Source organism: Streptomyces sp. NPDC057136 (assembly GCF_042670885.1).
Taxonomy (GTDB): domain Bacteria; phylum Actinomycetota; class Actinomycetes; order Streptomycetales; family Streptomycetaceae; genus Streptomyces.
Genome location: NZ_JBHUUV010000049.1, coordinates 1 through 45,451, shown reverse-complemented (window position 1 = coordinate 45,451; position 45,451 = coordinate 1). Strand labels below are relative to the sequence as shown.

Sequence of the window (45,451 nt, the reverse complement as noted above, 5' to 3'; positions counted from 1 at the left end):
ACCCCGCGTCGGGCTCTCACCATGTCCACGGCCGACACGGCCTCAAACAAACTCGCTCAGCCGCCCAGCAACCCCAACTGAAACGGCGAGGTTAATGGCCTTGATGATGTCGATGGCCTCCATAGAGGCGCCCCCGGCCGCTCCCACCATCGCAGCCATGAACCAATCCATGGCCCGAGGCTAGAGGGAATCATGCGGCAACGACGTAGTTCTGCGTAACCAACGTTCCGAGACAGCACAGTTAGAGTCAGTCCGGCACGACAGAAGACCGACCGGTACGGCTTCGGCGCCGGAAATCGGGTGCCCACCCGGGTGGGCACCTATCTCGAAAAGTCACATGAAGTGGGACCGCGCACGCTCAAGCGGCCAAATGGGGCACTCACTGGCCAAATGTGCCGCTAAGTCACACCGGGTGTGACTGAGTGCTCCAGTTGGCGAGTTGAGCAGGGGTGTCCCTTGTCATCCAATCCAGGCGTTTGGCAGCGAACCCAGCCCTTTCGGCTTCGATGACAGTGAACCTAGTCGTGCGGGGTGAGCACGCTGGGGGCCGCCGGAGACTGGGGCCGCCGCCGAGTCAGCCGCCGACGTGGATAGGGGGAGGCGCTGCGCGCAGTGCTGTCGATGAGCTGGACTGGGTCATCCTGCCAGTCGGGCGAGGGCCAGTGCGTGCGCGTGGTCGAGGGAGTCAGCAGCAGCGCAAGGGACGTCCGGCTGCACACCGGTGCCCTCCCAGTTCGTGCCGGAGACGGGGTTGATGGCGCGGCCGACAGGGACAGTGGCTTCCAGGTGTGGGTGCACGGTCCAGCCCTTGCACGGGTGTGCGCCGCCGCGGGTGCGCTCGCCGACGACTACGGCGCGGCCGAGCTGCTGGAGGTCGTACGCCAGCTCTTCAGCGGCAGAGAAGGTGCTGTCACTGGACAGCACATACAACGGCTTGCTGCCACCGAAGCACGCGCCGGGAACGTGCGGCAGGCTCCAGGACTGCTCTCTGCGCTCGCCGCCGCGCCAGTACATGGTGTTGAGGTGGGTGCGCTCGTCCAGTAGGTAGCTGCAGACGAAGGCGACCGTGTCCGGGTCGCCGCCCCGGTTGGCGCGAAGGTCCACGATCAGCGCCTGGGCGCGGGAGGCCAGGGTGAGCGCGGCGCTCAGCGGTTCGGCGGCCCACTCCAGCGGAAACAGCATCGGTGCCAGCTCCACCACGGCGACCCCTCCGCCGAGCAACTCCACCCGGGGCGCACCGCCCAGCGAGGTGTCGAAGTCCCGGCGCATGGAATCCAGGTTGGCCGCCCCCTGCTTCGAGGACACCGGGTCGGCGTGGTGCTTCAGTCTCAGGTGTCCGTCGCCGTTGACGGACTGCAGGTCCGCGGTGACCAGACGGGCGAGCTCCTCGGCGTCGTCGACGTCGTAGGCGCCCTCGGTGAGGCGTCGTTGCAGCAGGCCGGCGAGCTGCTCGGCTATCTCGGGGAAAACGTAGTGCTCGGTCAGCAGCCGGGCTGTCTCGTCGATGACAGGGGCCGGCGGAAGCTTCGTTGGAGTCGTCATGGCAGGGAGTAGAGCACTGCCCTTGCGAAAGCGTCAAAGAGTTAGACACTTTCTGTATGCGTGATCAGCCTCCCTACCTGCCGCCTCCTGAGGACGTCCTGGAGATCGGTGCGCCTGAGCAGTTCGCGGCGCTCGCTCACCCGTTGCGTCAGCAGTTGCTCTTCGCCCTGGGCCACCGGCCTGCCACCACCAGCCAGCTTGCGGCGCAGCTCGACGCGAAGAAGGGCAACGTGGCCCACCACCTCAAAGTGCTCCGCGAAGCCGGGCTGGTCCACGTCGCCGAGACCCGCCAGGTCCGCGGCGGCACCGAGCAGTACTACCAGCGCACGGCCCGCCACATGGTCGTCGCCGAACCCCAAGCAGCAGGCACCGCCGCGATGCTCGCCGCGGTCGCCCAGGAGCTGGACCTCTCACCCACCGAGACCCACCTGACACTGCGCCACCTGCGTCTCAGCCCCGCGAAGGCAAGAGAACTCGGCCAGACCCTCGCCCAACCGGTCGACGAAACCGAGGAAAATGCAGAGGACCAGCCCGTGCACGGCGTGTTGGTGGCGCTCTATCAGCAGGCTCCGCCGACCAGCACCACCAGTTCCGCCTAGCGGCACCAACCTCACGAGACAGCACACCTAGCTCACTCGAGACGAGCCGCACCCGTTGACATCCAACCCAGTCGCCCCAGATCAGCGCGCTGCACGCGACTATCTTCGATGTCGAAGGACAAGGGGGCTCACTTCCCGAGGTGGCTTTCGGCCGCGCCAACTTGTTCAAGTCGGCCGCGTGCACGCCCATCTGCCGGACCAGGCCCTCGACGCCCTTCGCGGTGTCGATGACCTTGCGGACGTCCGGCTCGTTCTCGTACATCCCCCGGATCTCGCCCGCTTCGCTGCAGCGCGGGTGCTTGGGGTCGGTGATGCCGTTGAGGTCGATGCCCTTGCCGAGGACGTCGGCGGGCATCGCCTTGGTGAGCCGGTCACCCATGGCGTACGGGTAGCCGAGGATGCGGGCGGAGTCCTTGATCGCGTTCTTGGCCTTGATCTTTCCGTAGGTGCCGATCATGGCGACCTTGTCGGCGCCGTACTTCTCGGTCACGTACCGGATGACTTCGACGCGCCTGCGCTCGTCGAAGTCGATGTCGACGTCGGGCATGGAGACGCGCTCGGGGTTCAGGAACCGCTCGAAGATCAGCCCGTGCTCGATCGGGTCGAGGTCGGTGATGCCCATGGCGTACGACACGATCGAGCCGGCCGGCTCGGCGGCGGTCAGCCGCGCGACCGCCACGGCCCGGTCGGCGGCAGCGGACAGCCGCACACCACCGTCGGGAACAGCGGCGGACGGGGTCGCCGAAGCCGAAGAGACCAGGGAGGCCTGCCGTACGCCGTGTCGGCGCATCAGAGCCGGAGCGGCGTTGGCGGCCGTCAGACTCCCAGGAAGCGAGCGCCCGGCAACGGACAGTGCCCGGTCCATGGCCAGTATCCCCAGCAGGAGATCCACCGGCTCCGCCGCCGCACGCCCGCACCGTACCGCTTGCCGCATGGCCTCGACGGACACCGCGAACACAACCGGTGAGCCGTTCACGGCGGTCGCGGAGGTCCACGAAGTCAGCGCATGTGTCAGACGGTTACCGCTCTTGTCCAGCGCTCCGGCCCGGCGAAGAAGGGTGACGCCGCGGGATTTCGGTCCCTCGGTCTCCGCCGGGGCGCTCGCGTCCAGTCCGTCGAGCGCGGTTGCCGCGGCGACCGGATCCAGCCTTCGCAGCAACAGGGCTTCCCGCGCCCTGCTGTCCGGCAGGTCCAGCAGGGCACGGGCCACATGCCGACAGCGCACCGAGATCGTCTCCTCTGCGCGGGCCGACCTGAGCGCGAGCAGCAGGCACGCGCGCATCGCCCCGGTCATCCCGGGCAGCGCACAGCCGCTCTCCGGGGCCGATCCGCGCGAACCGAGGCCGAAGCGCCACCGTGCATCACGCCAGGCGGCATCGACCTCCTGCTCACCGGCTTCCTGACTGGCTTCCTCATCGACGCGGGCCGCGACCGGCGCACTGTGCGCCTCGTCGTCACTCACCCAACCGCGCCCCGCCCGGCCGGTGATCATGCCGCTGAGCGAACCCGCCTTCCGCATCCCCGGGGCGATCGCCGCACCGGCGTCCGTGTCCCCCATCACAAGCTCCCCCAGCAGGGTGTCCGTCCCCACGGCCGGCAACTCGCGCCTGACCGCACGGCGCAGTGTCTCCACGAGCAGGTCCATGACGTCCGGCTCGAACTCTGTGGTCGCTCCGACCACGGCCGTGGCGTCGGCGTGTGCTCCGGTCGTCCCTCGCTGGTCCATCGAACATTCCTCTCGAAGCGGTGGCTTGGTCCGAACGACGCTAGGCGCACCCCCCGCGACACCGCATCGGCCGACCGGTCACACTCCCGGTCCGATCGGCAGACCGGCTACAGAACATCAGCTACCAGCGCACCTCGTCGCACGACGACCGGACAAGGGATGACACGCGGACCGCGGCCAGTTGGAATCGCGGTCCGCCAGGTCAGGGTTGCCCTGTCGGGGATGGACAAGGACCGACGGTCGTCCGTTCCTGCATCGTCGACTCCAAGCCCTCCAGGAAGAGCACTGCGGCCCGAAGGACACTCCTGCCGCCCGCTGTGGGCAAAAGTGCCGTCCCCGGTGGCCCGGCTTCGCCCGCCGCCACGGGCTCGCACGAGCCGGCGACCGGGCTCCTTAGTCACTCCGAGAACGGCTACCTGAGCCCCGGCCTTGACGAAGGCCGCGACGGCGGCCGCGGAGACGCCCCGCGAGCCGCCTGTCACGATGATGCGCTTGCGTGCGAGGGTCACGAAAGGTCCTCTGCGGTACGTGCTCGCCCACTCCGTCCACGGGCGTGGTCCTTACCTGCGATGATGTGCGGTCGGACGACGACCGGCCAGGTCAGACTCTGGTCATCGCACGGTCACTTCGGCAGGAGGGCCACCCCCGCGGTGCGGGCGGGAGCGCCGCCCCCACCCGCACCTCAGGGACCTGTCGGCACACCGGCCAGGGGATACGGCCCGACCGTATGGCCCAGCAGGTGCAGCGGACCCGCCGTCACCCCGGCGCGTTCCACGGCTTCCCAGTAGGCGAGGGCCACTGTCCCGTCCACCAGGCCGTGCACCAGCGGCAGTTCGGGGTCCGCCGCGTACAGAAGTGATTCCACCCGGCAGGAGGCGAGGGTTCCCTCGATCCACGGCTGGGCCAGATAGCCGGCCGCAGCCGGTGCAGGCAGCCCTTCGGCGACCTCACGGCTCAGCTCGCCGAGGTGCAGAAGACCACCGCCCAGCACGAGGACGTCTCTGCGTTCCCGCATCCGCGCCAGTGCCCGGCCGGTGTCGAAGCAATGCGGGAAGGAGTCGTCGACCACCACGGTGCCGGGCGCCAGCCGGTCCACGTCCAGAACCGCGCCGGAGCCGCTCACCGCCGTCACCAGCAGACCGGCCTCGTACACCGCGTCGGGCAGTGCGAAACGGGACTCCGCCACTTCCACCTCGCCCACCTGGCCATGCTCCTGCAGCCGTCGCGCCAACCGCCGCAGCCGGGGCCCGCTGCCGGGTACGTCGCACAGCACCAGCCGCCGTGGCGGCCGGGTGGCCCGGGAGAGCAGCAGCTCCAGTGAAGAGGCGCCGATCGAGCCCAGCCCGGCGAACGCCACATCCAGGTCCGCGAGATCCTGCCCTGCGGCTTCGAGTGCCGCGTGCACCGTCCGGACCACCGAGACGACGGTCGCCGCGTGCCCGGTCGTCACGGCCGCCGGTCCGTCCGCGGAGCGCAGCACATCGAAGCCGTAACCGGTCAGCGACGGAATCATCCCGGCCAGTGAGACACACCGGGCTCCGAGTGAAGAGGCGAGCGACACCGCACGGGCGGAGTGTGCGACGAGCCCGGCACCCCGGTCCAGTTCGTCAGCGAAGAGGGGCACGCAGACGAAACCCGACCTCCCCAGCGGGGTCTGGACCGTCTCCAGCAGGCGCGGCGCGCCGTCGGAGAAGAGCAGCTCGCGCAGGTGTTCCCGCCGCAGCGAGTCCTCGGGCAGCCCCGCCAGTCGCGCCAGATGACCGGGGGCCGGCAGATAGCCGACCAGCGCGGCATCCATCGTCTTCCTCGGACCCGACGGGCGGTTCGCGCCACGCCGGCCCACAGCTCGTGCGAGCCGTTCCTGGAGCGCCCGCGCGAAGTCCTCCAGCGCGGCCGAGGAGAAGGCCGCGGCGGATCCTCGCACCGTCACCCGCAGCCCGGCGCCCTCCGGCCGTACGGCGAGGAAGACGTCCGTCGCCGACGACGGCGGCGCGAACGCGCTGTCCCCGTCGTCCCACGACACGGTCAGCGACTGCTCGTGCGAGGTGGCCAGCACGGAGAAGTCGAGGAAGGTGAAGAAGAACTGCGACGTCAGCGGAAGACCGTCGACATCGCGGGGCACGATGTCCTCGTGCCTGCGCGCCTCCTCGGCCTCGGTCACGATCCGGCGCAGGGCCTCACCGAAGTCCACTGCCACGCGCTTGTCGTCCTGCCCGGCCGCAGGCCGTACGGGAACGGCGGTGGCGAACGGGCCGAAGATCCGGTGCACGTCGGGCAGCGGGCGGTCACGGCCGCTCACCGCCAGGCCGACGATCAGATCCGTACGGCCGGTCATCTGGGCCAACTGCTGGTAGTAAGCGGTGAGCAGCGGCGCGTACAGTGTCGCCCCCGCCTGCGCCGCGAGCGCCCGCAGCGCAGCCGCCCGATCCGCGTCGAGCACGAACCCCGATGAACGGAAGGGTGCGGCCTCACGCCCCGCGCCACTGTCTCCTTCGGTGCCGCGCAGCACCGGACGCCGGTACGGGGCGTCCACCCGAGCCCGGCGCTCCGCAGTGCCCGGCGCGGTGCCGGGCCGCTCCTCGGCCGGCAGCAGGGCGTGGTCGCGGAAGGTGGCGCGGGGCGCGGGCAGGTCTGCGGTGCGGCCCGCGGCCAGACGGTCGTAGACCGCGGTCAGCTCCTGTACGAGCAGCGCGGCGCTGTACCCGTCGCCGATGAGGTGGTGTGCGTGCACCAGGAGCACGTGCTCATGCTCCCCGAGACTGAGGACCCGAAGCCGCAGCAGCGGCCAGGCCCACGGCTCGAAGCGCCGCTTCGCCTCGGCCGCCGCACGTTCGGCCACCTCGGCGCGGTCGGTGAGCGTCTCGAATACGACCGGCAGTCGCAGCGAGGATGGAAGTTCCTGCTGAACGGGTGGCCGGGTACTGGAGGGGAAGACAGTACGCAGCATGCCGTGGCGTTCCACGAGCAGGTCCACCGAAGCCTGGAACACCTCGGGGTCCAGCCGGCCGGACAGCCGCAGCCGCGCCGGCCAGGAACCGCTTCCGCCGGGCGAGATGGCCTCCGCGAGCAGGAAACCGCGCTGGGCCGGCGTGACGGGGAAGGGGGCCGGATGGTGCGCCGTCGTCGCGGCAGCCTCGGCGGCACCGGCTGCAGCGGTACCGCCGTGCCGTCCCGTGACGGTCGCGTCCACGACCGCGGCGAGCTCGGCCAGGGTGCGGTGTTCGTAGATCACGGTCGGCCGGGGCAGCGGTGCCCTGACCTCGCCGAGCCGCGCGAACACCTGGAGGACGAGCATCGAGTCTCCGCCCAGATCGAAGAAGTCGTCCTCCCGGCGGACGGCGTCGATCCCCAGCAACTCCTGCCAAATAGCAGCCAGTTGCTGCTCCGTCGGTGTGAGGGTTGAGTCCTCGGGCGGATCACCGGCACTCTCCTCCCGCGCGGGGAGATCGGCGAGCGCACGGCGATCGACCTTGCCTGTCCCGGTGAGCGGCAGCTCGTCCATCACCGTGATCCGCGCCGGGACCATGTAGGGCGGAAGAAGGCCCGTCAAGTGGCGGCGTACCGTGCGCGACTCCGGTCGCCCGGCTCCGGGACGGGCGGTGACGTACGCCAGCAGCCGCCCCTCGCGTGCGATGACCGAGGCTTGCGCGATGCCGGGATGCGTCTGGAGGACTGCCTCGACCTCTCCCGGCTCCACCCGGTTGCCACGGATCTTCACCTGGCCGTCGATCCGTCCGAGGAACTCCAGAGTGCCGTCTCCACGGCGCCGGACCCGGTCGCCGCTGTGGTACCACCGGCGTCCGTCCAGGACCGTGAACGCCTGAGCGGTCAGCTCGGGCTCATCCAGGTAGCCGGGCGTCAGACCCACTCCCGCGATCAGCAGTTCACCCGGCTCTTCAGGACGGCAGGGTGCCCCGTCGGTTCCGACGACCGACAGGTCGGTACCGGTGACCGGATGTCCGATCGGCAGAGTCTTCAGGTCATCGTCCGGACGCGTCGAGATGACGTGGCAGGTGGCGTTGATGGTCGCTTCAGTGGGGCCGTACAGATTGGCGATGCGCTGTCCGGCGCCGAAGAGGTCGAACCATCGGCGTACGTGCGAGGCAGGCAATGCCTCACCGCCCACGTGCACCCAGCGCAGCGCCGACAGGTCCGGTCGTCCCGCTCCCCGTCGCACCCGCTCCTCGGCGGCCGACAACAACTGTTCCCACAGCGTCGGGACGGAACTCCACACGGTGATCCGGGTCTGCTCCGCGTAGGCCAGGAGCAACTCGGGGTCCCTCAACAGCTCTCGCGGTACGGTCACCACGGTGCCGCCCACCAGGAGCGGCGCGAGCAGTTGGCGCACGGAGGCATCGAAGCACGGCGACGCGGTCTGCGCCAGGCGGTCACCGGCGCCGTAGCCGAAGGTGGCGACGGCCCAGTCGAGGTAGTTCTCCATCGCCCGGTACGTGATCGGGACCGCCTTTGGGCGCCCCGTGGAACCCGAGGTGAAGATGACGTACGCGGTGGCCTCGGCGTCGGGCACGGCTACGGGGGCGCGGTCGTCCGCCCCCGGATACAGCGGGCCGTCACCGCGTACCGCCCGCACGCCGTCGAGAGAGTCGGCGGTGTGCAGGGTCGGCGCGTGGCACACCACGGTGGAGACATGCGCACGCTTCAGCTGGTCCGCCAGCCGGGCGGGAGGATGCGCCGCGTCAAGCGGAACCCAGCCGGCCCCGGCACGCAGGATGCCGACCACACCGATCACGGTGTCCGGGCTGGGCTCGGTGAGCAGTCCGACCAACTGGCCTGTGCGTACGCCGTCGGCGCGCAACCGGGTGGCGAGCAGACGAGAGGCGCGGTCGAGTGCCGCGTAGGTCAGAGGCGTTCCGCCGCCTTCCACGGCGGTCGCGTCGGGCGTGGCACGGAACTGCCTCAGCAGTCGGCCGACCACACCGTGCCGTGCGTCCGCCTCACGAGGCGGCGTGGGTGCCAAGGGGACGGCGGGGTCCGGTACGGACTGTTCCGGGGATGTGCACAGCGCGGCCAGTTCCTCGCGGTACTCCTGGTCCAGACGGGCCACCGTCGCCGGTTCGAACAGCCGGTTCGGGAAGTTCCACGACATGCGCAGCATGGGCCCGTCCGCCCAGCACAGCAGGCTCAGCCGGGTTGCGGCCGATCCGGTTCCGGCCGCGTCGGCTCCTATCTCGACCGGGCAGTCGGGCCCGAGGCGTGCCGGGAAGCGGGCGAAGCTGAAGCCCGCCGGGCTCGCCGTGCGCGGACCACCGCCGGGCAGGAGGCCGGCCAGATCCAGACTGCTCACCGCGGAGTGCCGTTCGCTTTCCAGCCAGGTGTGGCGCAGCCGTTCGGCCAGCGCCGTGACCGGCTCGTCGAGGGCTGTCTCGCACAGCAGGGGAAGGGTGTCGGCGAAGGGACCGACGAGCCGGTCCACACCCTCGAAACGTTCCTCACGCCGGGCACGAGCCACGTTGACCGCGATGTCCTGGCGCCCCGTCCACCGCGCCAGGCAGCGTACGTAGGCGGCGAGCAGCAGATGGAACAGGGACACCTCGTGTGCGGCGGCCAGCCGCTCCAGGCGGGCGGTGAGCGTCGCGTCGAGCGAGCCGTAGTGCTGCCGGAGGGGGCCCGAGGGGGGCGCGTCGGGATCACCGTCGTACGGCAGCCGCAGCGGTTCGCCCCTCCCGGCCAGGCGATCTGCCCAGTAGCGGCGGTCGGCGTCCGACGCGCTGGTGTCGGCGGACCGAGCGCTCAGGGCGGCGTACGCCGCGAAGCTCGGCGCGTCCGGCTCCGGGGCCGGACGCGCCCCCTGCCACAGCACGGTATACAGCGACCACAGGTCCTCGGCCAGGATGTTCAGGCTGTACCCGTCCGCCGCCGCATGATGCACCACCAGCAACAAGTGTGCGAAAGAGGGCTCCTGACGGAGCAGTACGGCCCGCACCGGCGGTCCCGCGGCCAGGTCGAAGGGCTGGTTGCACAACACCGTCTCCAGGCCGGCCACCTGCTCCGCACCGCACTCGCGGACCTCGTACCAGGCCGACAGCGGCGCGGCAGGTGCCAGGCGCTGCACAGGCCCGGTGCCCGAGTCGTCGACCCGCACGCGCAGCATGCCGTGCCGTTCCGCCAGTTCGGCCAGTGCCAGGCCGAGTACATGGGTGTCCAGTGGGCCGCGGACCGTCATCCGCAGGTGGCCGCGGGCCGGTACGTCGGGGTGCAGCCGACTGCTGGTGTGCAGGGCCAGTTGTACGGGTGTCAGGGGGAACGAGGCGGAGTCCGTTACGGGCTTGGGAGAGGGCTCTCGCACCCCCTCCGTGTCTGCGATGGCCCCGGTGGCCATGTCCAGATGGGCTGTCAGCTCGCTTACGGTCCGGTATTCGAAGAAGAGCGTGGCGGGCAGCTGCCGCCCCACTCTGCGTTCGAGCCGTTTGACGAGGTCGACCGCGCCCAGCGAGTCCAGCCCCATCGCGAGGAACGGCGCGTCGTCGTCCACGGCGGACGCCGGGACTCCCAGTGACTGCGACAGCAGTTCCCGTAGCACCGCGGCGGTGCCGGACGCGGAGGTCACCACGTCCGCCGCGGCGGACGTGTGTCCGGTCGTGGACTGTGGCGCGGGCAGTGGACCGCGCGGCTGCGCAGGCCGGGTGGACGCGCGATCCGGCGGGACTGCCCTGTCGGTGAGGACCAGTTGAGCCAGGTCCGTGCCGCAGGCGGACATCAGGGCCGCCAGGGCCGGCGCGGTTGCCAGCGGCCGGCCCCCCTCATGAGTGAGGACATCGCCGGCGAACGCGGCGGCGAGACCCGTCTCCGCGAACGGCCCGAAGTTCACCGACAGCCATGGCCGCCCCGCCTGCCGCTCGGCGCCGGCGAACGAGTCCAGAAAGGAGTTCGCGGCCGCATAGGAACCGAGTGCCCCGGCCAGTCCGGGTAGTACCGAGGAGACGGAGGAGAACGCCACGCACACCTCGGGGTACCGACCCCGTCGGCGCAACGCCTCGGACAGCAGCACGGTGCCGAGCGTCTTCGCTCCCAGCGCCTCTACCGTCTCCTGCACCTTCGTCCCGCGCAGACTCCCGGGCCGCACCACTCCGGCCGCGTGGAAGAGGGCGTCCACCGGAGGCAGCGCGGCCACCAGCGCCTCGACGTCGTCCCGCAGGGTGAGGTCGGCCCGGTGGTAACGGGCGTCGGCGCCGAGTCCGGCGAGCTCCTCCAGCAGACCCGCGGGCGGCTGCGGGGAACGACCCGTGAGCCAGAGCACCGGCCGACCACGGACGGCGAGTTCCCGGGCCAGTGCGGAACCGAGGCCCCCACCGCCGCCCGTGATCAGGAAGGTGCCGTCGGCGGGCAGCCGGTCCCGGGTGTCGGGCAGATCCGCCGCTTCCGCCGCGACGGTCCGCACCAGCCGCTGTCCGTCCCGCCAGGCGACGGCTCCGGCCGCCTGCGGCGCCGTCGCCTCGGCGAGGACGGCGGCGAGCCGCTGCCCGGCATCGTCCAGTGAACAGAGGTCGACCCAGTTGGCCGCCGCTCCGGCGTACTCCGACGGCACGGCCTGTGTCAGACCGCCCAGCACCGCCTGTGCCGGGTCCGGTCGCTCGCATCCGTATCCGGTGACGTGCGCGTCCTCGGTCACGACCAGCAGCCGACGGGCCCTCGTCAGATCGAACAGGGTGAGAGCCTCTTGGAACGCCGTGACCAGCGCACGCTGGATCCGGTCGAAATCCGCTGCCGTGCCGTGACCGGCCGGTCCGGCCAGGAGAAGCACCGTCTCGGGGCGGGTGCCGGGGGCCACGTCCGTCTGTACGTCCTGTTCCGCGAGACGTCGCGTGAGCTCGTGCACGGCCGTCGGGTCGGCGCCGGTCACCAGTACAGGTCCGCAGCGGCGGTCCGTGGTCAAAGGCTCAGTCCGCCAGGTGACGTGGCGCAGCAGCTCGTGCTCCCCTGCCCCGGGCCTGTAGCGGCGCCGCTGGTAGGGATAGGGCGGCAGAGGAGCCCGCCTGCGGCCCGCGTCGAGTTCCGCACGATTCAGCCCCACACCGCGAGCCCACAAGTGCGCCACCGTTGCCAGTAGCTCCCGCGCTCCGCCCGCGGCAGCGTCCCGGGGCGCCCGGGGGCGCTCCGGCTCGAAGGGGGCGGAAAGCACGAGCACATCTCCGTCGACGCCGGCCGTATCGGCACTCCGGTGCCGGGCGGCAGCCGCACGTACGAGACCTGCGAGGCTCGCCTGCGAGCCGAGTTCCACGAACGTGTCGTAGCCCTCCTCCAGCAGCCGCGTCACGGCCCGCCCGAACAGCACCGGCCGCAGAGCGTGTTCACGCAGGTGGTCCGGGTCCATGGGCGGATGCCACTCGGCGGTGAGGGTGCTCATCACCGGCAGGTCGGGAGCTGTGACCTCCACGGTGCGTGCCGCGTCGGCCAGGGCCTGGGCGATCGGTTCCATCAGGGGCGAGTGGAAGGCGCGCGACACTTCCAGCGTGCGTATGGCCGCCCCCTGTGCGGAGAGCTTCTCCGCCGCCCGTCCGATCGCGCCGGGGCTTCCGGAGAGCACCAGCCTGCCGGGACCGTTGTACGCGGCGACCGCGAGTTCCCCCGGAGCCGCCGCGACCAGGGCGGCCACGCTCTCCTCGTCGGCTCCCCGCACCGCCACCATCGCGCCCGGCGGGGTCGACGTCCCCATGAGCCGTCCGCGTTCCGCCGCGAATGCCAGCGCGTCGGCGAGCGACAGCAACCCGCCGGCGCAGGCGGCGGCGAGTTCGCCGACACTGTGCCCGACCAGCGCATCCGGCCGTACGCCCCATGCCAGCAACTGCCGGGCGAGCGCCACCCCGTGGGCCACGAGCAGCGGTTGCGCCACTTCAGTCGCGGCCTGGGCTCCCGCGTCCACTTCGGCATCGACGCACCAGCCGGTCAACTCCCGCCCGTTCACCGCGCCGACCCGGGCGGACGCCTCATCGAGTGTTTCGCGGTAGACCGGCGCCGTCGAGTAGAGCGCACGGCCCTGGCCCGGCCGGAGCGCGCCCTGGCCGGGGAACACGAAGACGGTCCGCGGACGGTTCGTCACCGTCCCCGTGACTGTTCCCGGCAGGTGGTCGCCGCCGGGAGCGGTCGCCGCGGCCAGGCGTTCCCGGAGGTCGCCGTCGGCCACCACAGCAAGGCGGTGAGCGCCCTCGTCGCGAGCGGTCGCCGCGGCCAGGCACGCATCGCCCTCGTCCAGCTCCGGGTGGCTGGACACGTGCTCCAGGAGACGGGACGCCCAGGCGTCCAGACCGGCTTTGCTGCCCGCCGACAGCGTCATCAGGTGAGGGCCGCCGCCCCGGCGCGGAGCATGCCCCGCAGCCGGCGGCGCCTGCTCCAGCACCGCGTGCGCGTTCGTGCCGCCGAACCCGAAGGCGTTGACGCCGGCTCTGCGCGGGCCGGACGACGGCCACGCACCCGACTCGGTGACCAGCGCGAATCCGGACCGCTCGACTGCGGGCGACGGCGGCGTGTGATGGAGGGAGGCGGGCAGCCTGCCGTGTCCGAGCGCCAGCACCACCTTCACCAGTGAGGGCAGGGCAGCCGCGTTCAGCAGATGCCCGATGTTCGTCTTCACCGATCCGAGCAGCCGCGGCCGGCCGTCCGGGCTGACCGGGAAGGCGTGCGCCAGGGACCGCAGCTCGATGGGATCACCTACGGCCGTGCCCGTCCCGTGGGCCTCGACATAGGTCACGGACGCCGGGTCGACGCCGCAGACCTCGTACGCGCGAGTTATCACCTCCCGCTGCCGCAGGGGGTTGGGCGCCATCAGGCTCAGCGACGCGCCGTCGTTGTTGACTGCGGTGCCCCGCACGACGGCGAGTACCTCGTCGCCGTCCCGGTGGGCGTCCGGCAGGCGTCGCAGGACGAGGGCCGCACCTCCCTCACCAGGTACGAACCCATCGGCCGCCGCACTGAAGGCCCGGCTGCGTCCGCCGGGCGACAGAGCTTGTGCGGCCTCCAGGGCCTGGTACCCGTCCGGAGTGAGATGAAGGTTGACCCCGCCGACGACTGCGATGTCGCACTCACCGTCCGCGAGGCTGCGCCGCGCCAGGTGCAGGGCGACCAGACCCGATGAACACGCGGTGTCCACGGCGAGCGCCGGGCCGTCCAGGTCCAGGCAGTGTGAGACCCGGGCGGCTATCAGGTTGGGCAGGTTGCCCGTCAGGGTCGTCGCGGACGGTGCCGGGGCGGGGGAGGCACCTGCGAGGATCTGCCGGTAGCCGCTGTCTCCGGCGGCGGCGAAGACACCGACCCGCAGGCCGAGCCGTCGGGGTCCGGCGTAACCGGCTCGTTCCAGGGCCTCGTGAGCCAGTTCGAGGAAGATCCGGGCTTGCGGATCCAGCGTGCGGGCCTCCTCGTCGCCGATGCCGAAATGTCCGGCGTCGAAAGCGTACGGGTCGTCCAGGAATGCCCCCCGGCGTCCGTCGGACACGGTGGGCAGCGGCCCGGCCGGCACCTCCTCGGCAAGCGCGGTGCCCCAGCGGTCCGGTGGGACGTCGGTGATGGCGTCACGGCCGGCTGTCAGCAGTTCCCAGAACTCCTCCGGCGTGCTCGCGCCGGGGAACCGGCAGGCCATCGCGACGACCGCTGTCGCGCTCACGTCGCCCGCCGTGTGCGGTACCGCCCGTTCGTTCGCGGTGGGCGACCCCGGCGCCGTGTTCTCCTCCGTCGCGGCCAGCAGATGATCGGTGAGCGTGGCGACGGTGTCGTTGCGCATCACGGCGGGGCCCAGGGTGATCTCCAGGACCTGTTCCAGCTCGGCAAGCGTCTCCATGGCTTTCAGCGAGGTGCCGCCCAGATCGGCGAACCGGTCCCGGTCTCCGAAGGACGCGTCGGACAGTCCCAGTACGCGTGCCCAGGCGTCGCGCACCGTCTGCCGCACGTCGCCGCGGTGGCGGGGTACCGGGCACGGCCCCTTCGGCCCGATCGACGGCTTGGCCGCGGCGTCGTCCGGGATCCCGGAGGACGCGAGGGGCCGGTACGAACCCGCCTCGAAACGCGCGCGCATTCGATGTCTCTGCAACTTGCCGCTCGTGGTCCGCGGGAAGGCCGACGGCGGCAGCGCGAGTACGCGTACGTCGTCGTGGCCCAGCGCGGCACGGATCCGCCGTGCGACCTCATCCAGGACCTCGGCAGCGCCGCGTGGCGGCCGGGCCCAGGGGATGAAGACGATCACCCGCTCGCCGCCGGTCGCCGGGTCGGTCGAGCCGATCACCGCCGGGTTTCCCGGCGGTAGCCCGGGGGTCACGCTCGCGACCTCCTCCATGTCAGGGGCGTGGAAGGTACGGCCGTTGAGGAAGAGGACGTCCTTGTGGCGGCCGCTGACACACAGCCGGTCGTCCCGCAGGAATCCCATGTCCCCGGTGCGCAGCCAGGTGCCGGTGAAGGACCCCGCCGTCGTCTTCGGCAACCGGTGATAGCCGCGGGCGACCTGCGGGCCGCTCACCTCGATGTGTCCCACCTGCCGGTCGCCCAGTGGCCGGCGGGCGTTGTCGGTGATCCGGACCGAGCAGCCGGGCACCGGTACGCCGACGTCCATCACTTCCAGGGCGTCGCCGCCCGGTTCGCGTTCCACGGCCCGGCCCCGGCTGAACGCCGCCCGCTCCAGGGCGACCGGAACGGCCACTTCGCCCAGCGGCGGGAACGTGACGGCCAAGGTGGCCTCGGCCAGTCCGTACACGGGAGTCGCCGCCCGCGGGTCCAGCCGGGCCGGCCGCATCTTGGCGGCGAAGGCCCGCCACACCGTCGCGGAGATCGGTTCGGCACCCACCAGGATCAGCCGTACGGGGCTCAGGTCGAGCCCGGAGAGCACCTCGTCGGGAATGCGCCGAACGGCCAGCGCGAGCGCGAAGTTGGCGGCCGACAGGACCGTGGCCCGGTGCCTGGCGGCCACGTCAACCCACAGGCGCGGACTCTTCGCGAACGAGAGCGGACCGATTGCCACCTGCTTCGCGTGCGCCGCCAGCGGCGCCAGATGGGTACCGATGAGACCCATGTCGTGGAAGTAGGGCATCCAGCTGACCAGGACGTCCCGCTCGGAGAGAGCGGAGGCGGCGATGATCTGCCGCAGGTTGGCCACCACAGTGGCATGGGTGAGCTCCACCCCCTTGGGGGCCCCGGTGCTGCCGGACGAGAATTGAAGAAACGCCAGGTCGTCGGGGGTTGGCGTGGCGAGCTGGGCCGGCGTGGGGCATTCCCGCAACGTCTCCAGCCGCAACACCTCGACCGGTTGCGGCAGTTCGCCGGCCACGTTCGCGCATGCCGCGTTCACCACAACGGGCGGGCGGCCGAGATGCTCCCACACCGGACCGACCCGCCGGGCGTCGGGTGCGAGCGGCACCGGAACCAGACCGGCCGCAAGCGCACCCCAGAACATGGGCTGGAAGTCCTCGCTGCGTTCCGCGAGCAAGGGCACGCAGGTACCGGGCGCGACCCCCGCGTCGCGAAAGCCGCCCGCGACGCGCAGGGACTCGTCGAGGAGCTGCCGGAAGGTGACTGCCGCCTCGCTGCCGTCACCGCGGACGTGGACGACGACCTGTTCGGGGGACTGACGGGCCGCGTCCAGTAGTACGTCCAGAAGCGTTTCCGGGTTCATGAGTCCGTTCGTTCGTGCGTGGGCGAGCGGGACGCGGTCGCGGAGGGTTCAAGTGTGCGGCAGACGGCGGGCCCCTGCGCCCGCGCCCCCGTTCGGAGCTGGGCGGAGGGGCCTGGTAGGGCAGCGGTGTGCGGGACTGGGCAGTCCCGCACACCGCGGCACTATTCGCAGGTTCAGTTGATGAACGGCTCGATGACGGGCAGGGCCTTGATGAAGTGACCCGTCGCATGGGGGTGAGCCGGCGCGGCCACACCGGTCGTCAGCCGTTCGACGACGAGCACCGCTGAGGAACGGCACATGTCATGACCGACCATGGGCATCGTCCAAGACGACAGTTCGAGACGGGCGGGCGAAGCCGCCTCGTCCGGCGGCTGATAGCCGCCGGGCACTTCACCAGGGCACTACGCCGGCGTCTTCGAAGAACTTGCCGGTCGGGCCGTCGTCGGGCAGGGTCGCGAGTTTGATGGCGATCGCCGCGCCCTGTTCGGGGGTGCGCACGCCGCGGAAGCCGTTGAGGTCGGTCGCGACGTAGCCGGGGCAGCCCATGTTGATCAGGATGTTCGTGCCGCTCAACTCCCGGGCGTACTGCAGGGTGACAGCGTTCAGGAACGTCTTCGACGGCGCGTACGCCACGGCCACCGGACCCGTCGTCAGCTCAGCAGCGGTTCCTGACTGCCGGGTGAGGGAGCCGACACTGCTGGACATGTTCACGATCCGCGGCGAGGCGGAGCGGCGCAGCAAGGGCATCATCGCGTTGGTGACGCGGATAACGCCGATCACGTTGGTCTCCACGACTGTCCGGATGGTGGCGGGATCGACCCGGGTGGGCTCCTGCGGCATCCTGCCGGTGATGCCGGCGTTGTTGACGAGCACGTCGAGGCGCCCCGCCTGTTCCTCGATCAGCCGCGCGGCGGCGGTCACGCTCGCGTCGTGGGTCACGTCCAGTGGTATGCCGAACGCGTCGACGCCGACCGCGCGCAGTTGCTCCACCGCTGCCTCACGGCGCCGATCGTCTCGGGCGCCGACGCCAACGCTCCAACCGAGGGCGCCCAGGCCCACGGCGATCTCGTAGCCAATTCCCTTGTTCGCACCGGTGACCAGCGCAATCGTTCGTTCGCTCATAGGGACCATGCTGCCCTTGGACCCCGCCGGGGGTCCAAGACCGATCCGATGGTCAACGATACCGGCAGGGTATTGATCCGGGGTAGCGTGGCTGTATGGAGACCCGGGAACTGCAGTATTTCGTCGCCGTCGCCGAAGAGCTGCACTTCGGGCGCGCAGCGCAGCGACTCGGGATCGCGCAGCCACCCTTGTCACGGGCCATCCAGCAGCTCGAACGCCGGCTCGGGGCAGCGCTGCTGGATCGGACCAGCCGCACGGTCACGCTGACCGAGGCCGGCTCAGTGCTGTTGGTCGAGGGCCGGGCGGCCCTCGACGCGGTCGACGCCGCCGAGCGCCGGACCCGCCGCGCCGCCCTTTCCGCGACCGGCCATCCCGGCCTGGTCCTGGTGACGAAAGCCAGCGCGTCCCGCGAACTGCTGGCGAAACTGCTCGACGCATACGCCGCCGAACCCGGCGCGGTCCCCGTCGAGGTCATCCTGTGCGGCCCGGCCGAGCAGCAACGACTCCTGCGCGAGGGCCGGGCCGACGTGGCGCTGCTGCACCGGCCGTTCGACTCGACGGCCGGGTTCGACGCAGAAGAGCTCGGCACGGAGGGCCAGGTCGTGGTCCTGCCGTCCGGACATCCGCTCACCGCCCGGGCCCATGTGCGCATGGCCGACATCACCGGGCTGCCGGGCCTGCCCTTGCCACGCTGGCCCGACCCCGACGGCACCTACCCGCCCGGCCCCGGCCCGCAGGTCCGCGACCACGCGCAGTTGTTGCAGCTCGTCGCGCTCGGCCGTGCTTGCGCGGTCTCACCGGAGTCGTGCCGAGCCCAACTGCACGGTGACCTCGCGGCCGTGCCCGTGCTGGACGCGCCGAAAGTCACCACCGTCATCGCCTGGCCCCCGCACAGCCGGTCCAGAGCCGTCGCCGACCTTGTCCGCACTGCGACACGTCTCTAGCGGTGGTTTGTTGACGGCGGGTCAGGACCGTAGTAGGCCGGTAGCAGAGGAACGTCGCCTCGCCGCCGAGGAGCTGTGATGACCCGCCGTGTGCCGTGTCCGCCCGCTCCGGGCCCACTGGAAGCCTACGCCGCACGCTTCGATGACCTGTTCTCCACGCTGGCACAGCGCCGCGGGTTCCGCGAGTACCTCGCGGGGCTGCTGCTGCCGCGAGACCGCAACAAGACGCTGACCTGCCTGGCCGGCACTGAACCCATCGTAGGTGCCCAACATGCTTCGGTGCAGCGGCTGCAGTTCTTCCTGTCCGAGTCGACGTGGGACCACGAGCAGGTCAACGCCCGCAGGGTGGCACTGCTGCTGGCCGATCCCGCGACCACGCCGCACCCTGGCGGGGTGCTGGTGATCGACGACTCAGGGGACCGCAAGGACGGAAAAGCGACCGCGCACATCGGCCGGCAGTGGCTGGGCCGGCTGGGCAAGACCGACAACGGCATCGTCACCGTGACGACCTGCTGGGCCGACGAGAACCTCTACTACCCGCTGCACGCCGTGCCCTACACCCCCGCCCATCACTTCCCCAAGGGCAGGAGCGACCCCGGTTTCCGCACGAAGCTGCAGATCGCCGCCGAACTGGCCCGCACAGCCAAGGCCACCGGAGCGACCTTCCGAGCCGTGGCCGCCGACTGCGCCTACGGCGACCAGGACGGCTTCCGCAGACAACTCGCCGCGGCGGGACTGCCGTTCGTCATGGCCCTCAAGCCGAGCCACTGCACCTGGGCCTACGGCAAGGACGCCTACACCCCCGCCGACGCCGCCCGTGCCCTGACCTGGACGGATACCGAGCACCCAGGCGACTGGGCCGCCGTCGAGCGGACCTTCCGCGACGGGCACACCGAGACCTGGTGGGCCGCCGAGGCCCACCTCGGCTGGTGGGGACCCGACGGAAACGTCCGCCTGGTCGTGGCCACAGCGGACCCGGACACACTGCCCGCGCAGGCCACCTGGTACCTGGCCACCGACCTGCCCCGCCCCGGCAGCCCCCGCGAGGCCGACAGCCCCGAACCCGCCGCCGACCTGCACGAAGTCGTACGGATCTATGGCATCCGACACTGGATCGAACAGAGCTACAAGCAGGTCAAGGACGAACCTGCGCGTTCTCGTTCTGCTGGGACACCTGGTTCGCCCGACCCCCAGACCGTGAGCCCGTCGTCGTCCCAGCGGTCCCGGTGACTGCCACGCCGACAGCGGGACCGGCTGAGAGGGGGCCCAAGCGAAACCCACCAGCCCCATCCAGCCAGCTGGCCCAAGGCGATCCGCGCCGTCCGGGCCTGGCTCGACCCCTGGACCACCCTCCAACGCTGCTGGCGAGCCTGGACCAACGCACCCCCGCCACCCGAACTCCAAGCACTGATCGACGCCGTCGGCGCAGGACACCCACTTGATCTCTACTCCCCGGTCTAACAAACCACCGCTAGTGCTTCGCCGCGCTGATCCTGCGGGGGTCAGGCTGCCTTGAGCGGGGTGCTGTCGTAGGACCAGCGGAATGGTCGCGCCTGGTCGTCGTAGGCGAGGGTGAATTCGCGGATCTGCTCGACGAGGTCCTGGCGGGAGTCGAACTCGCCTCGGCGTAGGAGCCGGCGGGCCAGGATCGAGAAGAATATCTCCACCTGGTTCAGCCAGGAGGCGCTTGGGGGTGTGGTGGACGACGAAGCGCGGGTGCTTGGCCAACCAGGACCGGGTCGCCTTCGAGGTGTGCGAGGAGCCGTTGTCCAAAATCAGGTGGATCGTCGAATCTGCTGGGACAGCGTGCTCTAGCAATCACAGGAAGGCGATGAAGGTGACCGAGTCGTTGCGCGTGATGTCCTCGACCCCAGGACTCGAACTCGCGGCGTTCGAGCTGGCCGGGGTGCGCGCGGCGGGTTGGATGCCTGCGTGAGCGGGCCTGCATCGCGCTCTTCTCGTCCACGCTGAGGACTACCGAGCCCGGTGGGCGATGGAGGTAGAGAGCGCAGACCTCGGCGGCTTTCGCGTAGAAGTCGGGGTCCTCGGGGCGGGTGAGCCATCCGCGTACCAGGTGCGGTTTGAGGTCCAGGCCGGCGAGGATGCGTCCGACCTGGGAGGCCGAGATGCCGGTGCTGGCCAGGTGATCAGCGATGGCGCGATGGGTCCACTGGCTGTCGACGGCGGGGCGTGCCGAGGTCACCGTGGCCACAATGGCCAGATGCACTTCGGGACCGTAGCGGCGCGGGCGCCCCGGCCGAGGACGGTCCTCCAGAGCTGCGAGTCCTTCGGCGGTAAACCGCTTACGCCAGCGGCGCACGGTGTCCAGGTGCAGCCGGAGCGTGCGGGCGATGACGGCATTCGCGGTGCCACGTGCGCAGGCCAGGGCGACATGCGCTCGCTGCACCCGCCGCAGCGGCGCCGTTCGCGAGCTCGCCAGTTCTCGTAACAGTGCGCGCTGGTCACTGTTCCAGAGCACCGCAAACGGACTGGACGACGTCATCCCCCACCTTCCCGAGCTTGATACCACGGAGGGTAGCGCCGCTGACCTGCGCCGGAGCGGTCGATGCCGGGCTGGGCTGGCAGGGGGTCCCGGTGTCCATGGATGCGGAGGCGCTGGCGATGACCGAGTCGAGCCGGTCTCGGGTGTGCGTGAGATCGGCGATGTGCTGGTCGATGTGACCGCGCTCCACAGCCAGGCGGTCGAGGAGTTCGGGTGTGGCCTTGCCGTCGATGACGCATGGCGTGAGCTCGGCGATGGTCTTGCTCGACAGGCCGGCGGTGAACAGCTCCCGGACCAGGAGGATCCGGGCGACCGCGGTTTCCGGGTAGTGGCGCTGGCCGGTGTTGCTGCGCTCGGCGGTGAGCAGGTTCTGCTCCTCGTAGTACCGCAGGGCCCGGGTGCTGACGCCTGTGCGGCGGGCGAGTTCCCCAATGCGCATTCTGAGCTCCATGTGAACTACGCCATAACGACTTGCCTTTGACGTCGACGTCAAGTTTTAGCGTAGCTGACATGACCCCGGGGTTTTCGCCCGATACGTCACGGATCAACGCCGGACGCATCCTGAACCTCAAGATCACCTGACCCGCCACTCGCACTACACCGGAAAGAAGCACGCACGTGACCACCCACCAGACGACCGGCCTCACCGGCCCCGCTCCCACCCCGACCGTAACGGTCAAGCCGATCGTGCTGCCCGCACCCCAGCGCGGCCAGGACCTGCACGTACGCGTTTCCGCACCGCTCACTGGCACACGCCTGCCGATCGTGCTCTTCGCACACGGATTCGGGTCCGACCTGGACGGCTACGCACCGCTGGTCGACCACTGGGCCTCTCATGGCTTCGTGGTGATCCAAGCCACGCATCTCGACTCCAAGCGGGTCGCCATCGCCGCGGACGACTCCCGCAGGCCCCACCTATGGCGCTACCGCGTGCAGGACATGAAGCGCATCCTGGATGAGCTCAAGCCGCTGGAGGCATCCGTGCCCGGCCTGTCCGGCCGGGTCGACCACAGCAGCATCGTCGCAGCGGGCCACTCCTTCGGAGGCCAGACCGCCGGCATCCTGGTAGGTCTGCGCGTCACCGACCCCCAGACCGGCACCGCCGACGACCTGTCCGACTCCCGGGTCATGGCCAGCATCCAGCTGGCCACGGCCGGCGAGGGCGGCGACGAACTGACCCCTTTCGCCCACGAGAACCTTCCCTGGCTCCGCGACCAGGACTTCTCCCACATCGCCGCCCCCGGACTGGTGGTCGCCGGCGACAAGGACGATCTCCCGCTCACCACCCGAGGACCCGCCTGGACAAGCGACCCCTACACCCTCAGCCGCGGCAACAAGAGCCTGCTCACCGTCTACGGCGGCGAGCACTTCCTCGGCGGCATCTCCGGCTACCGGGCAGCAGAGACCACCGACGAGGACCCCGGCCGCGTCGCCCTCGTCCAGCAGGTCACCCTCGCCTACCTACGCCACATCACCGGCATCGACAACACCGACTGGCAGATGGCCCGATCCGTCCTCGCCGACGCCCACGCGCTGGGGCGGCTGGACAGCAAGTGACCCTCGGCGGTTGAAATACACGCCTTCGTCCGCCCAGCGCCCCCCCGTAGGATCAACGCGGGCCGGCACTAGCCAGTAGTTCCACATGCCTGGCCAGGTTCCACCTATCGTGTCCCGGTTCAGCTGGGCTGCTCTGGAGGCAAACTCCGGTGAGCGCCTACCTGGCCAGACCGGCTGTCGGCGTACAAGTGGTCGTGGCTCTGGCAAGATTTTCGTAGCCGGAGATCATCCCGGGGTGGGGGTCGGCCGGTCCGCGTCACGGCGGCGGAGGTGGGCAATCAGTACGACGCGGTGGCGGAGGAGCGGTTTGCCGGCGCGTCCGGCCATGAGGCTTTTCTGGAGTTTGACGTCGGTGATGCGGCCTTCGTTGACGCCTGAGTTGTAGCGGGTGGTGATCCCCTGGATGACCGCGCTCTGGTCTTCCCGCAGGGCTTTCGCCATGCCGACGAGGGGCGGCAGGCCGCTGTTGGTGAGCTGGTCGAGCCACTCCGGCAGCGGGTTGGCGTTGCGGGTGTCGAGCATGACGGCGAACTGGCGGACCAGGTGGTGGGCGCGCTGGAGTTCGGGGCAGCGGTCGAGGAGCCGGTGCAGGCGCTGAGCGGCGTGTGGTGCGCGCCGGTCGGGGGCGGTGATGATCCAGCGAGTGGCCTCGCGCGGGGACGGCGGCCGTTCGCGCGGTGCGTCCAGGGGCAGGCCACGGCGCAGGGGCGCGACGGCCGTCTTCACGCGCTGGTAGTGCCCCAAGTAGCTCTTGGCCAGAAGTTCCTGATGGAGGATCTTCGCGCTGTGCTCGCCCTCGTCCCAGCGTTGTTGCAGGTAGTTGAGGTAGGGGTCCAGGGTGGTGGTGCGTCGGGGAGAGCGTCGCATGACGTCCTGCCAGGTGCGGGCGCGGGCGTATTTGCGTACCGTGCGGCGGTCCAGGCCCAGTTCGCGGGACATGCTGCTGTAGGAGCGGCCCGTTTCGGTGAGGGTGTGCACGGCTTCGAACAGCCGGCGGGCGTGCCGGCCTGCGAGAGTTTCTGCGGGGTCAGGTGCTGTTGACGCTTCGGCGGGTGGTGGTTCGGGTTCGGGGAGGGCTGCGGGCAGACAGCTGTGGTGGGCGGAAGCGATCTTCTGGATCTGCCGGGACAGCCCCTGCCAGAGGTGGAAGCGGTCGCTGACCTGCAGTGCGTCCGGGGCGCCGGAGGTGATGCCCTGCCGGTAGACGAGGGAGCCGTCGCGGCAGGCGACCTCGACGCCAGGATATCCGCGCAACCATCGGCCGAGCTGTTCGGCGTCCCGGCCCTCCCACAGTGTGAGCGGGAGGCGGGTGGTGGCGTCGACCAGGAGGGTGCCGTAGGTGTCGCCGTAGAGCGCGAAGTCGTCCACCCCCAGGACGCGGGGTGTGACCAGCGGCGGCAGCGGCACCCGCATCAGCTGGGAGAGCACGGTGCACCGCGAGAGCGCGACGTCGATGACGCGCAGCATCCGGGCCCCGCCGCGGCCCGCCAGCAGGACGCCGACCGCCTCGACCACCTGCTGCAGCAGCGGCGTGCGCCGCTGATAGCGGACGGTCAGCCCCGGTACCTGCTCGGAAAAGGTCGTCTTCGGGCAGGCCGGGTTCTCGCAGTACAGACGGCGCACGATCAGATCGATCCGGACAGGACGACCGCCCACAGCGGCATCCGCGAGATGCCGCTCGTAGCGGCTGTGGACCCACTCACTCGGTGTCCCACACCCTGCGCAGCCTGCGGGAGCACAGGCCCGCGTCCTGGCCCGGATGATCAGCACAGGGCCAGAGGAATCGACCGAGACGACCAGCACGCTCGTCAAGTGCGGTAACAGGGAATCTAGTTCAACAGGGCACAACCAGATCCTGCCCGCCCCGCGGACCGGCCGACCCTGTTGCCGAGATGATCTCCGGCTACGAAGATCTTGCCAGAGCCCTTTGAGTGCTCCGCCAAGTACAGATATGCGTGCACCGCTCTGACCCGGCTGCTGCCCGTCCGAGCCGGCTCGCTGCACGAGCAGCCGCCTGGTTCGTGCAAATGCTGCGCTGTACCGGCGAGCGGCCCCGTGCTGCGGCCGGGCAGCAGCACGAGCAACAGACGTGCCTTGGACCGTTCACGGCCAGGAGCAGCGGCGAGCAGCAGGTCGGCGCTGCAGCGGGGGCGGTGTCGAGGCCCGCAGCCTAGCCGCGGCGTTGCAGGATGTAGAGGTCCCAGGAGTCGGGGTCGCCGATGTAGACGAACAGCTTCGGATGCTCGGGGGTCCCGAACACCTCCCAGGTGTCCATGGAGCAGTTGTCGACGGATACGTCCACCTCCTGGGACCACGGTCCGGCACCCGGGTCGTACTCCCAGGTTCCGGTGCCAGTGCACTTGTGCACCACGGGTTCGAAGGAGTCGTCGAAGTCGAACGTGTCGACGCTGGTCGCCGTGGCCTTGCCGTCTGCCGTGAGGATGAGCGTGCCGCCCTTTCCGTCAGGCCACGTCCCGGCGACCCGTTCCGCGCTCAGCCGCGGTGGCTCGTACCCGATCCCGGCGTACAGACCGATGCCGGCGAGAGTGCCGGCGGCGACGACAGCGAGCGTCCCGTACAACGCCACCCGCCCGAACATCGCACCACCGGAGAGCCACAGGCGGTCCGCCAACAGCAGCCTGCGGGCGACCAGCGCCGTAGCGACGAGCGCCGCCGTCACCGCGAGCCACCCGCCGAGGCCCGCCAAGAGACCGGCCTCTGCGAGCACCGCCGCTGCCAGGGACGGCAGGGCCGTTCCGGCGGCCGCCAGCGCCGGGACCCACCACCACACCTCGCGTCCCGAGAGCCTGCGGCCGAGCCATCCGGCCACGACCAGGAGCGGCATCACCACACCGACCGACAGCAGGGCGCCGAGGATAGCTCCGGCCGCCGCCACGAACGGCGCCACCACGATCAGGATGAAGACCCCCAGCGAGTTGTAGGGAAGGCCCGGGCTCTCCTTGGTCTCCCCCCACACGTAGAGCGCGATCGCCCCGATCACAGCCTCGACGAACAGCACCGACATGGAAGCCGTCAGCACCACGCCGAATCTTTCCCTCACGCGCGCCTGGGTCTGCCCCGGATCCTGCATTTTTGAACGCATTCAAATCCCCTCCCGCTCCGCATCCTCCTCCATGCGGGGCGGGCCTGTGCAACCGGGTCCCCCTCCGGCGGGCGCCGTCTCGCACCAGAGCTAAGGCCGGGAGCAGGCAGACCCCTCCCCGCACCGGGAGATGCCGGTGGCGAACCACGCGGGCCGGGGGCAACGCGGACGAGCCATGTCGGCGGGATGGACTGACTACCGGTCGCGGGCCGTGCAGAGGATCCCTTCAGGGACTGTCATGATCTCGTTCATGGACGAGGTCATCGGGGTTCTGAGGCGGGAGTTCGACGCAGAGGAGGGGAGCTTCCTCCTGCGGTTGCGTGGGGATCTGGAGTGGGACCGGGCTGCCTTCACCCGTCTTGAGCGGGCGATGCGGGCTGCGTGCGAGCACTCCCAAGGCAACGAGATGCTCGATCGGTGGTTGGTCGATGGGTTCTATGAGGTCGCGTCGTGGGTTCCGATGTGGACCTCGCATCCGAACTTCCCAAGGCCGACCCCCCCTGCTTACTACGAGGACTGCACTGAACGAATCAGCGATCTGGCCAGCTGGTTCTTCCGGGGCTGGCACGACTCCGAAGGGCACCTGTGGTCTGATCTGTAAAGACCTAGGAGTGTTCGGTCAGGCTACGTCGTGCCGGTCTCGTACAGACCGCAAAACCGCCTGAGCTCCAGCCACCGATGCGGGTCCAACACAGTGAACCGGCGGTGCGCGGTGGCCGGCGAGACACCGAACGACTCCGGCAGATACCGCCACGCGCACCCGCTGGTCAGCACATACACCACAGCCGCGAACACCGCCCGCTCGTCCACCGGACCAGTACCTCCTCCCTGCGGACGGGACGTGAACCTCGGCAACAACGGAGCTGCCAGCTCCCACAGTTCGTCCGGTACCAGCCGGTGCGACAGATCAGCCCTCACAAGGCAGCACCATGCCGCATCATCAACTCGCCACGTGAGACACCCTCTTACTTCGATGTCAAAGGATGGTGGCGGAGGTCCGTGGCAAACGGGAGCCAGGGGCGCGCCCGGCCCACCACGGAGGCTCATGGCGGCGGCATCGTCGTAGCTGTACCAGGCCCGGGCCAAACCGTCCCTACTGATCTCTTCGGAGTGTTGTCGCGGGTGACATGTGGTGATCCCTGCGGCAGGTCGGGGGTACGCGGTACGCGCAGGGCGGCGGAGTGACTGGAGCGGAATCAAGAACTCTGGATGGCCGGCGAGCCGACTCACGACGATTTCCAGGACCACTTCATCGACGTCGTCGTCGTGGCCGACATCGGCGAAGGCACCGACGTCTGGAAGTTGGACGGAAGCGCGTACCCAGTCGACCTCAGGTGATACCCGTGTCGAGCCCGCATGGCCAGGAGTGGCCTGATACCGGTCCACGTATCCGACCGGCGTCCGCGGTGCTGGTGAGCCCAGTGCACTCGCAGCTTGCCCTCCGAGAGGCTCGGGGTACACCCGAGCCCTGGCAGGCCGTCACACGGCATGCCAGGGGACATTGATGGTCAGCGGCTTTGCTTCTGTGCCCACGTCAGTTCTGCGCTGCCGTATGCGGCAGCGGCTGGCGCATCGGCTCATGACCGGACCGGTAGCGGTCGGTCACCTGGCAGGTTGCTGCGTCCGGCTCGCCTCGAGTGTGCGACCTGGCGAAGCGGAACTCCGTGCTGTGCTTTGGGGGCCTGGCCGTCGATGGCAGAAATCGCTGCCTCGTGGGGCGGCGAGATGAGCTTCCGGGGCGTCGCGTGTTGTTCCGCCCCGGGGCTGGTGTGGCAACGTCACTTTCCGACCGGCCGGATGGGTCAGGGCCGGTTGTACTGCACGCACTTGAGTGGGTTCGCGTTCGCATCGTCAACACAGACGATGACATACGCGGCCCCACCGGGCACATCCGCAGGGATTCCGATATTGATCGGATACGTCACGTCGCACTTAGTGCTGGTGCTCCTGGCGCCGAGCTCGTTGCCAGAGGCACCGTACGCGCCGAACCACGCCCTGCGGCAGCCGACGGCCCGGAGTGTTCCATCGAAACCGACCGACCGGTTGTACCAAGTCAGGGTGCCGCGGACGTAGCTGGCCCCGTATGTAACGTCGACAGCGGTGGTCGGGTAGGCGGCGGTCTGCGCGCCGGCGGCGGGAGCGCCCAGCAAGGTGCCCGCGGTCAGCACGACGGAACCGAGGGCGGCGGCGAGATGAGTCTTCATGCGATCTCCAGGATGGGATGAGCCGGTTGCGGCTTCACATCCTGGGCGGGTCGGCCACCTGCGGCCTACCTCTTAAGTCACGGCTTAAAGGGGGCCAGGACGGCAGGCGCGGCCCTCACGCACCTCGGCACGAGTGTCCGGTGGCACCCGAGCAGGGCGGCACTGCGCTCACCGGTCTGACGCCGCGGTGCCCTCGGGCCTCACGGTTCCGTCAGGGCACCGGTCCGCAGCAGGGCCAGCCCGAGGGGGGTGATGAGGTGCAGCACGGACCCGCCTCGGCGGCTGGTGGTGATGAGGCCCGTGTTCCGCAGCACTGTCGCGTGCTGACTGGCCGCTGCGGCCGTGACGTTGAGGCGGCGGGCCAGTTCGCTCGTCGTGCAGCCTTCTGCTGTCACATGCAGGGCGGCAGCTCGCGTGCGGCCGAGCAAAGACTCCAGGTTCCGCACGACGGAGCCGTCCGCTTCTGCCGGTCCGGTACCTGTCAGCGGCCGGCGGAGAGCCGGCACGGTCAGTCGGGGTGGCTGGGCGGTATCGAGCGGGTCCCACAGAAAGCTCACCGGGCGGTTCGAGAAGACCGTGGGCGTGATGATCAGTCCCCTTCCCTGGAGACGCACCTCAACTCGGCGCGGGTAGGGAGCTTCGAGCACCGGCGGACGCCAGCGGACCAGTGGTGCGCAGATCGAACGCAGCAGCAGATCGATGCCTCCCTCCAACACCAGGTTCGCGCAACGGGTGGACAGCGCGACCAGTTCGGACCGCCCTCGATGCCAGTAGGGCTCCACCGTCAGCCGATGGCAGGCGCGCACGGCCTCGGCGAGCTCCCGCCGCGCGTCGCGGTCGCCCTCGGACACCCGCCTGGCCCATGGCAGGTGTCCGGGGCGGAAGTCGAGACCCTCGAACTCCCGTCGCAGCCGGGACACCGGGGCGTGCAGCAGGTTGTCCACGGCGTGGTCCAGAGAGGGCACATCGCCCATCAGGGCTAGCAGATCAAGCCCGGGACCGCGCACCGGAACCAGGGACGTCAGGGGGCGCGTGTCCGCTCCCATCCGGCCCGCGACCGCTGACCGCCACGAGCGGAAGTGAGGAAGCTCCCGGTTCTCTCTCAGCAGCTCCAGGCTGTAGTAGACCTCCGCTGCGACGCCGATCGTTGCGGCCACCCGTGTCCGGGCGAGGTCTTCCGCCGTGAAGTGAATGCGTAACACCGACCGTCCTCCTGCCACCGAAGTAGAGCGCGTGAGCGCACCCCCAGCATGCCCCAACCCGCCGCGCCCGATCCGGCATTCAGACGTAGGCCGCGCCCGCTTGCTGACTGCGCATGCGCGCCCGTAAACCGGTTCGTGCGACGGATCGGGTCTGCCCCGGCATGACACGGATCATCGCTGACATCTCGGTCTTCGTCGGCGGCTTCGTCACCGGGCCTGACCGCGGCTCGGACAACGGTCTGTGGGCGGGCACACCGGTACCCCGTGGTTCGAGGTGGAGGACGGGAACCGGTTCTTCGGCCGGCACGTGAAGTGAGGCCGGGCCGCCAGGCCGGCAGCAGACGGTAGGCGGTGTCGGCCAGGAGGCCGCCCATCGAGGACAGGTCCCGGCCCTCCTTGATGACGGTGGCCGGCAGATGCACAACCGCCCCGATCGCGGCGGTACCGGCCATCGGGACGGCGCGAGGGCGTGGACTGTGAGCGTTCATGCAATTCCCCATCAGCGGCGCCTTCAGCTCCACGTAATTCACTCTGCGCCGACCACACACGTCCGACACGATCGCGCCCGTCGCACCTCCGCCGGATGCCCGACCCGATCACCCACCCGGCCGCTGCTCCGTGGCTGGCCCCACGCGGCGCCCCAGACGCGCCCCAAGCTCTCGGCATCGGCGTCTCGATGGCCACCGGTGACCGCGGACGGGCGCCGGACGCGTCGGTGAAACGGCTCGCTTCTAAGCGACCGTGAGCACGATCTTGCCCTGGATGTGCCCTCGGGCGGCGCGTTCGTGCGCGGCTCGGGCATCCGCGAGCGGAAACGTGCTGTCGATCGCGACGCGAACCGTCCCCGCGTCGAGCAGGCGTCCCAGTTCAGCGAGCTGCGCTCCGTTCGAGCGGACCTGGGCGCCCGAGACCGTGACGCCCAGCCTCACGGTCTCTTCGTCGTCGTATTCACCAAAGAACACCGGGAACAGGGCGCCGCCGCGCTTGAGCGTGCGCAGGAAGCGTTTGCTGTCGGGGCCGCCGACGGTGTCGAGAACGAGGTCGACGGCGTGCACGAGTTCCTCGGGACGACTCTTGGTGTAGTCGATGAACTCGTCGGCGCCGAGTTCGCGCAGGAACGATTCATGCGCGCCCGATGCCACCGCGATGACACATGCACCCTTCCATTTCGCCAGCTGTAGCGCGAAGTGCCCCACGCCGCCCGCGGCGCCGTTGATAAGCACCGTCACGTTGGCGTGGAGAGCCGTCGGACGATGCCGCGCCGCCTGGAAGGGCGAGGGGTGATCATGTCCGACCTCGATCAGGAACTGCCACGCGGTGAGCCCCGCCATGGGCGCCCCGGCGGCGTGTACGTGGTCGATGCCGGCCGGTTTGCGCGCAAGGTCCGACGCAGGCGCGGCCACGTACTCGGCGTATGTGCTGCCGTCGAAGCTCGGGAAGCGAAGGAGACCGAAGACTTCATCACCGACGGCGAGGCCGTCCACATCCGCGGCGACGGCCTCGACGACGCCCGACAGGTCCGTCCCTGGAATCACGGGCAAGCTGAACTTCGGCCTCGTCTTCGGAGGCAGGTTGGACATCCCGTCGCGCAGGTACCAGTCGGGGGGGTTGATGCCGACCGCGTGAACGCGAACGAGCACCTCGCCCGGCCCCGGCTCGGGAATCGGCACCTCGTCGTAACGCAGAACCTCAGGGCCGCCGTGCTCATGGAGCCGGACCGCCCTCATCGTGTGCGTCGGCATCATTTTCTCCTGCCCGCGCTGCGGGATAGACTTATTCGGATCAGCGATCCACATAAGCGGACCACTGGTGCGAATATATGGACCACTGATCCGGATAGTCAAGGGGAACAGATGCGGGCCGACGCCAGGAAGAACCGCGACCATCTGCTCGCAATAGCGGGCACCGCCATCGCCGAGCAAGGCGTCGACGTGTCACTGCGCGACATCGCGCGCAGGGCCGGTGTAGGGCTCGCCACGCTGCTGCGTCACTACCCGACGCGTGAGGCGCTGCTCGATGCCCTGCTCCGCTCGAGCTTCGACGAGCTGACGGCAAGGGCAGCCGAACTCGAGACGTCGAGCTCGCCCGAAGATGCTCTCGCTTCGTGGCTACGCGGCTGCGTCGCGTGGACAACCGAGTACCGGGGCGTCACAGTGCTGATGGCAGCCGCCATCGAGGACACCGAATCCGCACTCCACGCTTCATGCGTCACCCTGCGCGCAGCCGGTGCGCGACTCCTCACCCGCGCCCAGGCCGCAGGCACAGCGCGGACCGATATCGATGGCACGGATCTGTTCGCGCTGATAGCGGCGCTCGCGTGGCTCGGCGATCAACCCTCGCTCGCCCCACGCGCCGATCACCTCTTCGACGTTGTCGCGAGCGCGATCCTGACGAATCCAACGAGCACCGATACCGGGGGAACGCCGCCCCCGGGCTCGTAGCCGAAATCGACCACACGACTCTCCGACGGGGGTCCAGTTCGATCCGGACCTGGCCACCATCCCAGAGTAGGAGCATCGGTGCCCTTCTTCCTTTCCCAGATCACTCACGGTGGTGATCTGGGGTGGAACACACGCTTGTTGATGAGACAGCTGTGATGGCTCGCATAAACGGCGAGGCGGTGATCTGGCGGAACGGCCGCCTGGATTTTCGGGGCCGCGCAGTCCCGGGCGGCGTCCAGTGTGCCGCGGGCGCGGCTGCTGGCCGCACAGCTCCCGGCGTCCTACATAACTGGAGTACGCACGGGTTCCTGAGTGGGGACCAGGGGCACGATCGGGTGAAGTCAGCAGGTAGGAGACCCATGTTCGAGCCGTCCCTCAGGGGTGTGAGATTCCCGCAATCACTCGCAGATTCTGCGAGTGGCACTCGTAATCTGCGGGTTCATGGGGGAATCCGAAACCCGTTCCCTGCCCCCTGGACGTGATGCGGTCGGTCTGGCAGAGGTCTTCTCTCTCCATACCTACCGGAACCGTTCGGGGCAGCAGGATGAGCGGTCGTACTTCTTCGACACACTCGCGGAGTACCAGTGGGCGCGGGATGCGGCGGGGTTGATGCCGTCGTCGATTGACCAGCTGGTCAAGCCGGTGATCGAGCTGTGCGAGCACTACGACGTCGTGCCGTGGCAGCTCACGCCGGCCGCGTTGGACCGTTACTTCGCGGGTCCGGGCAAGCGTGCCCGGTCGACGGTCCTTGCGAAGATCAGCAAGATCGATGCGTACTTCGCGTTCCTGGAGCAGCGGTACGCCGGGGAGATCCATCGGCTGTTCGGGGCGGTCGTGGAGTCGCCGGTTGACCCGTTCAACCGGCCCCGTCATCGTGGCGACTTCGGGTTGCGGGTGCCTCCTTCGCCGCGGGCGATGCGGGAGTTCTTCACGGCGTGGCGGAATGCTTTGCCGCAGGCCCGTAAGGAGGCGGTGGCGTGCCGGGACTATGTGATGGCGAAGATCGCCTACGTGTCCGGGGTGCGGGCTGCGGAGCTGTGCGGGGTGGCGCTTGGTGACGTGCACTGGGAGTCGGGCCGGTGGGGCCGGTTCGTGGTCCAGGGCAAGGGAGCCCGCGGGTCCGGTCCGAGGCCGCGGGAGGCATTCCTGTTCGAGGAGGGCCGCGAGCTGCTGTGGTGGTACGTGGAGGAGGTCCGCGGCCTGTTCCAGGATGACCCGGAGCATCCGGGGGCGCCGCTGTTTCCCTCCGAGCGGCTACCGAAGCCGGTGGCGGCGCTGAACCTTCCGATCGCGCCGGCGATCGTCCCGGCGACGTTCCGGCGGGCGCTGAAGTCGGCGTCGCGGCTGTATCTGCCGGGTCCGGTGCCGGAGTTGTTCCCGCATCTGCTGCGCCACGCGTGCGCCACCCACAACTACGAGCGCGGCATGACGTTGTGGGAGGTGCAGCGGATGCTCGGACATATCTGGACGACTACGACGGTCAATTACCTGGCAACGGCCCAGGCCGATCCTGAGCAGGCGGACCGCTGGCGGCAGTCGGCGGCGCGGGCCGGGCAGCGGCTGGTCGCGGATAGGGGGAGTTTGCGGTGAAGTGGAATCTGCGCTGGGCAGCGGCCAAGCGCGACATCTGGCGGCCGGTCGACCTACAGGCGGCGTTCGCGAAGGTGGGGTTCACGCCGTCGCTGAGCAAGGTCGCCGCTCTGTGGGGCGGCACTCCGGTGACGGTGCGGCTGGAGGACCTGGACAAGATCTCTGCGGCGCTGGGGTGCACGGTGGCCGACCTGATGGAGGCCGAGCCGGTGGCTGCCGCCGGGGGCCAGGAGGAGCAGGAGCGGGCGGTTGGCGGCGAGGCGGGGCCGGTGCGGCCGGTGCCGCGCCGGGACGGCCCGCGCCGGCTGCGGCCGCCGAACTGACGGTGGGGGCTGCGGTGGTGGTGCGGCAGTGTGGGCTCTGCCTGGACTGGGGCGTGTCGCGTCTGTGGGAAGGGCTGTGCTGGAGCTGTCGTGGCTGGCTGGAGAACCGGGGGACGGCGCGGTGTCCGCGGTGCTGCCGGGTCGGGGCTGTGGACGGTGACGGACTGTGCCGTCCGTGCGTGATCGCGGTGCGGGAAGAGATCCGGGCAGGTATCGATGCCGTCTTCCCGGGGCCGACCCAGCTGCACGTCTTCGTGCTGGGTCTGGGCCGGCAGGGTGCACGGAACCTGCCGCGTCCCCGGGGCGCGGCTGCTCCCTATCTGGGGCCGCGTGAGGTGCGGCAGCTGGTCGACGACCCGAGGATCTGTCCGGCGGTGATGCGCGGGCAACTGATGTTGTTTCCGGTCCGGCGGCGCCTGGAGCGGAGCGATGCCCGGCGGATCAGTGGCCGTACGTGGCCGGAGGAGGAGGTCCTGCAGGCGCTCGCCGGGCAGCGGGCGGCGAATGCGGGGCTGTCCGGGACGTGGCCGAAGATGGTGCTGCGGCTGATCAGGTGTGCGCTGGCAATCCGGGATGCCGAGGGGGAGGAACTGATCGCGCAGGAGATGCTCGATCAGGTGCAGTTACCGTTGAAAGCTGCCGCCGCTGAACTGCTGGCGCAGGCAGGGATGTTGAGGCCGCGCACGGCCCCGCCCTCGGCGGCCTGGCCGGTGCGGTCCTGCGCGGACTGTGCGTGCTGGGGCGTTACGGCAACCCGGTGCCGTGGGTGTCGCGAATGGCGGAACAACCGTGAGCGCTACCGGGTGGACCGATGTCCGAGATGCCGGCGGGACGATCTGCCGCTGCACGCGGAGGAGGGCTTGTGCCGCGCCTGCCTGGCCTACGTGCGCGAAGTCGGCGCTGAGTCGGCGGCGGTGTCCTTCACGCAACTCGCCTTCGCCGGACCGCTCGCGCACCAGCTCAAGCGGCGGGCCGGGGAGCTGGGCTTCGTCGTGCACAACCGGTCCGGCCCAGCCTCTCGTTCACGCGCCCGGCCCCGCACGACGCCCTCCCCGGAGGGACAGACGGTGGCTATGCCGGTAGGCCCGGGGCAGCTTTGTCTGTTCTCGATGCCGCGGACCTGACAGCGCAAGCAGCGCGCCCGCGTCATCGCGCTGCCACCGTTGTCTCCACTGCCGGCTCCGGCGCAGGAGCTGCTGGATACCTTCACTTCCGCCTACCCGCGGTCCTGGCTCGCCGACAAACGCAACGTGCCGGGCGGTGCGGCCGTGGTCTTGCATACTCTGCTGGCCCGGCTGGGGCCGCACGTGCCGATCCCCGAGCGGGACGTACGTTCCTTGGCCGGGACCGTTGCGGCCGGCACCGCTGCCACGCGCCGCGTGATCTCCTTCCTCCTCGCGCACGCGCTGCTGGAGGCGGACGAACTCTCCGAGACACCCGCACAGCTGCTCACCGACATTCAGCACCAAGCACCCTCACACGTACCGGACTTGAGCCAGGAACGGCGCGACCGGTACGACGAGAAGGCCCTGCACACGCGGATCGCTCAGCTTCCCGCTCCGATGGCCGACCAGCTGAGCGCCTGGGTGCGGGTGCTGCGCGGTCGCGGCCGCTACCGGCACGCCCCAGCCGGCTTCCGGCGCATCCGTCACTATCTGCGCATCGCCTGGCCGACCCTGACCGCGTGGACAGGGGCCGGGTTGGACCTGCGGCAGGTCACCACCGATCACATCACGAGCGAACTCGCCCGCCATCAGGGCAACGTGGCCCGCGGGCTGCTCAGCGTGCTGCGCAGCATTTTCCGGGCCCTGAAGCAGGAGCGGCTGATCTTCCTCAACCCCACGGCCGGGCTGCAGTTGCCTGCTGGAGTACACCTGCCGCGGCCCTTGTCCAGCGATCGACTGGCCGGAGCCCTGGACCGGCTGGATGGTCCCGCCGCGCGCCTCATCGTCGCTCTGGTCGCCATCCACGCCGTGCGTGCCGTGGAGGTCGCCCGGCTCGACCTGGCCGACCCCGACCTCGCCCGCCGGACACTGGCGGTGCGCCGGGGTGAAGGCATCCACCTCGTCTACCTCGACGACCTGAGCACCGACCTGGCGACCGACTGGCTGCGCGAGCGCCGCCGCCGCTGGCCCCAGGCCACCAACCCGCACCTGCTCATCACCTCCCAGACCTACCGGCACCCGGCCTCTCCCCAGATCAGCTACTGCGCGATACGGGCCGCGTTCGACCAGATCGGTCTGCTGCCACGGCAGGTATGGGCCGACCGCATCCTGGACGAGGCCCGGGAGACCGCCGACCCGGTCCACCTCGTCCGCCTCTTCGGCATCCACCCCGGCATCGCCGTGAAGTACGTACACGCCGCGCACCCGGACAAGGCCCTGCCCCGGATCCGCTAACCGGGCGACACCGTCCAACCCCACGGCGTGCGGTGGAAGACGTCCACCATGCCTTCGACTTGGTCCCTGCCGGATCATGCGGCGGAGCCCAAGTGGGACGGCTACCGGGCACTCGTGGGCCGGCGGGCCGACGGCGTGTGCTGATCCGCTCCCGCGTCGGCGGTGACGTGACCGGTGCCTTTCCGAGATCGTTGCCGCCGACCTGCCCGCCGACACCGCGCTCGATGGAGAGCTCGTCCGATTACTTGGCAGCGCGACGGGCCGCCCCGTAGGGCTAGGCAGTTGAACAGAGCAGTGTTCCGAGTCTGCGCTACTGGGGGATGGTGAGCAGGATGCGGCCGTGGCCACCGCCGGCGTCGACGCGGTCGTGGGCCTTGGCGATGTCGTCCAGCGGGTGACGGTCGCCGACGGCGACGGTGAGGGCGCCGACGGCGGCGGCGGAGGTGAGGTCGCGGGCGGCCTGGCGCTTGGCCTCGGCGGGGAAGTCGTCGCTGCCGAGCAGCCGCAGGGTGACGTTGTTGAACAGCAGAGGCCAGAAGGGGATCTCGGTGCGGTCCGTGCGTGTGGCGTAGGCGGCGATGACGGCGTTGTTGGCGGCGACGGCGTTGTCGAGATCGGCGTTGTCGGACAGTGCGACCTCGATGATCCGGTCGACGCCCCGCGGCGCGTACGAGCGGATGGCCGCGGCGGGGTCGCCGGTATCCAGGGCGACGGCGTGGGAGACGACGGCCGCGTCGACGCGGTTGAGGTCCGCGGTTCGGCGGACGGTGGCGATCACGGTGGCGCCGGCCCAGTGGGCGAGCTGGGCGGCCAGGGAGCCGACGCCGCCGAGAACTCCGTGGACCAGGACCAGTTGGCCGTCGACCGGGCCGTCTGCGAAGACGGTGCGGTGGGCGGTGATGCCGGGGATGCCGAGGCTCGCCCCCAGCTCATCACTCAGATGATCTGGCAGAGGTACGGCTTGGTGGTCGGGTACGACGGTGTACTGGGCGGCTGTGCCGAAGGGGCGGTAGGACTGGGCGCCGTATACCCAGACCCGCTGTCCGACGCGGCGGGCGTCGACTTGGGCGCCCACGGCGTCGATGACTCCGGCGCCGTCGCTGTGCGGGATCACCCGCGGGAGGGGCATGGACGAGCCGAGCCAGCCGCGCCGTTTCTTGGTGTCGCCGGGGTTGACGCCCGAGACGGTGACGCGGACGCGGACCTCGCCGGGGCCGGGGACGGGATCAGGGAGTTCACCGACGTGCAGGACATCGGCGGCGGGGCCCTGGTCGTCATACCAGGAAGCAAGCATGGGGGTACCTCCGTGGACAGTCAGCTCGCGGGAGCGGCGGGCGCATGCGGATCGCTGTCGATGCATGCGGCGTCGAATACGGGCGGCTTCTCCCCGAGGGTCTCGCGCAGCCAGGTCCGTTCGGCGCGGCTGGTGGCGCGGGCGGTGAGCAGCATGCCCCGCCGGTAGGGGTCGGCGACCTCCTCGGCACGCAGGGGCCGCTCGCTGTCGTAGAAGAAACTCGCCGGCTCTTCCAGGAACTCCAGCCGTCTGCGCAGCACCGCGTGCTGTTCGGCCACGTCGGGCAGGTGGGAGAGGAAGGCCAGGACGACGTAGAACCGGGTGAAGTCGGTGATCTCGTGGTCGGCGGGCTTGCGCAGGCGCTGAAGCATGTCGGCCCGTCCGGCCGCGGTCGGGCTAAGCACGTATCGGGCCGCCCCCGCGGCCGGGTCTGAGCGCCGCTCGATCAAGCCCGCCCTGGTCAGGCGATTGATCGCCGGGTACAGGCTGCCGTCGCTGACCGGCCGCGTGTAGCCGGTCAGCTGTGAGATGCGGCGGCGCAGCTCGTGTCCGGGCAGGGGTCCCTCGGCGAGGAAGCCGAGTATCGCGAGTTCCAGCATGAGTCCATCTTCGCACGCGAACATCGAATCGATGTGAACATCGATTCGATGTTACGCTCGCCGGTACCCGCCCAAACGTCTCCGGAGAGGCACAGCAAGATGCCATCGCAGTCCACCGAGTCAGTGATGAACCGTTTCGTCGAGTTCATCAACACGGGCAACGAGGATCTCGCCCGCGAGGTCATTTCTCCGGACGCGGTGTTCCACGCGCCAAGCCACCCGGAACCACTGCGGGGGCCCGATGGGTACTTGGAAGTCATCGGGATGATGCGCAGCGCCTTCCCCGACGTCCAGTGGACGCTGGAGGAGACGGTCACCGAAGGCGACACCGTGGCCGCGCGGTTCACCATGCGGGGAACCCACGACGGTGACTTCTTCGGGATCCCGGCGAGCGGCAACAAGATCTCGGTGCAGGCCATGAACTTCTACTACCTGGCCGGCGGCCGGATCGTCGGCGAACGGGGCCAGCCCGATCTCCTCGGGGTGATGCAGCAGATCGGTGCCGTACCGGCGCCGTGAACCTCGTAGCGCCGGGTGAGCCTTCTGCCGCGCGGGATTGCCGCTGCCGGGAGGGGCCCGTACGGCGCGGTGGCAGTGGGTGAAAGCCCGCACCGGAGCGCGGGCGGCCGGCGCGGGTTCACCGCAAGAGGCCGGTCCTCTTCTTGCTCCGGCGTCTTCGCGCCGACAGCGCCCGTTCAGCGAGAGCTCTACACCTTGTCACCGTTGACGTGACCGAGTCGGGTACGGAAACTGCTCGCTCTACGGCGAGTACTGCAACCCTCGAATACCGACAGGAAGACGACGTAGAACGGGACGACTGCGGCGACATCGGCGAGGCTGTCGCCGAGCTTGGGGACCCGGGAGGCGACCACCACCAGCACAGTGGCGGCCATCAGCGGCACCGTCGTGGTGATCGTCGCGTCGGAGACCTTCTGCCCGGCCGGACGGCGCGCGCTCGACGGGTAGCAGCCCGGCATCCTCGTAGAAGCGCAGCATCGTGGCCGGAACGCCGGAGCTCTCGGCGAACTGCGGCATGTCGTCACACCATCGACGCCAAACCTTCAACCCACGAGTTCGTGCGCTCTACCACCCAGCGGCCGTCGGTCTGGATCGGGGTCTTCGTACCGCGCCGAGTGATGCGCAGTGAGATGCCGCGTTCACGCAGGTCGGTGTAGACGGGCTGGTAGTCGTAGCCGACGTCCAGGCTCAGCCTTGGGTCTTGCGGGGTGTGGCCGATACAGTCGGTCAACTCGGCGAATTCATCGAGGGTTTGAGGCAGCAGGGTATGGTCGCGCGTGTTGGTGCCGGCGGGCACGGTGATGACGGGTATCCCGTAGCCGTCGGTGAGCGGGGACCGCTTGGTGCCCTGCTTGCCCCGGTCGACCGGGGCTCCGCCCGGCGCACTCGCCGCCGGAGGGTGCCTTGGTGATGCACCCGTCCGCAGCCAGCTCTGCCAGCTGATGCCCCACCATCTGGTCATAGGCGGCGAGCACCGCGAGGACCAAGTGGCCAATGACGCCGGATTCGATCCACTCGTCCCGCCTGCGGCGGATCGTGGTCGCCGAGCATGCCTCGTCGGCGACTCGTTCGTAGCCCATCCCGGAGACCAGCGCCAGGGCCAGTCGGCCAAACACAATCCTGTCCGGAATCCGCGGGTTGTGGCAGCCCAGCGGGTGAGCGTCCTCACGACCCGGCAGCGAGGCGAGGAACTCCTCACGGATCGGCGTGAAGATGGACGCAGGCACGACGGACACGAACCCTCCCGATGAGCACAGAGTGCAGACAACTTCATGATCATCAAATTCGTGGCCGCCGTGCCGTCCGTCTCGACGTGTCACTGCCCGTGGGCGGACGCTCGAAAGAGATGGCCGCGGAAGTCAGCCCGCGTATACGGTGCCGCGCTCGACGAAGCACAGCGGGTTGCCCCAGGGATCATCGGCGTAGAACGACCGCTCGCCCCACGGGCGGACGACGATGGCCCCGGCGCTCTGGTCGTGGACGAGTTCCGTGGACAGGCAACCGAGGACCTTGGCGCGGGCGAAGACGGCTTCGAGGTCTTCGACGGTGAAGTACAGGGCCTTCGCCGCGGTGTGCGGCGTTCCGTTGGCCGAGACGTCCATGACTGACAGGGTGACGGGCCCGCAGTCGAAGTAGGAGCGGGCTCCGGCCTGCCGGTGGCCTTCGATGCCGAACAGCTCGCTGTAGAAGGCGATGGCCCGGTCGAGGTCGCCGACCTCGACGCTGAGGCGGAAGAGCTCAGGAGTGTCGGGCCGGGTAACCGGTGCGGTGGCAGCGGCCATGTCAGGGGGTCTCCTTCGTGGGGTCGGGCGTGATGGAGAAGTACGCGAGCCAGTCCCGAACGAGGTCCAGGCGCTTGCGTTCGAGGCGGTAGATCCGCATGCGGCCGTCGCGTGCGCTGCTGAGCAGGCCAGCGGCCTCGAGGATCTGCAGGTGGCGGGTGGTCGTCTGCCAGGCGTGTGAGAAAACTGCGGCGATCTCACCGGCGGCCATCGATCCGCCGTTGAAGTAGATGGTGAGCAGCACCCGTCGGCGCGCCGGGTGTGCCAGCGCACTGAACACCGCCTCGTACCCATCCTCATGGCGCCCGGACTCGTCGACCATCTCCCACCCATCTCGCTGAATGTTCAAGATATCAATATTCAGCATACATGCTGAATATTTGGCTCGCCAAAGGCGGGAGGAGAGCAAAGCGAGCGTCTCCCGCATCCGATATCCCCAACTCACCGCCTACTGACGGATGCTCTTAGAGGGTGTCTCACGTGGCAAGTTTCGCGAGCTTCTTGTAGCAGGTCAGGGCGGCGGCCAGGCCGAGGAAGGCGAGGAAGTGCGAGCCCTTTCGTTCGTATCGGACGGTGAGGCGGCGGTAGCCGAAGAGCCAGGCGATCGACCGTTCGATCTTCCAGCGGTGCCGACCGAGGCGTTCGCCGGACTCGATGCCGGGCCGCGCGATGCGCGCGACGAGCCCGCGCTCGCGCAGCCAGGCCAGGTGTTCGGCGGAGAAGTACGCCTTGTCCGCGCGGAGTTTGACGGGTCGGCGCCGCCGTGGTCCCCGGCGGGACCGGACGGCGGGTATGCCGCGGATGAGCGGCTTGAGGGCGAGGCTGTCGTGCATGTTCGCGCCGGACACGGCGACGGCGAGCGGGATGCCCTGGGCATCGGACAGCACGTGCAGCTTGCTGCCCTTCTTGCCGCGATCGACCGGGTTCGGCCCGGTCAGCGATCCCCCCTTTTGGCGCGAACGGAGGCCGCGTCGACGATCGCCGAGGTCCAGTCCACCTCGCCCCGGGCCCCGAGTTCGTCCAGCACCGCCCGGTGCAGCCGACGCCACAGGCCGGCCTCGATCCATACCGTGAAGCGGCGATGCGCGGTGGCGGGCGACGTGCCGAACGTCGGCGGCAGATGCCGCCAGGCACAGCCGCTGGTCAGCGCGTACACCACTGTCGTGAACACGGCCCGATCGTCACACGGAGCGGTCCCACCACCTTGCGGACGAGCAGCGAACGACGGCAGCAACGGGGCGGCCAGCTCCCAGAGTTCATCAGGAACCAGACGATTCGATAGATCAGCACCCACGACCGGCAGCGTGCCGCACGAACATCAAGTCACGTGAGACAACCTCTAAGCCTTGATTGGTGCGGCCGACCTGGCGGCCTGCTCGATCTTCGCGCAGTAGGCTGCACGGGCTTCCTCGTCGATCTGCTTCTCGTGTTCGGCGCGCAACCCGGTCCGGCCGTCGAGTCCCTCGCGCAGGATATCGGCGTGCCCGGCATGCCGGATGGACTCGCCGAGGACATGGACCGTGATGGCGAACAGGTTCGTGTCGGCATAAGGCTCCGGCCACCACGGCACGTGGCCGGGGGCGTCGAGGGGAAGCTCGTTGATCGTCGCGTCCGAGTGTTCCCACGTGCGCCGGTAGAACCCGATGATCTGATCGCGGGTCTCGTCCTCGGTCGCCCACAGATCGCTGCCGTTGGAGTCCTGCCACCGGGGCAGCGGTTCCAGGGAAGGACGGTCGAAGACCTCGCCGAAGTACCTGGCCTCGACGGTGGCCACGTGTTTGACCAGGCCGAGGAGATTGGTCCCGGTCGCTGTCAAAGGTCGGCGGGCGTCGTATTCGGACAAGCCGTCGAGTTTCCAGAGCAGCGCCTTGCGGTCCCGCCGCAGTCTCCCGTGCAGGTTGTCTTTCGCGAAATCATCGATCATGCGGCATGAGCCTGCCATGGGCTGCTCGTGGTCTCAAGATCCCGTACGTGGTCCGCAACGACCGGCAGAGCCGAGGCCTGGCCATGGCCGCCGCCCTCACCTGCTACAAGAAGCTCGCGAAACTTGCCACGTGAGACAACCTCTAAAAGTCGGACCAATGCCGACGCAGACATCGGAGTTGATCCAGTGGTGCCACTTGTCCGGTCAGGAGGGCCAGAAGGAGTGCAGGCTCGCCGCCGGCCATGTCGGGCCCACGTGACGTGGTCTCCCAGGGCGAGGACATCTTTGGAGGAGCTGGAGTAACTCAGGCTCTCCGTTCAGCACCCGCCGGGACAGCAGTTTCGTGCCGTCCTGGTCGATGGCGACGCAGTGGTGGTGGGTCTTACCACTGTCGATTCCGGCCCAGATCCGGTTCATCGTGCTCCAGACGATCGTGCGTGCAGGTCCTGCCACAGACGACCTCGCCGGCATGGCCCTACACAGCGATCTTCGTCGCACTTCCGCCGGTCTCGCGGACGCGGAGGCACTGCACTCGCGGCTATCCCGCGCCGGCAGCGAGTCGACACTGATGACCGTCGCCGGAGCAGGCCACGACGATCCGCGATTCGACAACTCGTTCATCCGGGCCGCAACGGCTGCGTTCCTCACTGGCGCGCTTCGCCGATAGCCGCTCGTCCCTGGGTGACGCGGCAGGGCGCGGCTCCGTCGGCCACCAGGACAAAGCCGCGCCCTGCCGGTCAAGCTCCCCCCGTTGTGCGGTACGGGGCCCCGGAGAGCAGAGCCGGCACGGTGCTGTGTGTCGCCCTACCTGCGGGAGAGTGGGAGTGACCGCCCTCCGGCTCGGCTCCACTTCTCCGGAGGTCGCAGAGGGAGGTCGTCGTTGAGAGCGTCTCAATCGAGCCGGTGAGCCGTCACGTCCACCCTCTGGTGTCATAGTGATATACCTGCATGTAACAGACTTATAAGACTCCCGCCGAGGAGTGATGCTGTGTCACCTGTCGGAGGGCCTCCGCAAAGCGGGTTCGGCTGGAACCCTGAGACAGGGATGCTCGCGCTGCTGTCGTTCGCCATGCTGATCGTCTCGCTCGACCAGTACATCGTCGTTGCGCTGCCTGACATCGCACGCGACCTGGGCTATTCCGCGCAGACGCTGCAATGTGTGATCAGCGCCTACGCAGTCGCCTCCGCCGGTTTTCTGCTGTTCGGCGGACGCGCCGCAGACCTCATCGGACGACGCCGTGTCCTGGCCACCGGCCTTGTCCTCTTCGCCGGAGCAGCGCTCGCGGGCGGACTGGTGACCGGGCCCGGGGTGCTCCTGGCCGCTCGCGCGTTTCAAGGTCTCGGTGGCGCGCTGGTCTTTCCCACCACGCTGGCGCTCATTAATTAACGTCACGTTCATCGAAGGCCGAGTACGTAACCGCGCGCTGGGGATCTGGGGCGGCGCCGGCGCGGCCGGACTGGTGATCGGCGTACTCCTCGGGGGACTGCTGACACACGCATTCGGCTGGGAAGCGGTATTCCTGGTCAATGTCGCTTTGGCAGGTCCTGCCCTGCTACTCGCGTTCGTGCTGATCCCAAAGGACCGACAGCGCGACAGCGGACGTAAGTTCGACCTGCCCGGTGCGCTCTGCGTCACCCTTGGGGTCACGTTGATCGTGTTCGCACTGGTTCAGGGGTCGTAGCGACAGCGATTCGCTCGATCCACATTCTTTCCACATTCCGATCGAAGGCTTGGACCGAGGAACGGCCGCCCTACGGGCTGATCGAGGACGAGACCAGCGCAGACGAGGAAGAGGCCAGACGGTAGGACTCCAGGCACCAGCGGCGAGGAAAGGCCACGAGCACCCTGCCCCGCAACCGCGACGCCGCCTGCCGGTACCCGTACAGCGCCATGCCCCGGCGGCCGACAGACCTCCGCACGCTCGTCCACCGGCGGCAGGGAGCCGCGGACTCCTTGTCGGCCTGTTCGTTGCCGGTGTCGAGGATTCCGTAGGTGATGAGCGCGCCGCAGGCGAGCAGCAGCGCCGCGGCGGTCGGGGCTTCGGGACACCTTTCCGGCGACTTCCGGTGTTTCGGACGGTTCTGACTGTTCCGGTTCTGTTCGGTCCTGCGGTGTCGGCATGGCCGCACTTTCGGTCGAAGCGAGTTCGCCTGGGTTATACACCATCGAAATCCGCGTGTGCCAGGGCGGGGAAGAAGCGGTTGAATTGGGACACTCATTTCGTTCGGGAGTCAAATGCCCGAATTATGAATTCCCTTGACCGGGGTTCGAGGAATCCGTTAGACAGCGTCCGACCTTGATCGACACGTCTCCGGCGAGGCCACTTTTCCCATGTGCGGGGGGGTGGTCCAGTCGGCATGCCCGGAGCCAGGCCGGTCGGGTCAGGTCTTCAGCGCGACCGGCAGGGCGCCCTCGCCGGCGCGCCGATGAAGGGAACGGCGTGAAAGTCAGATTCGGGCGGGCTGCGGCCTGCCTCGTGGTTTCGGCGGTGGCTTCCACCATGCTGCCGCAGGTCGCTTATGCGGCTGAGGTTTCGGGTGATGGCGGCGAGGGAATTTTTGATGCCTTCACGGGCTGGTTCTCCGACGAAGACGACGAGGGCAACGAGAATAGGCCAAAGGGGCCGTCGACTGGCGGGAATCCTACGCTGGCGAGCCGGGAGAAATTGCCGGCCGGAAAGGCGGCTCCGAAGGCGAAGCGTGTTGCCGAGCTGACGGGCAGGCGCACGGCGAACGAACGGTTCTGGCAGCTGTCGGACGGCCGGGTGCAGGCCGAGGTGTCGGTGACACCGACGGGCTACCGTGCGGGCAAGTCGTTCAAGGACATCGACCCGACGGTCAAGCCGACGGATGCCAAGGGTTTCGCTCTGGCGAACACGACGAACGCGGCGCGTAGTTGGTTCGGTACGGACGCGGAGCGGCTGCTGCGGTTCGAGGCCGACGGCCATGCGGTGACGCTGGGCCTGGAGGACGCGGGCAAGCTCGCCCCGGTGGCCGAGGGCAACACCGTGACGTACAAGAACGCGGTGGGCGGCGCGGATCTGTCCTATGTGGTGGGCCCGGGGCGGGTGAAGGAGAACATCGTCCTGGCCCAACGTCCCAGCGGTCCGGTGTCGTTCACGTTCACCCTGGACGCCGGTGGTCTGACGCCGAAGGCCGGTAAGGACGGCTCGGTCAAGTTCTACGGCGAGGCACCCAACCCGGTGCTCGTGATCCCCGCCGCGTTCATGACGGACGCGAGGAAGGACGCCGCCGCCCCGTACGGTGCCGGATACAGCCCGGCTGTCGAGCAGAAGCTCACCAAGGCGGGCAAGGGCTGGAAGCTGACGGTCACACCGGATGCGAAGTGGCTGGCCGCGAAGGAGCGGCAGTATCCGGTCACGGTCGACCCGACGATCACGATCGCGCCGACGCCGACGACCGCCCAGGACGTGATGATCTCCTCGGACGGCCCCGCGTCGAACTACGA

Annotated in this window: 35 protein-coding genes and 6 pseudogenes; 17 read left to right on the top strand and 24 right to left on the bottom strand. The window is 69.5% G+C overall.

Annotated elements, in window-relative coordinates:
• Positions 1–42 precede the first annotated feature (42 nt).
• Both ACFT7S_RS34930 and ACFT7S_RS34925 read right to left on the bottom strand, forming a co-directional pair.
• Complete coding sequence (locus ACFT7S_RS34930) at positions 43–171, bottom strand: hypothetical protein (RefSeq protein WP_382739263.1); 129 nt, start codon at positions 169–171, stop codon at positions 43–45.
• A gap of 465 nt (positions 172–636) precedes the next feature.
• The gene (locus ACFT7S_RS34925; RefSeq protein ID WP_382739260.1) at positions 637–1,542 is read right to left on the bottom strand and encodes a S41 family peptidase; all 906 of its coding nucleotides are present in this window, start codon (positions 1,540–1,542) and stop codon (positions 637–639) included.
• Between the two features lie 56 nt (positions 1,543–1,598).
• Here ACFT7S_RS34925 and ACFT7S_RS34920 point away from each other — a divergent pair, with 56 nt between their 5' ends.
• The gene (locus tag ACFT7S_RS34920; protein ID WP_382739258.1) at positions 1,599–2,141 is read left to right on the top strand and encodes an ArsR/SmtB family transcription factor; all 543 of its coding nucleotides are present in this window, start codon (positions 1,599–1,601) and stop codon (positions 2,139–2,141) included.
• Positions 2,142–2,289: 148 nt separating this feature from the next.
• On the opposite strand, the pseudogene ACFT7S_RS34915 reads toward ACFT7S_RS34920, so the two are convergent.
• The 4 genes and pseudogenes from ACFT7S_RS34915 to ACFT7S_RS34900 all read right to left on the bottom strand — a co-directional run.
• Positions 2,290–2,787 (bottom strand): annotated as a pseudogene (locus ACFT7S_RS34915) (DNA polymerase III subunit alpha); the annotation flags it as partial.
• Between the two features lie 1,762 nt (positions 2,788–4,549).
• Positions 4,550–16,477, bottom strand: a complete 11,928-nt coding sequence (locus ACFT7S_RS34910) for an amino acid adenylation domain-containing protein (RefSeq protein WP_382739255.1) — start codon at positions 16,475–16,477, stop codon at positions 4,550–4,552.
• 173 nt (positions 16,478–16,650) lie between these two features.
• On the bottom strand, positions 16,651–16,866 hold the full coding sequence (locus tag ACFT7S_RS34905; protein ID WP_382739253.1) for a hypothetical protein: 216 nt from the start codon (positions 16,864–16,866) through the stop codon (positions 16,651–16,653).
• 1 nt (position 16,867) lies between these two features.
• A complete protein-coding gene (locus tag ACFT7S_RS34900) occupies positions 16,868–17,599 on the bottom strand; it encodes an SDR family oxidoreductase (protein WP_382739250.1) in 732 nt (243 codons plus the stop codon).
• Between the two features lie 95 nt (positions 17,600–17,694).
• Here ACFT7S_RS34900 and ACFT7S_RS34895 point away from each other — a divergent pair, with 95 nt between their 5' ends.
• Complete coding sequence (locus tag ACFT7S_RS34895) at positions 17,695–18,543, top strand: LysR family transcriptional regulator (protein ID WP_382739247.1); 849 nt, start codon at positions 17,695–17,697, stop codon at positions 18,541–18,543.
• A gap of 78 nt (positions 18,544–18,621) precedes the next feature.
• Positions 18,622–19,773 carry a transposase gene (locus ACFT7S_RS34890; protein WP_382739244.1) on the top strand — a complete coding sequence of 384 codons (1,152 nt, stop codon included), beginning with the start codon at positions 18,622–18,624 and terminating at the stop codon, positions 19,771–19,773.
• 272 nt (positions 19,774–20,045) lie between these two features.
• On the opposite strand, the gene ACFT7S_RS34885 is transcribed toward ACFT7S_RS34890, so the two are convergent.
• The 3 genes and pseudogenes from ACFT7S_RS34885 to ACFT7S_RS34875 form a co-directional block, all read right to left on the bottom strand.
• Positions 20,046–20,210, bottom strand: a complete 165-nt coding sequence (locus ACFT7S_RS34885; protein WP_382739241.1) for a hypothetical protein — start codon at positions 20,208–20,210, stop codon at positions 20,046–20,048.
• 5 nt (positions 20,211–20,215) lie between these two features.
• Positions 20,216–21,046, bottom strand: a complete 831-nt coding sequence (locus ACFT7S_RS34880; RefSeq protein ID WP_382739238.1) for an IS630 family transposase — start codon at positions 21,044–21,046, stop codon at positions 20,216–20,218.
• 79 nt (positions 21,047–21,125) lie between these two features.
• A pseudogene (locus ACFT7S_RS34875) lies at positions 21,126–21,485 on the bottom strand (MerR family transcriptional regulator); the annotation flags it as partial.
• A 179-nt stretch (positions 21,486–21,664) separates the two neighbouring features.
• Here ACFT7S_RS34875 and ACFT7S_RS34870 point away from each other — a divergent pair.
• Positions 21,665–22,603, top strand: coding sequence for an alpha/beta hydrolase family protein (locus ACFT7S_RS34870; protein ID WP_382739235.1), 939 nt, complete (start codon positions 21,665–21,667; stop codon positions 22,601–22,603).
• Positions 22,604–22,828: 225 nt separating this feature from the next.
• Here the strand turns inward: ACFT7S_RS34870 and ACFT7S_RS34865 are convergent, their stop codons facing one another.
• Positions 22,829–24,406 carry an ISL3 family transposase gene (locus ACFT7S_RS34865; RefSeq protein WP_382739270.1) on the bottom strand — a complete coding sequence of 526 codons (1,578 nt, stop codon included), beginning with the start codon at positions 24,404–24,406 and terminating at the stop codon, positions 22,829–22,831.
• Between the two features lie 367 nt (positions 24,407–24,773).
• Positions 24,774–25,664 (bottom strand): hypothetical protein, encoded by an 891-nt coding sequence (locus ACFT7S_RS34860; protein ID WP_382739232.1) that lies wholly within the window; start codon positions 25,662–25,664, stop codon positions 24,774–24,776.
• A gap of 292 nt (positions 25,665–25,956) precedes the next feature.
• Here ACFT7S_RS34860 and ACFT7S_RS34855 point away from each other — a divergent pair, with 292 nt between their 5' ends.
• On the top strand, positions 25,957–26,307 hold the full coding sequence (locus tag ACFT7S_RS34855; protein ID WP_382739229.1) for a hypothetical protein: 351 nt from the start codon (positions 25,957–25,959) through the stop codon (positions 26,305–26,307).
• A 23-nt stretch (positions 26,308–26,330) separates the two neighbouring features.
• Here the strand turns inward: ACFT7S_RS34855 and ACFT7S_RS34850 are convergent, their stop codons facing one another.
• Complete coding sequence (locus tag ACFT7S_RS34850; protein ID WP_382739226.1) at positions 26,331–26,753, bottom strand: transposase; 423 nt, start codon at positions 26,751–26,753, stop codon at positions 26,331–26,333.
• 162 nt (positions 26,754–26,915) lie between these two features.
• Between ACFT7S_RS34850 and ACFT7S_RS34845 the strand changes: the two genes are divergently transcribed.
• Positions 26,916–27,044, top strand: a complete 129-nt coding sequence (locus ACFT7S_RS34845; RefSeq protein WP_382739223.1) for a hypothetical protein — start codon at positions 26,916–26,918, stop codon at positions 27,042–27,044.
• 464 nt (positions 27,045–27,508) lie between these two features.
• Here ACFT7S_RS34845 and ACFT7S_RS34840 read toward each other — a convergent pair whose 3' ends face one another.
• A complete protein-coding gene (locus ACFT7S_RS34840) occupies positions 27,509–27,910 on the bottom strand; it encodes a hypothetical protein (RefSeq protein ID WP_382739221.1) in 402 nt (133 codons plus the stop codon).
• Positions 27,911–28,110: 200 nt separating this feature from the next.
• Positions 28,111–29,112: an ArsR/SmtB family transcription factor gene (locus ACFT7S_RS34835; RefSeq protein ID WP_382739217.1), complete on the bottom strand. Its 1,002-nt coding sequence runs from the start codon at positions 29,110–29,112 to the stop codon at positions 28,111–28,113.
• Between the two features lie 161 nt (positions 29,113–29,273).
• On the opposite strand from ACFT7S_RS34835, the pseudogene ACFT7S_RS34830 reads away from it, so the two are divergent.
• Positions 29,274–29,363 (top strand): annotated as a pseudogene (locus ACFT7S_RS34830) (dihydrofolate reductase); the annotation flags it as partial.
• A 480-nt stretch (positions 29,364–29,843) separates the two neighbouring features.
• Here ACFT7S_RS34830 and ACFT7S_RS34825 read toward each other — a convergent pair.
• Complete coding sequence (locus tag ACFT7S_RS34825) at positions 29,844–30,854, bottom strand: NADP-dependent oxidoreductase (RefSeq protein WP_382739267.1); 1,011 nt, start codon at positions 30,852–30,854, stop codon at positions 29,844–29,846.
• Between the two features lie 111 nt (positions 30,855–30,965).
• Between ACFT7S_RS34825 and ACFT7S_RS34820 the strand changes: the two genes are divergently transcribed.
• The 5 genes from ACFT7S_RS34820 to ACFT7S_RS34800 all read left to right on the top strand — a co-directional run bounded on the left by ACFT7S_RS34820 (position 30,966) and on the right by ACFT7S_RS34800 (position 35,865).
• The gene (locus tag ACFT7S_RS34820; protein WP_382739214.1) at positions 30,966–31,553 is read left to right on the top strand and encodes a TetR/AcrR family transcriptional regulator; all 588 of its coding nucleotides are present in this window, start codon (positions 30,966–30,968) and stop codon (positions 31,551–31,553) included.
• A gap of 441 nt (positions 31,554–31,994) precedes the next feature.
• The gene (locus tag ACFT7S_RS34815) at positions 31,995–33,143 is read left to right on the top strand and encodes a tyrosine-type recombinase/integrase (protein ID WP_382739213.1); all 1,149 of its coding nucleotides are present in this window, start codon (positions 31,995–31,997) and stop codon (positions 33,141–33,143) included.
• The gene (locus tag ACFT7S_RS34810) at positions 33,140–33,466 is read left to right on the top strand and encodes a helix-turn-helix domain-containing protein (RefSeq protein WP_382739210.1); all 327 of its coding nucleotides are present in this window, start codon (positions 33,140–33,142) and stop codon (positions 33,464–33,466) included. Before ACFT7S_RS34815 ends, ACFT7S_RS34810 begins: the two co-directional genes overlap by 4 nt.
• Before the next feature lie 179 nt (positions 33,467–33,645).
• On the top strand, positions 33,646–34,590 hold the full coding sequence (locus ACFT7S_RS34805) for a hypothetical protein (RefSeq protein WP_382739207.1): 945 nt from the start codon (positions 33,646–33,648) through the stop codon (positions 34,588–34,590).
• 39 nt (positions 34,591–34,629) lie between these two features.
• Complete coding sequence (locus tag ACFT7S_RS34800; protein WP_382739204.1) at positions 34,630–35,865, top strand: hypothetical protein; 1,236 nt, start codon at positions 34,630–34,632, stop codon at positions 35,863–35,865.
• Between the two features lie 310 nt (positions 35,866–36,175).
• Here ACFT7S_RS34800 and ACFT7S_RS34795 read toward each other — a convergent pair whose 3' ends face one another.
• Complete coding sequence (locus tag ACFT7S_RS34795; RefSeq protein WP_382739201.1) at positions 36,176–37,159, bottom strand: NADPH:quinone reductase; 984 nt, start codon at positions 37,157–37,159, stop codon at positions 36,176–36,178.
• 20 nt (positions 37,160–37,179) lie between these two features.
• Positions 37,180–37,758 (bottom strand): PadR family transcriptional regulator, encoded by a 579-nt coding sequence (locus ACFT7S_RS34790; protein ID WP_382739199.1) that lies wholly within the window; start codon positions 37,756–37,758, stop codon positions 37,180–37,182.
• Positions 37,759–37,884: 126 nt separating this feature from the next.
• Between ACFT7S_RS34790 and ACFT7S_RS34785 the strand changes: the two genes are divergently transcribed.
• Complete coding sequence (locus tag ACFT7S_RS34785) at positions 37,885–38,277, top strand: ester cyclase (protein ID WP_382739196.1); 393 nt, start codon at positions 37,885–37,887, stop codon at positions 38,275–38,277.
• A gap of 266 nt (positions 38,278–38,543) precedes the next feature.
• On the opposite strand, the pseudogene ACFT7S_RS34780 reads toward ACFT7S_RS34785, so the two are convergent.
• The 6 genes and pseudogenes from ACFT7S_RS34780 to ACFT7S_RS34755 form a co-directional block, all read right to left on the bottom strand.
• Positions 38,544–38,714, bottom strand: a pseudogene (locus tag ACFT7S_RS34780) (arsenic resistance protein); the annotation flags it as partial.
• Positions 38,715–38,803: 89 nt separating this feature from the next.
• A pseudogene (locus ACFT7S_RS34775) lies at positions 38,804–39,512 on the bottom strand (IS5/IS1182 family transposase); the annotation flags it as partial.
• A gap of 123 nt (positions 39,513–39,635) precedes the next feature.
• The gene (locus ACFT7S_RS34770; protein ID WP_382739193.1) at positions 39,636–40,058 is read right to left on the bottom strand and encodes a VOC family protein; all 423 of its coding nucleotides are present in this window, start codon (positions 40,056–40,058) and stop codon (positions 39,636–39,638) included.
• A 1-nt stretch (position 40,059) separates the two neighbouring features.
• Entirely contained in the window at positions 40,060–40,407 is a 348-nt protein-coding gene (locus tag ACFT7S_RS34765; protein ID WP_382739191.1) for an ArsR/SmtB family transcription factor, read from the bottom strand.
• Positions 40,408–40,534: 127 nt separating this feature from the next.
• Positions 40,535–41,352 (bottom strand): IS5 family transposase gene (locus tag ACFT7S_RS34760; RefSeq protein WP_382739189.1). Its coding sequence is split into 2 segments (ribosomal slippage): positions 40,535–41,010 and positions 41,010–41,352, totalling 819 coding nucleotides; the frame shifts between segments, so codons are not numbered across the junction.
• A gap of 45 nt (positions 41,353–41,397) precedes the next feature.
• A complete protein-coding gene (locus tag ACFT7S_RS34755) occupies positions 41,398–41,982 on the bottom strand; it encodes a DinB family protein (protein WP_382739186.1) in 585 nt (194 codons plus the stop codon).
• Positions 41,983–41,987: 5 nt separating this feature from the next.
• Between ACFT7S_RS34755 and ACFT7S_RS34750 the strand changes: the two genes are divergently transcribed.
• Positions 41,988–42,116, top strand: a complete 129-nt coding sequence (locus ACFT7S_RS34750) for a hypothetical protein (RefSeq protein WP_281066960.1) — start codon at positions 41,988–41,990, stop codon at positions 42,114–42,116.
• A gap of 70 nt (positions 42,117–42,186) precedes the next feature.
• Here ACFT7S_RS34750 and ACFT7S_RS34745 read toward each other — a convergent pair whose 3' ends face one another.
• Positions 42,187–42,399 (bottom strand): transposase, encoded by a 213-nt coding sequence (locus tag ACFT7S_RS34745; protein ID WP_382739266.1) that lies wholly within the window; start codon positions 42,397–42,399, stop codon positions 42,187–42,189.
• Between the two features lie 628 nt (positions 42,400–43,027).
• Here ACFT7S_RS34745 and ACFT7S_RS34740 point away from each other — a divergent pair.
• From ACFT7S_RS34740 to ACFT7S_RS34730, 3 genes and pseudogenes are all read left to right on the top strand, one after another.
• Entirely contained in the window at positions 43,028–43,369 is a 342-nt protein-coding gene (locus tag ACFT7S_RS34740; RefSeq protein WP_382739183.1) for an MFS transporter, read from the top strand.
• Entirely contained in the window at positions 43,326–43,664 is a 339-nt protein-coding gene (locus ACFT7S_RS34735) for an MFS transporter (RefSeq protein WP_382739180.1), read from the top strand. The genes ACFT7S_RS34740 and ACFT7S_RS34735 overlap by 44 nt, the downstream gene beginning before the upstream one ends.
• Positions 43,665–44,483: 819 nt before the next feature.
• Positions 44,484–45,451 (top strand): annotated as a pseudogene (locus tag ACFT7S_RS34730) (sugar-binding protein); the annotation flags it as partial.

Coding starts and splice junctions, on each gene's coding strand:
- ACFT7S_RS34895 (WP_382739247.1), top strand. CDS start 17,695: ATGGAGACCCGGGAACTGCAGTATTTCGTCGCCGTCGCCGAAGAGCTG.
- ACFT7S_RS34745 (WP_382739266.1), bottom strand. CDS start 42,399: ATGAACCGGATCTGGGCCGGAATCGACAGTGGTAAGACCCACCACCAC.
- ACFT7S_RS34795 (WP_382739201.1), bottom strand. CDS start 37,159: ATGCTTGCTTCCTGGTATGACGACCAGGGCCCCGCCGCCGATGTCCTG.
- ACFT7S_RS34890 (WP_382739244.1), top strand. CDS start 18,622: ATGACCCGCCGTGTGCCGTGTCCGCCCGCTCCGGGCCCACTGGAAGCC.
- ACFT7S_RS34930 (WP_382739263.1), bottom strand. CDS start 171: ATGGATTGGTTCATGGCTGCGATGGTGGGAGCGGCCGGGGGCGCCTCT.
- ACFT7S_RS34855 (WP_382739229.1), top strand. CDS start 25,957: ATGGACGAGGTCATCGGGGTTCTGAGGCGGGAGTTCGACGCAGAGGAG.
- ACFT7S_RS34770 (WP_382739193.1), bottom strand. CDS start 40,058: ATGGCCGCTGCCACCGCACCGGTTACCCGGCCCGACACTCCTGAGCTC.
- ACFT7S_RS34845 (WP_382739223.1), top strand. CDS start 26,916: ATGGCCGGCGAGCCGACTCACGACGATTTCCAGGACCACTTCATCGAC.
- ACFT7S_RS34825 (WP_382739267.1), bottom strand. CDS start 30,854: ATGCCGACGCACACGATGAGGGCGGTCCGGCTCCATGAGCACGGCGGC.
- ACFT7S_RS34750 (WP_281066960.1), top strand. CDS start 41,988: ATGAGCCTGCCATGGGCTGCTCGTGGTCTCAAGATCCCGTACGTGGTC.
- ACFT7S_RS34755 (WP_382739186.1), bottom strand. CDS start 41,982: ATGATCGATGATTTCGCGAAAGACAACCTGCACGGGAGACTGCGGCGG.
- ACFT7S_RS34925 (WP_382739260.1), bottom strand. CDS start 1,542: ATGACGACTCCAACGAAGCTTCCGCCGGCCCCTGTCATCGACGAGACA.
- ACFT7S_RS34900 (WP_382739250.1), bottom strand. CDS start 17,599: ATGAGCGAACGAACGATTGCGCTGGTCACCGGTGCGAACAAGGGAATT.
- ACFT7S_RS34910 (WP_382739255.1), bottom strand. CDS start 16,477: ATGAACCCGGAAACGCTTCTGGACGTACTACTGGACGCGGCCCGTCAG.
- ACFT7S_RS34740 (WP_382739183.1), top strand. CDS start 43,028: ATGCTCGCGCTGCTGTCGTTCGCCATGCTGATCGTCTCGCTCGACCAG.
- ACFT7S_RS34815 (WP_382739213.1), top strand. CDS start 31,995: ATGGGGGAATCCGAAACCCGTTCCCTGCCCCCTGGACGTGATGCGGTC.
- ACFT7S_RS34880 (WP_382739238.1), bottom strand. CDS start 21,046: ATGACGTCGTCCAGTCCGTTTGCGGTGCTCTGGAACAGTGACCAGCGC.
- ACFT7S_RS34785 (WP_382739196.1), top strand. CDS start 37,885: ATGAACCGTTTCGTCGAGTTCATCAACACGGGCAACGAGGATCTCGCC.
- ACFT7S_RS34920 (WP_382739258.1), top strand. CDS start 1,599: ATGCGTGATCAGCCTCCCTACCTGCCGCCTCCTGAGGACGTCCTGGAG.
- ACFT7S_RS34790 (WP_382739199.1), bottom strand. CDS start 37,758: ATGCTGGAACTCGCGATACTCGGCTTCCTCGCCGAGGGACCCCTGCCC.
- ACFT7S_RS34820 (WP_382739214.1), top strand. CDS start 30,966: ATGCGGGCCGACGCCAGGAAGAACCGCGACCATCTGCTCGCAATAGCG.
- ACFT7S_RS34850 (WP_382739226.1), bottom strand. CDS start 26,753: ATGAGCCTCCGTGGTGGGCCGGGCGCGCCCCTGGCTCCCGTTTGCCAC.
- ACFT7S_RS34840 (WP_382739221.1), bottom strand. CDS start 27,910: ATGAAGACTCATCTCGCCGCCGCCCTCGGTTCCGTCGTGCTGACCGCG.